The organism is Shimia sp., from assembly GCF_049116215.1.
In the GTDB taxonomy this organism is placed as follows: Bacteria; Pseudomonadota; Alphaproteobacteria; order Rhodobacterales; family Rhodobacteraceae; genus Shimia.
Genome location: NZ_JAGDZB010000001.1, coordinates 1,078,839 through 1,136,509, shown reverse-complemented (window position 1 = coordinate 1,136,509; position 57,671 = coordinate 1,078,839). Strand labels below are relative to the sequence as shown.

Annotated in this window: 45 protein-coding genes (2 of these 45 cut by a window edge); 17 read left to right on the top strand and 28 right to left on the bottom strand. The window is 57.8% G+C overall.

Features of this window, described 5'->3' with window-relative positions; translation table 11 throughout:
* The 5 genes from JXR15_RS05370 to JXR15_RS05350 all read right to left on the bottom strand — a co-directional run.
* A protein-coding gene (locus JXR15_RS05370; protein ID WP_422052190.1) for an ABC transporter ATP-binding protein crosses the window boundary here: on the bottom strand, positions 1 to 35 show its start. The gene continues 736 nt to the left of window position 1, outside the view; only the first 35 of its 771 coding nucleotides appear in the window; its start codon is at positions 33 to 35; its stop codon lies off the left edge, out of view.
* Positions 32 to 1,117: a branched-chain amino acid ABC transporter permease gene (locus JXR15_RS05365; RefSeq protein ID WP_422052189.1), complete on the bottom strand. Its 1,086-nt coding sequence runs from the start codon at positions 1,115 to 1,117 to the stop codon at positions 32 to 34. Before JXR15_RS05365 ends, JXR15_RS05370 begins: the two co-directional genes overlap by 4 nt.
* 3 nt (positions 1,118 to 1,120) lie before the next feature.
* Positions 1,121 to 1,996, bottom strand: a complete 876-nt coding sequence (locus tag JXR15_RS05360) for a branched-chain amino acid ABC transporter permease (RefSeq protein WP_422052188.1) — start codon at positions 1,994 to 1,996, stop codon at positions 1,121 to 1,123.
* A gap of 158 nt (positions 1,997 to 2,154) precedes the next feature.
* Positions 2,155 to 3,264: an acyl-CoA dehydrogenase family protein gene (locus JXR15_RS05355; RefSeq protein ID WP_422052187.1), complete on the bottom strand. Its 1,110-nt coding sequence runs from the start codon at positions 3,262 to 3,264 to the stop codon at positions 2,155 to 2,157.
* A gap of 6 nt (positions 3,265 to 3,270) precedes the next feature.
* A complete protein-coding gene (locus JXR15_RS05350) occupies positions 3,271 to 4,449 on the bottom strand; it encodes an acyl-CoA dehydrogenase family protein (protein ID WP_422052186.1) in 1,179 nt (392 codons plus the stop codon).
* Positions 4,450 to 4,590: 141 nt separating this feature from the next.
* Here JXR15_RS05350 and JXR15_RS05345 point away from each other — a divergent pair, with 141 nt between their 5' ends.
* Positions 4,591 to 5,211, top strand: coding sequence for a TetR/AcrR family transcriptional regulator (locus tag JXR15_RS05345; protein ID WP_422052185.1), 621 nt, complete (start codon positions 4,591 to 4,593; stop codon positions 5,209 to 5,211).
* 210 nt (positions 5,212 to 5,421) lie between these two features.
* Here the strand turns inward: JXR15_RS05345 and JXR15_RS05340 are convergent, their stop codons facing one another.
* Complete coding sequence (locus tag JXR15_RS05340; RefSeq protein ID WP_422052184.1) at positions 5,422 to 6,408, bottom strand: adenosine kinase; 987 nt, start codon at positions 6,406 to 6,408, stop codon at positions 5,422 to 5,424.
* A complete protein-coding gene (gene nth / locus JXR15_RS05335; RefSeq protein ID WP_422052183.1) occupies positions 6,405 to 7,049 on the bottom strand; it encodes an endonuclease III in 645 nt (214 codons plus the stop codon). The genes JXR15_RS05340 and nth overlap by 4 nt, the downstream gene beginning before the upstream one ends.
* A gap of 728 nt (positions 7,050 to 7,777) precedes the next feature.
* Between nth and dnaA the strand changes: the two genes are divergently transcribed.
* From dnaA to gyrB, 4 genes are all read left to right on the top strand, one after another.
* On the top strand, positions 7,778 to 9,160 hold the full coding sequence (dnaA, locus tag JXR15_RS05330; RefSeq protein ID WP_422052182.1) for a chromosomal replication initiator protein DnaA: 1,383 nt from the start codon (positions 7,778 to 7,780) through the stop codon (positions 9,158 to 9,160).
* Between the two features lie 171 nt (positions 9,161 to 9,331).
* The gene (dnaN, locus tag JXR15_RS05325) at positions 9,332 to 10,450 is read left to right on the top strand and encodes a DNA polymerase III subunit beta (protein WP_422052181.1); all 1,119 of its coding nucleotides are present in this window, start codon (positions 9,332 to 9,334) and stop codon (positions 10,448 to 10,450) included.
* Between the two features lie 56 nt (positions 10,451 to 10,506).
* Positions 10,507 to 11,613 (top strand): DNA replication/repair protein RecF, encoded by a 1,107-nt coding sequence (gene recF / locus JXR15_RS05320; RefSeq protein ID WP_422052180.1) that lies wholly within the window; start codon positions 10,507 to 10,509, stop codon positions 11,611 to 11,613.
* Positions 11,614 to 11,707: 94 nt separating this feature from the next.
* Positions 11,708 to 14,125, top strand: coding sequence for a DNA topoisomerase (ATP-hydrolyzing) subunit B (gene gyrB / locus JXR15_RS05315; protein WP_422052179.1), 2,418 nt, complete (start codon positions 11,708 to 11,710; stop codon positions 14,123 to 14,125).
* Positions 14,126 to 14,207: 82 nt separating this feature from the next.
* Here the strand turns inward: gyrB and JXR15_RS05310 are convergent, their stop codons facing one another.
* Entirely contained in the window at positions 14,208 to 14,435 is a 228-nt protein-coding gene (locus JXR15_RS05310; protein WP_283424693.1) for a glycine zipper 2TM domain-containing protein, read from the bottom strand.
* Positions 14,436 to 14,544: 109 nt separating this feature from the next.
* Complete coding sequence (gene pcaQ / locus JXR15_RS05305) at positions 14,545 to 15,456, bottom strand: pca operon transcription factor PcaQ (protein WP_422052178.1); 912 nt, start codon at positions 15,454 to 15,456, stop codon at positions 14,545 to 14,547.
* A 91-nt stretch (positions 15,457 to 15,547) separates the two neighbouring features.
* Here pcaQ and pobA point away from each other — a divergent pair, with 91 nt between their 5' ends.
* From pobA to JXR15_RS05275, 6 genes are read left to right on the top strand one after another with little or no spacing between them, the layout of a single operon-like run.
* Entirely contained in the window at positions 15,548 to 16,717 is a 1,170-nt protein-coding gene (gene pobA / locus JXR15_RS05300; protein ID WP_422052177.1) for a 4-hydroxybenzoate 3-monooxygenase, read from the top strand.
* A 24-nt stretch (positions 16,718 to 16,741) separates the two neighbouring features.
* Positions 16,742 to 17,113 carry a 4-carboxymuconolactone decarboxylase gene (pcaC, locus tag JXR15_RS05295; RefSeq protein ID WP_422052176.1) on the top strand — a complete coding sequence of 124 codons (372 nt, stop codon included), beginning with the start codon at positions 16,742 to 16,744 and terminating at the stop codon, positions 17,111 to 17,113.
* A gap of 36 nt (positions 17,114 to 17,149) precedes the next feature.
* A complete protein-coding gene (gene pcaH / locus JXR15_RS05290) occupies positions 17,150 to 17,878 on the top strand; it encodes a protocatechuate 3,4-dioxygenase subunit beta (RefSeq protein ID WP_422052175.1) in 729 nt (242 codons plus the stop codon).
* A gap of 2 nt (positions 17,879 to 17,880) precedes the next feature.
* Complete coding sequence (pcaG, locus tag JXR15_RS05285; RefSeq protein WP_422052174.1) at positions 17,881 to 18,501, top strand: protocatechuate 3,4-dioxygenase subunit alpha; 621 nt, start codon at positions 17,881 to 17,883, stop codon at positions 18,499 to 18,501.
* 45 nt (positions 18,502 to 18,546) lie between these two features.
* Entirely contained in the window at positions 18,547 to 19,380 is an 834-nt protein-coding gene (locus JXR15_RS05280; RefSeq protein WP_422052173.1) for a 3-keto-5-aminohexanoate cleavage protein, read from the top strand.
* 12 nt (positions 19,381 to 19,392) lie between these two features.
* The gene (locus JXR15_RS05275; protein WP_422052172.1) at positions 19,393 to 20,460 is read left to right on the top strand and encodes a 3-carboxy-cis,cis-muconate cycloisomerase; all 1,068 of its coding nucleotides are present in this window, start codon (positions 19,393 to 19,395) and stop codon (positions 20,458 to 20,460) included.
* Between the two features lie 12 nt (positions 20,461 to 20,472).
* On the opposite strand, the gene JXR15_RS05270 is transcribed toward JXR15_RS05275, so the two are convergent.
* From JXR15_RS05270 to JXR15_RS05255, 4 genes are all read right to left on the bottom strand, one after another.
* Entirely contained in the window at positions 20,473 to 21,066 is a 594-nt protein-coding gene (locus JXR15_RS05270) for an exonuclease domain-containing protein (RefSeq protein WP_422052171.1), read from the bottom strand.
* A gap of 169 nt (positions 21,067 to 21,235) precedes the next feature.
* Positions 21,236 to 24,298, bottom strand: coding sequence for an efflux RND transporter permease subunit (locus JXR15_RS05265; RefSeq protein ID WP_422052170.1), 3,063 nt, complete (start codon positions 24,296 to 24,298; stop codon positions 21,236 to 21,238).
* An 11-nt stretch (positions 24,299 to 24,309) separates the two neighbouring features.
* Complete coding sequence (locus tag JXR15_RS05260; protein WP_422052169.1) at positions 24,310 to 25,362, bottom strand: efflux RND transporter periplasmic adaptor subunit; 1,053 nt, start codon at positions 25,360 to 25,362, stop codon at positions 24,310 to 24,312.
* Positions 25,356 to 25,826, bottom strand: coding sequence for a MarR family winged helix-turn-helix transcriptional regulator (locus JXR15_RS05255; protein WP_422052167.1), 471 nt, complete (start codon positions 25,824 to 25,826; stop codon positions 25,356 to 25,358). The genes JXR15_RS05260 and JXR15_RS05255 overlap by 7 nt, the downstream gene beginning before the upstream one ends.
* A gap of 270 nt (positions 25,827 to 26,096) precedes the next feature.
* Here JXR15_RS05255 and JXR15_RS05250 point away from each other — a divergent pair, with 270 nt between their 5' ends.
* Positions 26,097 to 28,373: an ATP-binding protein gene (locus JXR15_RS05250; RefSeq protein WP_422052166.1), complete on the top strand. Its 2,277-nt coding sequence runs from the start codon at positions 26,097 to 26,099 to the stop codon at positions 28,371 to 28,373.
* A gap of 306 nt (positions 28,374 to 28,679) precedes the next feature.
* On the opposite strand, the gene JXR15_RS05245 is transcribed toward JXR15_RS05250, so the two are convergent.
* From JXR15_RS05245 to JXR15_RS05220, 6 genes are all read right to left on the bottom strand, one after another.
* Positions 28,680 to 29,780, bottom strand: coding sequence for a flagellar basal body P-ring protein FlgI (locus tag JXR15_RS05245; protein WP_422052165.1), 1,101 nt, complete (start codon positions 29,778 to 29,780; stop codon positions 28,680 to 28,682).
* 8 nt (positions 29,781 to 29,788) lie between these two features.
* Positions 29,789 to 30,799 (bottom strand): hypothetical protein, encoded by a 1,011-nt coding sequence (locus tag JXR15_RS05240; RefSeq protein WP_422052164.1) that lies wholly within the window; start codon positions 30,797 to 30,799, stop codon positions 29,789 to 29,791.
* Positions 30,800 to 30,801: 2 nt separating this feature from the next.
* Complete coding sequence (flgK, locus tag JXR15_RS05235) at positions 30,802 to 32,256, bottom strand: flagellar hook-associated protein FlgK (protein WP_422052163.1); 1,455 nt, start codon at positions 32,254 to 32,256, stop codon at positions 30,802 to 30,804.
* Positions 32,257 to 32,296: 40 nt separating this feature from the next.
* Positions 32,297 to 33,604, bottom strand: a complete 1,308-nt coding sequence (locus JXR15_RS05230) for a flagellar hook protein FlgE (RefSeq protein WP_422052162.1) — start codon at positions 33,602 to 33,604, stop codon at positions 32,297 to 32,299.
* Between the two features lie 98 nt (positions 33,605 to 33,702).
* A complete protein-coding gene (locus JXR15_RS05225) occupies positions 33,703 to 34,533 on the bottom strand; it encodes a flagellar motor protein MotB (RefSeq protein ID WP_422052161.1) in 831 nt (276 codons plus the stop codon).
* A gap of 114 nt (positions 34,534 to 34,647) precedes the next feature.
* Positions 34,648 to 35,301 (bottom strand): lysophospholipid acyltransferase family protein, encoded by a 654-nt coding sequence (locus JXR15_RS05220; RefSeq protein ID WP_422052160.1) that lies wholly within the window; start codon positions 35,299 to 35,301, stop codon positions 34,648 to 34,650.
* Positions 35,302 to 35,594: 293 nt separating this feature from the next.
* Here JXR15_RS05220 and JXR15_RS05215 point away from each other — a divergent pair, with 293 nt between their 5' ends.
* Together JXR15_RS05215 and JXR15_RS05210 are read left to right on the top strand one after the other, a co-directional pair.
* The gene (locus JXR15_RS05215; protein ID WP_422052159.1) at positions 35,595 to 37,358 is read left to right on the top strand and encodes an autotransporter assembly complex protein TamA; all 1,764 of its coding nucleotides are present in this window, start codon (positions 35,595 to 35,597) and stop codon (positions 37,356 to 37,358) included.
* Positions 37,358 to 40,786 (top strand): translocation/assembly module TamB domain-containing protein, encoded by a 3,429-nt coding sequence (locus tag JXR15_RS05210; RefSeq protein ID WP_422052158.1) that lies wholly within the window; start codon positions 37,358 to 37,360, stop codon positions 40,784 to 40,786. The genes JXR15_RS05215 and JXR15_RS05210 overlap by 1 nt, the downstream gene beginning before the upstream one ends.
* A 6-nt stretch (positions 40,787 to 40,792) precedes the next feature.
* Here the strand turns inward: JXR15_RS05210 and JXR15_RS05205 are convergent, their stop codons facing one another.
* The 4 genes from JXR15_RS05205 to JXR15_RS05190 form a co-directional block, all read right to left on the bottom strand.
* Positions 40,793 to 41,350: a TetR/AcrR family transcriptional regulator gene (locus JXR15_RS05205; RefSeq protein WP_422052157.1), complete on the bottom strand. Its 558-nt coding sequence runs from the start codon at positions 41,348 to 41,350 to the stop codon at positions 40,793 to 40,795.
* Positions 41,351 to 41,513: 163 nt separating this feature from the next.
* Positions 41,514 to 42,131, bottom strand: a complete 618-nt coding sequence (locus tag JXR15_RS05200; protein ID WP_422052156.1) for a GNAT family N-acetyltransferase — start codon at positions 42,129 to 42,131, stop codon at positions 41,514 to 41,516.
* A gap of 43 nt (positions 42,132 to 42,174) precedes the next feature.
* A complete protein-coding gene (locus JXR15_RS05195) occupies positions 42,175 to 42,456 on the bottom strand; it encodes a hypothetical protein (protein ID WP_422052155.1) in 282 nt (93 codons plus the stop codon).
* Positions 42,457 to 42,602: 146 nt separating this feature from the next.
* Positions 42,603 to 43,724 (bottom strand): hypothetical protein, encoded by a 1,122-nt coding sequence (locus JXR15_RS05190; protein ID WP_422052154.1) that lies wholly within the window; start codon positions 43,722 to 43,724, stop codon positions 42,603 to 42,605.
* A 90-nt stretch (positions 43,725 to 43,814) separates the two neighbouring features.
* Here JXR15_RS05190 and JXR15_RS05185 point away from each other — a divergent pair, with 90 nt between their 5' ends.
* A complete protein-coding gene (locus JXR15_RS05185) occupies positions 43,815 to 44,222 on the top strand; it encodes a hypothetical protein (RefSeq protein WP_422052153.1) in 408 nt (135 codons plus the stop codon).
* 774 nt (positions 44,223 to 44,996) lie between these two features.
* Here the strand turns inward: JXR15_RS05185 and tdh are convergent.
* The 3 genes from tdh to JXR15_RS05170 all read right to left on the bottom strand — a co-directional run bounded on the left by tdh (position 44,997) and on the right by JXR15_RS05170 (position 48,123).
* Positions 44,997 to 46,028 (bottom strand): L-threonine 3-dehydrogenase, encoded by a 1,032-nt coding sequence (gene tdh / locus JXR15_RS05180; protein ID WP_422052254.1) that lies wholly within the window; start codon positions 46,026 to 46,028, stop codon positions 44,997 to 44,999.
* Between the two features lie 14 nt (positions 46,029 to 46,042).
* Complete coding sequence (locus tag JXR15_RS05175) at positions 46,043 to 47,230, bottom strand: glycine C-acetyltransferase (protein WP_422052152.1); 1,188 nt, start codon at positions 47,228 to 47,230, stop codon at positions 46,043 to 46,045.
* A 335-nt stretch (positions 47,231 to 47,565) separates the two neighbouring features.
* A complete protein-coding gene (locus JXR15_RS05170; RefSeq protein WP_422052151.1) occupies positions 47,566 to 48,123 on the bottom strand; it encodes a helix-turn-helix domain-containing protein in 558 nt (185 codons plus the stop codon).
* A gap of 158 nt (positions 48,124 to 48,281) precedes the next feature.
* On the opposite strand from JXR15_RS05170, the gene JXR15_RS05165 reads away from it, so the two are divergent.
* A complete protein-coding gene (locus tag JXR15_RS05165) occupies positions 48,282 to 49,457 on the top strand; it encodes an acetyl-CoA C-acyltransferase family protein (protein WP_422052150.1) in 1,176 nt (391 codons plus the stop codon).
* A gap of 217 nt (positions 49,458 to 49,674) precedes the next feature.
* On the opposite strand, the gene pbpC is transcribed toward JXR15_RS05165, so the two are convergent.
* Both pbpC and JXR15_RS05155 read right to left on the bottom strand, forming a co-directional pair.
* Positions 49,675 to 51,714 carry a penicillin-binding protein 1C gene (gene pbpC, locus JXR15_RS05160; protein ID WP_422052149.1) on the bottom strand — a complete coding sequence of 680 codons (2,040 nt, stop codon included), beginning with the start codon at positions 51,712 to 51,714 and terminating at the stop codon, positions 49,675 to 49,677.
* Between the two features lies 1 nt (position 51,715).
* Positions 51,716 to 57,154, bottom strand: coding sequence for an alpha-2-macroglobulin family protein (locus JXR15_RS05155; RefSeq protein ID WP_422052148.1), 5,439 nt, complete (start codon positions 57,152 to 57,154; stop codon positions 51,716 to 51,718).
* A 158-nt stretch (positions 57,155 to 57,312) separates the two neighbouring features.
* On the opposite strand from JXR15_RS05155, the gene JXR15_RS05150 reads away from it, so the two are divergent.
* Positions 57,313 to 57,671, top strand: partial view of a response regulator gene (locus JXR15_RS05150; RefSeq protein WP_422052147.1) — the start only. The gene runs 1,822 nt beyond the window's last position; 359 of the gene's 2,181 nt are visible here — the first part of the coding sequence; its start codon is at positions 57,313 to 57,315; its stop codon lies beyond the right edge, outside the window.

The following is a 57,671-nucleotide window of genomic DNA, read 5'->3' as shown; positions in this document are numbered from 1 at the left end:
AGCGTCGCGTTGTTGATTTCCAGCAAAGTGCTCATCTCAAACGCTCCGTCTTCAGGTAACTCTTCTGACGCTTGAACATGTCTTTGCGCGCAAACGGGAAGAGCTCAAACCAGATGCGGATTTTCATCCAACGGCCGTAGATGCCCATTGGTTCAAACAGGATGAAGAGGATCAGGATCATGCCAAACACACCGGTTTCCAGCCCTGGAATGGCAACCGAGCCACCGCCGATCAGGTCCTTGGTCATCGACAGGAACTGCGGCAGGAAGGCCACGACCACCGCGCCAAAGAAGGCCCCGTGGATAGAGCCAAGCCCGCCGATCACGATCATCATCAAAAGCGTGATGGAGATCACAATGCTGAAGGTCTCGTTGTTGAACGCTCCGGCATAAAAGCCCATCAACGCGCCAGCAAGTCCGGTGATTGCGCAGGAAATGCCAAAGGCCGCCGCCTTTGTGCGCGCGATTTGTACGCCCATGGCTGTGGCGGAAACTTCACTGTCGCGCACGGCTGCCATGGCGCGGCCCAAGGGCGAGCGCAGCAGGTTGCGATAGGCCAGTGTGCAGAGGATCGTGACAGCCAACACCAGCCAGTAGAACCGATCCGGCGTCGTCCAGCGCTCGATCTCGATGCCAAAGATATTGATCATCGGGGCAAACTTGCCCGACACCCCATCGGTGATCGGCTCCATCAGCACGATGATGTCATCAGCCAAAATGGACAGCGCAATGGTCGCAATGGCGAGGTAGATGCCGTGCAGGCGGATCGCCGGGATGGCAATGATTGTCCCCACCACGCCGGTCAGGATGCCCGCCGCCGGAAAGGCGACCAGGAAGGGCCAGCCCTGCTCCATAAAGATGATGCAGGAGTAGCAGCCCAGCGCGAGGAAGGCCGCGTGGCCAAGGCTGGCTTGCCCGGTTTGTCCGGTCAGCAGCATCAGGCCGAGGCCCGCGATGGCCCAGATCAGCACGTTGGTGACTTCACCGAGGAAGAAGTCATCCATCAGCCACGGCAGGGCCACCGCGATCACAAAAAGCGTTGCGTAGACAAAGAAGCTCCACCAGTCAGGGAAAAGCCGGATGTCGTGGTCGTAAGAGGTTTTGAAATGTATCCGCATGGCTCAGACCTTCTTGATCCGGACCTGTGAAAACAGGCCGTGCGGGCGGAACACCAACACAAACAACAGGAGCGTGTAGGGCGCGATCTGGCTGTAGCCTGCTGGGAAATAGCGGGACGCAAAGGGTTCGATCACCCCGACAATCAACCCACCCATGAGCGCGCCTGGCAGAGACCCAAACCCGCCAATCACCGCAGCAGCGAATGCCTTGATGCCCAACAAACCCGCGTTGGGATCAATTGCGCCTTTTGAGGCAAATAGAATGCCCGCAACCGCGGCAACGGCGCCGGACAGCCCCCAGATCATGCCCTGTACCCGCTTCACCGGTATGCCCATGAAGTAGGCCGCCATCTGGTTCTGGGAGGCGGCCTGCATCGCAAGGCCCAGCTTGGTGCGCTGGAAGAACTGATACAGAAAGTAGGTGAGCAGCACGGTAACGACAATCACGGCAATATCAGCCATGCCTAACACCACACCGCCCACGTTGAAGTCACCAACCGCCAACGGGCTTTCCAATGTCTGTGGCTCATGGCTCCAGATCGCACCGGCAATGAAGCGAATGACAAAGCCCAATGCAATGGTCAGGATCACCACCGCCGTCTGGCTTTGTCCAAACAAATGGCGCAGCACAAAGAAGTCGAGCAGATAGCCCAGCACCGCCATGATGGCGATCGACAATGGCGCGGCAACCCAAAACGGCAGGCCCATATAGTGGGCGTTTGTCAGCCCCAAACAAATAAAGGCGCCAAGCATCATGAAATCGCCCTGGGCGAAATTCACCTGTTCGGTCGCCTTATAAATCAGCACAAAGCCCAGCGCGATCAAGCCATAAACACAGCCATTCGCAAGCCCACTGACGAGCAGTTGCACAACTTCCAATTTCACCTCCCGCGCCGGTTTTGACCAGCTTTTCCCTTGCTCAGTCTTCGGAGCGAACCCGTCTACGTCAAGTCTGCATTCTCCCGCTCAATCAAAGCTCCGTTACGTCACACACCCGCCAACATACGGCACCGTATGCTAAATCAACTCAATTGGCGTCAGATGCCGCGCTGCCGCAAAATCCACTCGGTGTGGTACCCCGCATCACCCAGAAATTCGGTCAATGCGCGGTCGCGTTTCATAAAAAGCCCCAGGTCCATTTCATCGGTCATGCCAATGCCGCCATGCATCTGCACGCCTTCTTCTGTGGCCTGCCGCCCAACCCGCGCCATCTTGGCTTTGGCCGCACGAGTCAGGGTTTCAACGTCTGCACCGTCTTCATCCAACGCGTTCAGCGCTGCTGCGATCAGCGAGGACACCTGCGCCAACTCACAATAGAGATCCGCCGCCCGGTGTTGCAGCGCCTGAAACTGTCCAATCAAAACCCCAAACTGTTTGCGAGTGCGCAGATAGTCGTAGGTCTGCTCTGCCGCCGCTTTGGCCACCCCTAGCTGTTCCGCCGCCGCAATCGCGCGGCCGGCGGCCAGCGTCTTCGCCAAAATCTGCTCTGCCGCAGCCCCCTGCGCAAAGATGTTCGCCTCAGCAATTGCCACGTCTTCAAAGATCACGGTGGCCGCGTTGCGATGGTCCAGCATCACCTGCGGCGCGCGCGTGACGCCATCCGCCATGGGATCGCACATCACCAAACACAGATCTTCGCCCCGCATGGCGGTCACAATCAAACGGTCTGCAATGCCGCCATCAACCACATAGGTTTTGCGGCCATTTAGCTTCAACGCACCAGACGCGCCTGAAACCGTCGTCGCAATCCGTTCCGGACGATGTTTGGCCACTTCATCCATCGCCAACGCAACCTTGGCGTCACCGGTGGCAATTTTAGGTGCCCAGTTTTGGACCATTTCGCCTCCAGCTGAAGCCAGCGCCGTGCCTGCCAAAACCGCCGAAGACACAAACGGATTGACCGTCAAATTACGCCCCAGCTCTTCGGCAATCAGTCCCGCTGCGCGGTAGCCAAGCCCAAGCCCGCCAAGCGCCTCTGGGATCATAATCCCCATCCAACCCATCTCTGCCAGCTCAGCTGTGAGGGCGGTATTGGCGTCATCGCCAGCCTCTCTCAGCGCGCGGAACGTGGCAATGCCATGCCTATCGCGCAGAAACCCCGCCGCGGAATCGGCAATCAGCTGCTGGTCTTCGCTCAAAAGTTCCATGCGCATTTACCCCGGCAATTTCAAAACGGCTTTGGACAGGATCGACAACATCACCTCAGAGGTGCCGCCTTCGATGGTATTGGCTTTGGAGCGAAGCCAATCTTTGGCCACCTGTCCCGCATCATTGGCCGCGCCTTCCCAAACCAGATCGTCACTGCCCCCAGCCGCCATACGCAAGCTTTGGCGGCGCTTATTCAACTCTGTCCCGAGGTATTTCAACTCCGCAGATCGCGCGCCCAATTCCTGTCCCGCGCGCATGTAGGTACCGGTCATATCCAGATGAGCGTCAAAGCAGATTTCATCGACCAAAAACCGCCCCAACTCGGCCCGCAGCATGGGATCATCCAACCGGCCAGTGTCATCCAAGCCAATCGCAGACATCGCATCCGCGGCGAGGTTCGACTTGGCAAAGAGCGCCGAGTCCGCCGCGCCAATCATTTCGCGCTCATGGGTCAGCAGGTATTTGGCAATGGTCCAGCCCTGCCCACGTGCGCCAACAATCTGGTCTTTGGGCACTTTCACGCCATCAAAGAAGGTCTCGCAAAACGGCGACGCACCGGAGATCAGCTTGATCGGTTTGGTCGAAACGCCTGCGCTTTCCATGTCAAACAACAGGAAAGAAATGCCGGTGTGCTTCTTCTCATCCGGCTCCGTGCGCACAAGGCAGAAAATCCAATCCGCCTTGTCGGCATAAGAGGTCCAAATCTTCTGCCCAGTGACCTCAAAATGCTCACCCATATCCACGCCTTTGGTCTGCAACCCCGCCAGATCGGAGCCTGCGCCGGGCTCCGAATAGCCCTGACACCAGCGGATTTCGCCGCGCGCAATTTGAGGCAAGAAGTGGCGCTTCTGTTCTTCAGTTCCAAACTGCAACAAGGCTGGCCCCAACATCCAGATGCCGAAGCTCTGTAAGGGCGGCCGCGCATTGATGCGCTGCATCTCCTCGGTCAAAACCTTTTGTTCATCGCCAGAAAGCCCGCCACCGCCGTAGGCTTTGGGCCAGGCTGGCACTGTCCACCCCTTGGCGGCCATGACCTCCAGCCACTGCTTTTGCGCTGGCGAGCGAAACACAAACTTGCGCCCGCCCCAACAGATGTCGTCTTCGCCCATCGGGGTGCGCATGTCCGCCGGGCAGTTGGCTTCAAGCCATGCGCGGGTCTCGCTGCGGAATGTTTCAAGGTCCATGCAATCTGCCCCTCCCAAGACACCAATCCTGCGGACTGGATGTTGCACCCGGCAGGCAAACATACTACTCAGTATGCTGTCAACGCAGCGCGTTCGCGCGACGTCACGTCACCGTTGGTGCACCATGAGGTACTTGCAGTCATGTCTAAGCCCCCAGAGCCCAAGTTGAGCACGTCAAAGGCGCAAATTCTGGATGCTGCAGCAGAGGTGTTTATGACACTTGGCGCGGAAGCGGCGTCGATTGACGATGTTGCCCGCCACCTCGGCGCCACCAAAGGGCGCATCTACCATCACTTCCCGTCCAAAGGCGCTTTGCTGGCCGAAGTGTGTTTGCGTGCGGCGGATTTTGTGCTGCAGAAAGTGCCACCGGTTGTCGCGGCAAACGCGTCCCCCGCCGACAATTTGCGCTGCATGATCCTGACCCATGTCCCTGAGGTTCTGCGCACCTTGCCGTATCACAAGGTGATCATTCAATCTTATGTCGGGGTGCAGCAAAAATCGACCACAGCCCATGAACGGGCGCTGTTTGCGCAGATCCAAGTGGAACGCAAATCTTACGAAGCCTTGTTTCGGCAGGTGCTGCAAACCGGTATGAACGACGGCAGCTTTCGACAGCAAAACATCTCCATTGCGTTGCAATCGGTGCTGCTGCTGATCAACGCCCCAGTGTTTTGGTACCGTCCACGAGACAATGAGCCAGACAGCTTCGTGATGGATCTCAGCGCGCAACTGGCGGATATGGCGCTGGCGTCACTGCGTTAGAAGGGGCCAGCCCCTCTTGGGCCAGGGGCCCAATTCACCCCGGGATATTTCCGGACAGTGAATGGCGCTCCGCTCAAGACGTAAGCATCGCGCAGTGTCGACCGGCGTGGCGAGCGGAGCGCTCCCAACTCACTTGCCATTCATTGTCCAAAAATATCCCCGCCGGAGGCGCCTATTGTCGCCTCCAGAGCCGGTGTCAGCGGTGGCGCCTTACCCGATCAAACCGGCCTTCTGAAACAGCGCTTTGATGTCTGCCTCAGGCCGCGCGCCATAGTGGCTAATCACCTCTGCCGCCGCGATGCAGCCCATCTTGCCGGACACCTCCAGAGATTGGCCGGTGGCGACACCATAAAGGAAACCGCAGGCAAACTGGTCGCCCGCACCGGTGGCATCCACCGGCACAATTTCATTCACAGGCACAGTGGCTTCTTCGTCGCCCCTGAGCAGCACCACGTCGTGACCCGAGCGGGTGCACACCACCATGCCGCAGTCCTGTGCGGCCTGTTCAAGAGCTGCACTCAGGTCGGTTTGATAGAGAGACTGCCATTCATGTTCGTTTCCAATCACAAAATCGAGCTCTTTCACCAAACGGCGGAAATCGTCCCGGTGACGCTCCACGCAGAATGGGTCAGACAGAGCAATACCGGCTTTGCCGCCGCCCTCCTGACAGAGTTTGGCCGCCCTCTCAAAGGCCGCTTTGCCTTTGGGTTTGTCATACAAATAGCCTTCGAGGAACAGCAGCTGTGCCTTGCCGGCGACATCATCGGACACATCATCAGGGCCCACTTCGGACGAGATGCCCAGATAGGTGTTCATCGACCGCTCGCCATCCGGGGAGACAAAGATCATTGAGCGAGACGTGGGCAGTTCATCCCCTTCCACCAGCGGATTCACAAAGTCAGTGCCGTCTGCTTGCATTTCATTGGCATAAAACTGCCCGAGCGCGTCATCACTGACCCGCCCGATAAAACCGGTGGACAGGCCCAGCGCGCCCAAGCCCGCCAGCGTATTGGCAACAGAACCGCCGGGCGCTTGTTTGCGGTTGGTCATGCCAGCGTAGAGCATTTCGCCGCGTTCTTTTTCCACCAGCTGCATGATCCCTTTCTGAATGCCCATCAGGTCCAGAAAGCTGTCGTCAGATTGGCTGATCACATCCACAACAGCATTGCCGATGCCAACCACTTGGTATTGGGTCATAGGTTTTTGTCCTCAAATAGGCAGAGATCGCGGATGAGACAGGTGCCGCACAGAGGCTTGCGCGCTTTGCACACATAGCGGCCGTGCAGAATCATCCAGTGATGGGCGTGGAGTTGGAAATCCACGGGAATTTGGTCTTCGATGGCGCGTTCGACTGCGACCACATCTTTGCCGGGGCAGACCCCAGAGCGGTTGCCAAAACGGAAAATATGCGTGTCCACGGCCTGCGCCGGATAACGCCACCACATGTTCAGCACCACATTGGCGGTCTTACGTCCGACGCCCGGCAGACTTTCCAGTGCCGCGCGGGAGTTGGGCACCTCACCGCCGTAGTCATCCACAAGGATGCGACTGAGCTTGATCACATTTTTGGCTTTGTTGCGATAGAGCCCAATGGTCTTGATGTGCTCGATCACCTGCTCTTCACCAAGGTCGAGCATCTTTTGCGGGGTGTCCGCAATCTTGAACAGCTCTTTGGTGGCGCGGTTCACGCCCACATCTGTCGCCTGCGCCGACAGGGCCACGGCCACCACCAACGTATAGACGTTGACGTGATCCAGCTCTCCCACCGGCTCGGCTTCGGCGGCCTCAAACCGGGTGAAGATCTCCCGGATGGTATGATAATCAAGTTGCTTTGCCATCGACCTGTTAATGCACGCCCCCAGCGCCGCAGGCAAGAGTCGGATCTGATCCCTTGATGGGCAGATCAACCTGGGCGCTCAAAACCGCGTAAGTGAGTCGAGCAAGGGCCTTGAGCGATTCCTTTTTTTTCGACTCGCAGCCCAGCGGACACCTGTGGCAGCGGCGCAACAACCATATGTGGACAGCCACAGTTAAAGGCAGACAAAATCGGGGTTTCAGAGCCGAGTCCAAGCCATTTTCCACTTCACAACACTGGGGGATACCCCAGTGTACGGTCCGCCTTAGAATGGATCAAAAGCAATGTTAAAATCCATTTAATACAAAGACTTACAAACCTGTGGATAGATTCTTTTCCGGGAATGCCTGAGTCAAGATCGAAGTTCAGTTGCCCGCTTTGGCACCAGCTTGCTAGGTTCACTCAGCGATTCATTTCGCCTTGGGGGGAACAGACGCCGACATACGGTGGCTTGGCCATACTGGGTGACTAGACAGGCCGCGTTTTTGGGAGCGCGGTTGTGGTTGTGTCCGGGGTGTTCACCTGTTCCACAAAACTGCGCATTTGCGCACAAATAGCTTTTGCGACCGGAGAATAGGGACCTCCGGAACGGTCGCATATTGCTTGGTGTTTTGGCCGTTTTCGGCACCCGAGGCAGATATGGATCACGGGACAAAGGCAGAGACCGGGCAAAGCCCGGCGAAAAAGACGTGTGAAGGAAAACGGGGACAGATGACTGACGACACATGGGGCACCATCCGACAAGACCTACTCAAAACTGTGGGTCAAAATAACTTCAAAACCTGGATTGAGCCTGTCAATTTTTCAGAGCTGAAAGATGGCGTCGCCACCTTTCACGTGCCGACCAATTTTATCGGCAACTACGTATCGCAGAATTACGGCGACCTGATCTTACATCAGATGAACCAAAATGGCGCTGACGTGCAGCGCATGCAGTTTAAAGTGGCGGCCAAAACATCCGCCCACCGCCCCGCACCAGCGGCCAGCGTGAAAAAAGCCAGCGCCGCAGCCGCACCAGCGGTGTCTGCTGCCACGGAAAGCAATGACGTGGGCATGACCGGCGCGCCGCTCGATGCTCGCTTTACTTTTGACAGCTTTGTTGTCGGCAAACCAAACGAATTGGCCAACGCCGCCGCGCGCCGTGTCGGCGAAGGTGGCCCGGTGACCTTCAACCCACTGTTCCTTTATGGCGGTGTCGGCCTTGGTAAAACCCACCTGATGCACGCCATTGCCTGGGAGCTTCAGGCGCAGCGTCCCGACCTGAACGTTCTGTATCTGTCTGCCGAACAATTCATGTACCGCTTTGTGCAAGCCCTGCGCGACCGCAAGATGATGGACTTCAAAGAGCTGTTCCGCTCCGTCGATGTGCTGATGGTGGACGACGTTCAGTTCATCGCGGGCAAAGACAGCACCCAGGAAGAATTCTTCCACACGTTCAACGCGCTGGTGGATCAAAACAAACAGATCATCATTTCGGCCGACCGTGCGCCGGGTGAGATCAAAGATCTCGAAGACCGCATCAAGAGCCGTCTGCAGTGTGGTCTGGTGGTGGATTTGCACCCAACCGACTATGAACTGCGGCTTGGCATTCTGCAGACCAAAGTGGACACCTACCGCGAGCAATACCCGGAGCTGCAGCTGCAGGACGGCGTGTTGGAATTCCTCGCCCACCGCATCTCCACCAACGTGCGTGTGCTTGAAGGTGCGTTGACCCGCCTGTTTGCCTTTGCGTCGCTGGTTGGGCGTGAGATCACCATGGAACTGACTCAGGACTGCCTGTCCGACGTACTGCGCGCCTCTGAGCGCAAAGTCTCCGTCGAGGAGATCCAGCGCAAGGTGGCAGAACACTACAATATTCGTCTGTCTGACATGATTGGCCCAAAACGCGTGCGCACTTTTGCCCGCCCACGTCAGGTGGCGATGTACCTCTGTAAACAGCTGACGTCGCGCTCTCTGCCGGAGATTGGGCGTCGTTTTGGAGGCCGCGATCACACCACGGTCATGCACGGTGTGCGCCGCATTGAAGAGCTGCGCAATTCTGACGGTCAGATCGCCGAAGACCTCGAACTGCTGCGTCGCACCCTCGAAGCTTAAGCATTTTGACCGCAAACGTGACCAAAACGCCGCGTCCACTGGGCGCGGTGTTTTCTTTTGGTCGCTTGGCGCTTGACGCTCGTTGCGACTTCACAGACAAACCTAGGAAAAGACTTGTACCGTGTGACCACCTCGATAAGGTGCCTGTCCCGGTAATCGGAGGGTGATGGGATGAAAATCAGTATTGAACGCGCCGTGCTGCTGAAAGCAGTGAGCCAAGCGCAATCGGTTGTGGAACGCCGCAACACCATTCCAATCCTTGCCAACGTGCTGATCGAGGCCGAAGGCGACACCGTGCAATTCCGCGCCACGGACTTGGACATCGAAGTGGTGGACAAAGCCAACGCCATGGTCGAGCGCGCCGGTGCCACCACCGTGGCCGCGACCACCTTGCATGAGATTGTGCGCAAACTGCCCGATGGGGCACTGGTCACCCTGACAGACGACAGCGCCGCTGGCCGCCTGACGGTGGAAGCTGGCCGCTCCAACTTCTCGCTGGCAACCTTGCCGCGTGAAGATTTCCCGGTGATGGCCTCCTCAGAATACTCTTCCAACTTCTCAGCACCCGCGCCTGCCCTGCGCCGCCTGTTTGACAAAGCCAAGTTTGCCATCTCCACCGAAGAGACCCGCTACTACCTGAACGGCGTCTATCTGCATGTGTCCGATGGCGAAGACGGCAAAGTGCTGCGCGCGGTGGCCACCGACGGGCACCGTCTGGCGCGCATCGACACCGATCTGCCAGACAGTGCAACGGACATGCCTGGCGTGATTGTGCCACGCAAAACCGTGGGTGAGCTGCGCAAACTGCTGGACGATGACGATATGGAAATCGCCGTCTCTGTCAGCGAGACCAAAGTGCGTTTTGCCACCCCGCACATCACCCTGACCTCCAAGGTGATCGACGGCACTTTCCCCGACTACACCCGCGTGATTCCACAGGGCAACACCCGCAAGCTGGAGGTGGACGCCTCTGAGTTTGCCAAAGCGGTGGACCGTGTGGCCACGGTGTCCTCGGAACGTTCCAGGGCGGTGAAACTGCAGCTGGACGAAGACCGTCTGGTGCTGTCGGTGAACTCGCCAGACAGCGGCGCTGCGGAAGAAGAGCTGGTTGTGGCTTACAATGACGAGCGTCTGGAAATTGGCTTTAACGCCAAATATCTGCTGGAGATCGCCAGCCAGGTGGACCGCGAAAACGCCGTGTTTATGTTCAATTCCGCGGGTGACCCAACCCTGATGCGTGAAGGTGGTGACACCTCCGCGGTCTATGTTGTGATGCCGATGCGGGTATGATCCACTGACGCGGATGCCTCCGGCGGGGATATTTGTAGAAAGTGAATGCCGGGCCCGTGTCTGAGCTGTTTCTGAAATCCCTGAGCCTGTCTCATTTTCGATCCCACAAAAAGGGCGCGCTCACCTGTGATGCGCGTCCTGTGGCCTTGTTTGGCCCCAATGGCGCGGGCAAGACCAACATCCTGGAGGCAGTCTCGCTGTTTTCACCAGGCCGGGGCATTCGCCGTGCCAGCGCCGAAGAGATGACCCGTCGGCCAGAAGCGATTGGCTGGAAGCTGTCCGGTCTGTTGCAAGCGACCAATCAAACCTACGAAATTGATGTCCGCTCCGAAAACGGGGCTGCACGACAGGTACAGATCGACAGCAAAGCTGCGCCACAGACGCAACTGGGGCGGATTTGTCGGGTGTTGTGGCTGATCCCTGCAATGGATCGTCTGTGGATCGAAGGCGCCGAAGGGCGGCGGCGGTTTCTGGATCGCATGACGCTCAGCTTCTATCCGGAACATGCTGAGGCCAGTCTCGCCTATGAGAAGGCCATGCGGGAGCGCAACCGGCTGCTGAAAGAACAGATCAGCGACGCGCATTGGTATGTCGCGCTGGAGCGTCAAATGGCCGAGGCGGGCGCGCAGCTGCATCAGGCGCGCGAGGCCAGTGTCGAACGACTGTTGAACGCCCAGGCGGCGGCGCAAACCGCCTTTCCGGTGGCCGAGCTGGAGTTGATCCAATCTGACGGGGCGATGCCGCGGACCGAGGCTGATCTGCTGGAGGCGCTGGCCGAGAGCCGGTTCCGCGACATTGCCACCGGACGCACCCTGGTGGGTCCACATCGCACCGACATGATTGGCACCTACCGCGAGAAAGGCGTGCCCGCCAAAGACTGCTCTACCGGGGAGCAAAAGGCGCTCTTGGTGTCGCTGATTTTGGCCAATGCCCGCGCTCTCAAAGACGACATTGGCGCCGCCCCAATCCTGCTTCTGGATGAGGTCGCCGCGCATCTTGATCCGGACCGCCGTGCGGCGCTTTATGACGAGATTTGCGCCCTTGGGGCACAGGCCTGGATGACCGGCACAGAGGCCGGTCTGTTTGACGCGCTTGGGGATCGCGCACAATATGTGGAAGTGACCGATGAGGCTGGGATTTCCAGCCTGTCCTCAAAGGCTTAACCCAACGTGTCCGTTTCACAAAAATCCTTGTCATTTGCGTGACAACCGTCCCCAAACCCGATATAAAATCCGCAAATGAAAAAGGGCGACATGTATGTCTGACAACGCGCAAAATACCGAGCAATATGGCGCGGATTCCATTAAAGTTCTCAAAGGCTTGGAGGCGGTGCGCAAGCGTCCGGGCATGTACATCGGGGACACCGACGATGGCTCGGGTCTGCACCACATGGTGTATGAGGTTGTGGACAACGGCATCGACGAGGCCCTGGCCAATCACGCCGACATTGTGAAGGTCAAAATTCACGCCGACAGTTCGGTTTCCGTTTTTGACAATGGGCGTGGGATTCCGGTGGATATCCACCCCGAAGAAGGTGTGTCAGCGGCCGAGGTCATCATGACCCAGCTGCACGCGGGCGGTAAGTTTGACAGCAACTCCTACAAGGTTTCCGGTGGTCTGCACGGTGTGGGTGTGTCGGTTGTAAACGCCCTGTCGGTCTGGCTGGAACTGCGCATTTGGCGCAATGGCAAAGAGCACTATGCCAAGTTTGAACACGGCGACTGCACCGAGCACCTGCGCGAAGTGGCGGATTGTGGGGACCAAACGGGCACCGAAGTGCGCTTCATGGCCTCCACCGACACGTTCTCAAACATCGAGTATTCCTTTGAGACGTTGGAAAAGCGCCTGCGCGAGCTGGCCTTCCTGAACTCCGGTGTGCGCATCCTCCTGGAAGACGAGCGCCCGGCTGAGCCACTCAAGACCGAGCTCTACTACGACGGTGGCGTGAACGAGTTTGTGAAATACATCGACCGCCACAAGACGCCTTTGATGGAGGCGCCGGTCTATGTGAAAGGTGAGCGTGACGAGATTGGCGTTGAGGTCGCGATGTGGTGGAATGACAGCTACCACGAGAATGTGCTGCCCTTCACCAACAACATTCCTCAACGCGATGGCGGCACGCATATAGCTGGTTTCCGTGGGGCGCTGACCCGCACCTTGCAGAAATACGCGCAGGAAAGCGGCATCGCCAAAAAGGAAAAGATCACCTTCACCGGCGACGATGCGCGCGAAGGTCTGACCTGTGTGTTGTCGGTGAAAGTGCCGGATCCAAAGTTTAGCTCGCAAACCAAAGACAAGCTGGTGAGCTCTGAGGTGCGGCCCGCGGTTGAAGGCTTGCTGGGGGAAAAACTGGCGGAATGGTTTGGTGAAAACCCACAAACTGCCAAGATGATTGTCTCCAAAATCCTGGAAGCAGCCCACGCCCGCGAAGCCGCCCGTAAGGCCCGCGAACTCACCCGCCGCAAAACTGCGATGGATGTGAACTTTCTCGCTGGCAAGCTCAAGGATTGCTCCGAGAAAGACCCGTCCAAAACTGAAGTCTTCCTGGTGGAGGGTGACTCCGCTGGTGGTTCGGCTCAAACCGGACGTGACCGAAAAACCCAGGCCATCCTGCCTCTGCGTGGTAAAATCCTGAACGTGGAGCGCGCACGCTTTGACCGCATGCTGGGCAGCCAGGAAATTGGCAATCTGGTGATGGCGCTTGGCACCGGCATTGGCCGTGATGAATTTAACGTCGACAAACTGCGCTACCACAAGGTGGTGATCATGACCGATGCGGACGTCGACGGCGCACACATTCGCACGCTGTTGCTGACCTTCTTCTACCGCCAGATGCCGGATCTGATTGAAAAAGGGCACCTGTATATTGCACAGCCGCCGCTGTTCAAAGTGGCGCGCGGCAAGTCGGAGGTCTACCTGAAAGACCAGGCCGCACTGGACGACTATCTTGTGAACCAGGGCATCGACGGGGCCGTGTTACGCCTTGGCTCCGGCGCAGAAATGACAGGGCAGGATCTGGCCCGAGTTGTGACCGAAGCCCGTCAAATCAAGCAAGTTCTGGACGCCTTCCCAACCCACTACCCGCGTCACATTCTGGAACAGGCGGCCATCGCCGGCGCCTTTGTCCCGGGTGCTGTTGACGCTGACCTACAAGGTGTGGCGGACAAAGTGGCTGCCCGTCTGGACCTGATTGCGCTGGAATATGAGCGGGGTTGGACCGGCCGTATCACTCAAGATCACGGCATCAAACTGGCACGTATCCTGCGCGGTGTCGAAGAGGTCCGCACACTGGACGGCCCAATGCTGCGGTCCGGCGAGGCCCGCAAATCCGGCAGTTTCACCGAGAGCTTGCAAGAGGTCTACGACACCTCCGCAACGCTGGTGCGCAAAGACCGCAGCCAGATCATCAATGGCCCACTCGATCTGATGAACGCCATTCTGGCTGAGGGTGAAAAAGGTCTGACACTACAGCGGTACAAAGGTTTGGGTGAAATGAACCCGGATCAGCTTTGGGAAACCACACTGGATCCCGATGCCCGCACATTGCTGCAGGTGAAGGTCGAAGACATCGCCGAAGCGGATGATCTCTTCACCAAGCTGATGGGCGACGTGGTGGAACCGCGCCGCGAGTTCATTCAGAAAAATGCGCTGAGCGTGGAAAACCTCGACTTCTAAGTCGGAACACAAAACAGAAAAAGGCTGGCACTCCGCAAAGAGTGCCAGCCTTTTTTGTAACTCTCGTCTGCTTCAGACGCGCTTAGCAGCCTGCCGCGTTGTTTGCGACGGCACCACCGGCAACCGCGCCACCGGCTGTCAGGATGTCTTTGCCTGTGCCGCCACCAAGCTGGTTGCCCAAGGCACCGCCAACCACGGCACCAACCACAGTTGCGCCCGCGCAGCCAACGTCTTTCTCCGTCACACCACCCGCGCAAGCGGACAGAACAGCCAGACTACCAACCATTGCCGGAATCAAAATAAGTTTCATGAAAGCACCTCATTCGTTTTTTGTTTTCTCCGCTAATATGGAGGTTAATTCCGCCGATTTCAAAGGAGCACAGGCGAAAAAGCGCCTGCCCAACATAACCTGTCATCTGTTACGACACGCGCGCAGCCACATCAGCCAAAGTGTGCCGGAACAAGGATTCTGCGGCTGATACCTGCCCCTCTGTGAGCGTCATCAACCCCACCGGTCCTTTGGTCAGGGAAGTATCAAATGGCAGCCGCACCAGCGCCCCGCTCTCCAGTTCTTTGGCCACCACCCCATTGGAGATGATCCAGACCGCGTCATTGGACAGCGCATAGTTACGTCCGAAGGCACCCGACACACTTTCCACTTTGGTGGCGATCTCACCGACACCTTGCGCCACCAAGGCACGCTCCACCAACGGGCGGATGGCCGAGGCTTGCGGCGGGAAAATCACCGGCCATTCGCCAAGATGATGGATGTCGGGCTGCGCAAGCAGCGGATGCCCCCGGCGCACAACAAACTCCACATGTTCATCATAAAGCTGCGTGAAGGCGATGCCTTTCATCACCTCCGGTGCGCCCATGCGCCCGATCACCACATCCAGCCGCCCCTGACGCAGCTCCTCAATCAAATAGCCATGTGGCCCATCATGAATATGCAACGTCACATCCGGTGCCAGTTCGGTAAAGGCTTGCACCACCTCCGGCATCAACCGCGCCGCAACACTTGGCAAAGCCCCAACCGCCAAACTGACTTTGCCCGCTTTTGCCATCTGCGCCACGCCATTCAGCCCCTGCTGTAAAGCCGCCAAGCTCATCTGAGCAAAGTGCAAAAACACCTCGCCCTGTTTGGTTAAGCTGACCCCGCCGCGATTGCGCACCAACAGATCGGACCCAACAACCTCTTCCAATTCCTTCAAGGTTTTGGAAATGGCAGGCTGCGTCAGATGCAGATGCTGGGCAGCCGATTTCAAGCTATTGTGCCGCACGATCTCAGAAAAACACTGAATGTGACGGAACTTGATACGCCGATCGATCATGGTTTGATGCTCATTTTTGACAACTAAATCCAACAAATGCTCATTTTACTTTTCACTTTTGCGAAGTCAAACTGCCAACAGGAGGACTTTCATGCGCACTCAGGTTTGCATCATTGGCGGCGGGCCATCCGGGCTTCTGCTCTCACAGCTGCTGCACCGCAAAGGCATCGCCAGCGTCGTTCTGGAGCGCAAAACCCGTGATTACGTGCTGGGCCGCATCCGCGCAGGCATTTTGGAGACCGGCTTTGTTGACCTGATGCGTGAGGCCGGTGTTGGCGCGCGCATGGATGCCGAAGGTTTCACCCACCATGGCACGGTGATCGCCTATGGGGAGGAAGAGTTTGGCATCTCCTTTCACGCGCACACCGGCAAAGATGTCATGGTTTATGGCCAGACTGAACTGACCCGCGATCTCTATGACGCGCGCGAGGCCGAGGGCGGCAATCTGGTGTTCAATGTCGAGGATGTGCAAATCCACGATGCCAAAAGCGACGCGCCTTATGTGACCTACCACGTGGACGGCACCGAACACCGGATCGACTGTGATTACATCGCGGGCTGCGATGGATTCCATGGGGTCAGCCGCCAGACCATCCCCACATCCGTGCGCCGCGAATATGAGAAGGTGTATCCTTTTGGCTGGCTGGGCGTGCTGTCCGAAACGCCCCCAGTGCATGACGAGTTGATCTACAGCTGGTCGGAGCGTGGCTTTGCCCTCTGTTCCATGCGCAACGCCAATCTCAGCCGCTACTACATTCAATGTTCGCTCAGCGATTCCCCGGATGACTGGACCGATGCCGCCTTTTGGGACGAACTCAAACGCCGCATTCCCAGCCGCCACACTGAGGCGCTGGTGACTGGCCCATCGATTGAGAAATCCATCGCGCCTTTGCGCAGTTTTGTGACCGAGCCGATGTGTTGGGGTCGCCTGTTCCTTTGTGGCGACGCCGCCCACATTGTGCCGCCTACTGGTGCGAAGGGACTGAACACCGCGGCCTCCGACATTCATTATCTGTACCACGGCCTGGTGCAATTCTATCAAGACAAGGACATGGCCGGTCTTGATGCCTATTCACAAAAGGCGCTTGCCCGCGTGTGGAAAGCGGAGCGGTTTAGCTGGTCCACCACCAACCTGCTGCACCGCTACCCGGATCAATCCGATTTTGATCTGAAGATGCAGCGCGCCGAGATCGATTTCCTGCGCAGCAACGACGCTGCGCAAAACGTGTTTGCCCAAAACTATGTGGGCCTGCCCTACTGATGGGCCAGACAAAGGAGACACACCATGTCTGACAAATTGACCACCGGTATGGAGGTGCGCCGCAAAGTGCTGGGTGACGCTCATGTGGATCGCGCGGAAGCCAATAGAACTGCGCTCGACACACCGTTTCAAACCCTGATCACCGAAGGCGCCTGGGGCACGGTTTGGGCCAGTGACGCCATCAGCCTGCGGGAACGCTCCATGCTGACCCTGGCTTTGCTCGCAGCCACTGGCAACTTTGACGAAATCCCCATGCACATCCGCGCGACCGCCAACACCGGGGCCAGCCAGGAAGACGTGATGGAAGTGTTTCAGCACGTCGCGATTTACTGCGGCGTACCCAAAGCCAACCACGCCATCAAACTGGCAAAACAGACCTTTGCAGAGATGGGCTGATCGCGCATTCTATGCGCGTAGGGGAGGAGCAACACAATGAGCAAACCCGCCGAATTTTATCAGCGTGACCGGGAGTGGCACCCGCCTGCGTTTTCGCAGGACTACAAGACCTCCGTGGCGCGGTCCCCGCAAAACGCCTTGATCAGTCTGGAACAAACCGTCAGCGAGATCACCGGCCCGCGCTTTGGCCATGATGACGTGAGTGAAATGGACCGCGACCTGCTGCACAACTACGCCACACCCGGCGAAAGCGCGATTGGCGAGCGCATCATTGTGCATGGCCGTGTGCTGGATGAAAACGGTCGTCCTGTGCCCAACACTTTGGTGGAGATCTGGCAGGCCAACGCCGGAGGGCGCTATCGCCACAAGAAAGATGCCTACCTGGCGCCAGTTGATCCCAACTTTGGCGGCTGTGGCCGCACCATCACGGACGAAAACGGCTATTACTATTTCCGCACCGTGAAACCCGGCGCCTACCCCTGGCGCAACTGGGTCAACAACTGGCGGCCAGCTCATATCCATGTGTCGGTGTTTGGCACCGCCTTTGCTCAACGCCTGATCACACAGCTCTACTTTGAGGGCGACCCGCTGATCGCGAAATGCCCGATTGTGAACACCATCCCGGATCAAGCGGCACGCGGGCAGTTGATTGCCGCGCTTGATATGAACGCCTCGTTGCCGCTGGACAGCATCGCCTATAAGTTTGACATCGTGCTGCGCGGACGGCGCTCCACCCTGTTTGAAAACCGCATGGAGGGCAATTGAGCATGGTGCAGAACCTCAACTACCTCAAGGAAACCCCCTCCCAGACCGCTGGGCCTTATGTGCACATCGGCCTCGCCCCCGGCGCGGCAGGGTTTGACATCTATGAGCGCGAACTTGGCTGGGACATCGCCGGCCCCAATGCCAAAGGTGAGCGCATTCGCATCGAAGGGCTGGTGATCGACGGCACCGGCAGCCCGGTGAAAGACGTGATGCTCGAAGCCTGGCAGGCCAATGCTGACGGCATTTACCCGCATCCGGAACACGTCGGCGAGACCGAGGAAGGCTTCAAAGGCTGGGGACGTGTGATCACCGATTTTGGCACCGGCGAGTGGAGCTTTGACACCATCAAACCGGGGCGCGCCATAGGCCGTAACGGGCAACTGATGGCGCCACATATCTCGCTCTGGATTGTCGCTCGCGGCATCAATGTGGGCCTGAACACCCGGCTCTATTTTGACGACGAGGAGGAGGCCAACGCAACGGACCCCGTGCTCAACGTCATCGAATGGGAAAACCGCCGCGCCACATTGATTGCCAAACGCGAGATGCGCGACGCTGTGCCCGTCTACCGGTTCGACATCACGCTTCAGGGCGAGAACGAAACCGTCTTCTTTGACATCTGACTTCCGTCGCCATCTCTATGGCGAGTACCATAAATCGAGATCACCATGAGCAAACCCTGCATCCTGTGCTGCGCCATCACCGGTTCCGTGCCAACCAAGGCGGACAATCCTGCTGTGCCGACGACGGTCAGCGAGCAGATTGAAAGCAGTCACGCAGCTGTCGAGGCAGGCGCATCGATCATCCACGCCCATGTGCGCAACGATGATGAAACGCCGTCCAGCGATCCGGCGAAGTTTGCCCTGCTCAAAGAGGGGTTAGAAAAACACTGCCCCGGCGTGATCATCCAATTCTCCACAGGTGGACGCTCTGGCGCGGGCCAAGCGCGCGGTGGCATGTTGCCGTTGCGCCCTGACATGGCTTCGCTCTCTGTCGGCTCCAACAACTTCCCGACGCGGGTCTACGAAAACCCGCCAGAGCTGATTTCCTGGCTGTCCAGCGAAATGCAAGCTCACGAAATCACGCCGGAAATCGAAGCCTTTGACCTGAGCCACATCCTGCAAGCCATCCGTCATCATGAGGCGGGCAGGCTTTATGGCCAGCTTTATGTGCAGTTTGTCATGGGCGTGAAAAACGCCATGCCGGTGGATCGTGAAGTGTTTGAGTTCTACGTGAAGATCATGCAGGAACGCGCGCCCAACGCCGAATGGTGCGCGGCGGGCATTGGCGCGGCGCAGATCACCGTGAACGAATGGGCCATTGCCGCAGGCGGCCACACACGGGCCGGTCTGGAAGACAACGTGCGTCTGGACCGCAACTCTCTGGCGCCCTCCAATGCCGCCCTGATCGCCCGCGCCGCTGAGCTGTGTGAGAAATACGAGCGGTCTGTGGCGACGCCTGCGCAAGCGCGCAAAATCCTTGGCCTGCGCGCCACAACCTGATCGAACCTGACCATGAACCCTCTCACCCACGCATCTCATTTGTTTGGCCCGTTGTTCTCTGATCCAGAGAGCGAGGCGCTGTGGGACACGTCGCGGTTTGTCGACGGGTTTACCCAATTTGAACGGGCCTTGGCCGAGGCGCTCGCAGAGGCGGGTGTGGTAGATCACACAGTTGCGGCTATGGCCGTGGCAGACATTAAAAGCTTCCAGCCGGACCTTCCTAAGATTGCCACACATGTGGTGCAGGACGGCCTGCCCGTGCCCGAGTTTGTCCGCCAACTCAAAGCCCACGCGCGACCCGCGGCACTCCCAGCCATCCACACCGGTGCCACCAGTCAGGACCTGATCGACACGGCGGTTTCACTGATCCTACGCGATGCCAACCTGCGGTTTGAGGCGCGGCTCGCGGATGTGCTGACAGCGCTCGACGCGCTCGATTCCAAGTGGGGCGAGGCCACAATCATGGGCCGCACCCGCATGCAGGCCGCTCTGCCAATTTCGGTATCAGACCGCATCGGCACCTGGCGCAGCCCGCTGACGTCCCACGCAAACCTTCTCAAAGCGCTACGACCGCAAGTGGAAGCCTTGCAATTTGGCGGCCCTGTGGGCAACCGCGCCAGCCTTGCGCCACATGGTGATGCCGTTGCCACCGCCTTGGCCAAAAGGCTCAGCCTCTCCAATCCAGACCGCGCCTGGCATGCCACGCGCGAGAGCCTGACCGAGTACGCCAACTGGCTTTCCATGGTCACCGGCAGCTTGGGAAAAATGGGTCAAGACCTCACGCTGATGGCGCAGCAAGGCGTGGATGAGGTGAAGTTCTCCGGCGGCGGCTCAAGCTCCGCCATGCCACACAAACAAAACCCGGTGCGGGCCGAATTGCTGGTCACATTGGCGCGCTACAACGCCACGCAGCTGCCCGCCATGCATCACGCTTTGGTGCATGAACAAGAGCGCTCCGGCGGCGCGTGGTCTCTGGAATGGATGGTCTTGCCTACGATGGTCACCACCACCGCCTCGGCCTTACGTCACGCAGACAGCCTCCTCCAAAGCATTGAAAGCATGGGGCAATCCTCGCTTTAAGACATTTAAGTCTCAGAATTCAAACGTCAGCTGCAGGTGTTTGATCTTGCCGGTGATGTCTTCGATGGGACACTTCAACCGTTCCTCAGCCAAAAGCACCACCTCTGCCGCGGCCCGCGCATCTTCACCCGCGTCATGGTGATGAAATTCAAGCCCCAGCGCTTTTTTCAGGTGCCCCAGCCCATGTCCACCGTTGCCGCGAAACTCGGGCCAGGCTTTGCGCGCGATCTTCACACTATCGGCCCATTCCATCTTTGGCCCATTTAGCCCTGCCGCACGACAGGCGGCGGTGATGGCTTTCTGGTCAAACCCGCTGTGCTGCACCATCAAGTTTCGGGACAACAGCGGCAGCATCTTTGGCCACGCCTCAGCAAAGGTGGGCGCATGCCGAACAGTGGCTGCATCGATCCCTGTCAGCTCGGTGTTGAACGAGGCAAAATCCTGATCCGGGTTGATGTAGGTGGCAAACGTCTCAATCCCGCCATCACGGCGGACGCAAGCCAAGCCAATCTGGCTGATCGAGGCGGCATCACGGTTGGCGGTTTCCACATCCAACGCGATGAAACGAAACAGGCCATCCGGCAAAGGGGCATCAGGAAGGAACACGGCGTGCCTCCTGTCTCTGCTTTGCCATCACTGTCAAACTGCTGCGCAACATATCTTTGTCTTGTGCCTATGCCCGCTGGCGGGCCGGGACCGCCCCTATGCCAGCTTAGCGCAAAAAACAAAAGGCCGCCCAACTTGGACGGCCTCTCTATTTTCAGGACGGTGCGGGTCAGGCAGGCACGGCTGCCGCCGCCGCTTTTTTCTCCCGCCGTTCTTCTTTGCCAAAGAACACCAGATAAAACACCGGCGCGGCAATCAGCGTCAGAATGGTCGCAAAGGCCAAACCGCCCATGATGGTGATCGCCATCGACACAAAAAACGCATCGGTCAACAAAGGCGCCATGCCAAGGATGGTTGTGACCGCCGCCAGCATCACCGGCCGCAGACGCGACACGCTCGCCTTCACAATCGCCTCCCGCATCGGCAGGCCTTCCTCGCGGACAAAGTCGATCTCCTCGACCAGCACGATACCGTTTTTGATCAACATCCCAGACAGGCTCAAAAGACCCAGCAAAGCGGTAAACGTAAACGGCATGTCCGTTCCCAGAAGGCCAATCACCACACCGTTCACCGACATCGGCACCAACAGCCAGATAATGATCGGTTGGCGGATGGCGTTGAACAACAGCACCGAAATCAGCACCATGATCAGCAAGCTCATTGGCAGCTGTTTCCCAAGACTCTCCTGTGCTTCCGAGCTGTTCTCCAACTCGCCGCCCCATTCCATCTTGTAGCCAACCGGAATGTTCATGCCCTCAATCGCTGCCGTGACCTCGGTCTGCACCTGCGCGGCTGTCAGGCCGGACCGGATATCCGCCCCAACCGTGATCGTCGCCACGCGATCCCGACGATGCAGCAACGTGTTTTGCGTCTCATGCACAAAACCATCCACCATCTGTTCCACTGGCACAAAGCTGTTGGACGTTGTGGAATACACCACTTGATCCACCAGCCCAAAGGCGCCGTCCGGTTGACGCCGCAGAATGATTGGAATCAACCTCTCGTTTTCGCGGAACTGGCCAGTGGTCAGACCATCTGTTGAAAACTGGAACATATCGGCGATGTCTTCACGATCCACACCCGCGGTCTGCGCCCGTTCAGTGGCGTAGATCGGTTTGATCACCAATTCCTGCTCCCGCCAGTTTGTGCGCACGCTGGTGATGTTGTCCGTGGTTTCGGTCAACACCTGCGCCGCCTGGGTTGCCAGCTGACGTAGAACAACCGGATCACTGCCGGAGAAGCGCACTTGAATTGGGTCGCCCCCACCGGGACCAAAGACAAGTCGTTTGGTGCGGAACTCGCCTTCGGGCAAAGCTTCGGCACCAAAGGCCTCAAGGTCCTTTTGCAACGGTGGGATCGATTCCAAGTTCTCCGCCCGCACAATAATATGGCCGTAACTTGGGTTCGCTTTTTCAGACTCATAGGTCAGCATAAATCGCGTCGCGCCCTGTCCCACAAAGGTGGCGAAGCTCACAACATCGTCACGCTCATCAAGCCAGTCTTCGAGCAATTCCATCTGCGCAGACGTAGTGGCAATCGGCGTGCCCTGCGGCAGTTTGTAGTGCACAAAAAACAGCGGCGTGTTGCTGTCCGGGAAGAATTGCTGCTTCATCAGGCCAAAGCCCGCATAGCACACCGCCGTCACAGCAATCAGTCCAACAATCACCAACCACCGCATTTTGAGCGCCAGACGCAGGCTTGCGCCATACATGCGGAAAATCAGCCCGCCATAGGCATCACCTTCACCGCCTGCACCCTGCTTAAACAGGTAGTGGCCCAGCATCGGCGTCACGGTCAGCGCCAGAACCCAGCTTAACAACAGCGAAATACCAATCACCGCAAAGAGGGAGAACAAGAATTCACCCGTGGCATCGGGGCTCAGGCCAATGCCAGCAAAGGCCATGATGCCAATAATGGTCGCACCAAGCAGCGGGATTTGGGTTTTTCCGGAAGCTTCATCCGCGGCTTCGCGGCTGTTCTTGCCCTGCAACATCGAGATCTGCATGCCCTCGGCGACCACAATCGCGTTGTCCACCAGCATTCCCATCGCAATGATCAGCGCCCCTAACGAAATCCGTTCCATCTCGATCGAGAAGAACCCCATAAACAGGAAGGTGCCAACAACCGTAAGGAACAGAGTTACCCCCACCACCACAGCCGCGCGCCAGCCCATGAAGATCGCCAACACCGCCACCACAATGGCCACCGACATGGCAAGGTTCACCAGGAAGTCGTTGGAGGCTTTTTCCACCACAACGTGCTGTTGGTAGATCGGGTGCAGTTCAACACCGGCAGGAATGTCCCCGGCCATCTGTGCGAGTTTCTCATCCACGCGCTTGCCCACCACCACGATGTTTTCCGTAGCAATACCGGCCACACCCAGGGTGAAGGCCTCTTCGCCGTTGTAGCGAATGATCTGGCGCGGATTATCGACGCGATCGCGGAACACACGGCTGGTGTCGACAAGGTTCACCACCTTGCCATCTTGCCCCAGCGACAGACCAGCAATCTCAGACACTGTGTCCGAGCCATCCGGCCGCATGATGCGTGTTCGCGCGGCACCTGTGGTCACCGTCCCGGCGGCATTCACCGCATCGGCATTGGCAATAGCACCCGCGATGGCGTTGAGTGAAATGTTTTGGTTGACCGACAGCGCCAGATCCGGCTCTACAAATATCGCTTCTTCTGGCAGCCCTTGGATGTCGACATCCGCCACGCCATCCACGGTCAGTAATTCGCGCCGCAAGAAGGTGGCCAATTCGTGCTTTTCCGCATCCGAAAAACCCTCAGCGGTCACGCCAAGGAAAATGCCAAACACATCACCAAAGCTGTCATTGACCAACGGTGTGTTGACCCCGGTGGGCAAATGCCGCCCAGCATCCGCCACTTTGGCCCTCAACCGAGTCCATACCTCCGGTAGCTCGGTGCCGTCATAGGTCGATTTGATGTGCACATCGATCTGCGACACACCCGGCTGGTTGATCGAGGTGATGTAATCCACCTCTTCCATCTTCTGGATGGCAGACTCCAGAGGCTCAGACACCTCAACCGCCACCTGCTCCGATGTGGCCCCGGGGTATTGGGTGACCACAACCGCCTGTTTGATGGTGAAGGCCGGATCTTCCAGCCGCCCCAAATTCAGAAAGCTAATGCCGCCGCCTATCAGGAAGATCAGCATGATCATCCATGTGTAGATCGGCCGATCAATGGATCCGCGTGCAATATTGACCATCACCCGCGCCCTCAGTTGCCAAAGCCGACAAAGCGGCGCACCGCTTGGCCGTTGGTCAAAGCGCCGCCACCGGTGAGCACAATCTCGTCGCCGTCATTCAGGCCAGCATTGATCTGCACCATGCCAGCGGTGGCAGGTTCGCTTTGCACCGCCACCCAGGTCACTTTGCCTTCGTCGCCGCCTTTGGGGTCAAACCGCATCACGCCGGTTGCGCCGCTGTCATCCACAACAATGGCTGTGGGTGGCACGATAATGCCGGTGGATGGCTCAGCCGCGGTCACAGTCACCGTCACCGACGACCCTGGCAAGATCACCTTGCCCTCCGGCGGCGTCATGCCAAAGGTGATGCGGAAGGTCTGACCAACACTGCTGGTTTCCGCGTCAAACTCTCGAATTTGCAGATCAAACTCTTCGTCATTTCCAGGGAAGCGCGCCTTAATCGTCACGTTTTGCTCATTGCCCGCCCGCTGGAACAGGATCTCCGGCACGTCCACTTCAATGCGCAACTCGCTCAAGTCGTGAATACGCACCACCGGGCTGCCTGCGCTGACGGTGGTGAAAAGCTCCACATTGCGGCTGGACACCAAGGCGTCAAACGGCGCTTTCAGAGTCGCGTGGCGCAAGGACCACTCCGCGTTTTTGACCGCGATCTGCGCCAAAGACGCCTGTGTCTCCGCGTCATCCAAAGTCACTTGGCTCACGGTGTTGCCGCGCAGTTTGTTCAGGCGCTCCACCGTGCGATCGGCTTGTTCTTTCTGCAAAATCGCCTGATTGAGCTGCAGTTCAAAGATCTCCAGATCAAGCCGCGCAATCACGTCCCCTTCGCCGATGTTCAGGCCTTCGGTCACCGGAAAATCAACAATCTGCCCGCCAACTTGAAACGCCAGATCCACCGACTGGCGCGCTTTCACCTGACCAAAAAATTGTCGCTCAAACGGTATTGGCGCTTCGCTCACCACCATGAGTTTCACCGGCTTCAGCACATCCTGGGCCATGGCCGCCGCTACGCCACTCACTGTGATTATCGCCGCTGTGGCGCAGATTTTTCCAAACTGTTTCAGCATTCTTTTTCCTCCAATCGCCCGGCCTCTACGGCTCCGGGCATGGCTTTCACGGCCAATTTGGCAAACTGGGAGATTTCCTCGACGGTCATGCCGCAAATCTCGCGGAAGCGGAGCTTGACCGCATCCATCAACGTGGCACGTGCCGCCAGCCCCTCCGGGGTCAACTCTAACACAAGCGCACGCCGATCTTTGGGATCACGCGTACGCTGCACAAAACCGCGCTCCTCCAACGCATCCGCCACCGGCGTGATCGCTGACGGAATGCAGAAGGTGTCCTCCGCCAAAACCCCCATGCGTTTTGGCCGGTCCATAAACACCAAAATCCGTCGCTCCATCTTGGTAAGTGGCGGGTCGATGTTGATGTCCTCAAGCTCTGCCTCAATTTGGTTGAACAGAGCAAAGACACCAATGATCGCCAGAAACTCGTCCGGCAGATTGGTGTTGGAGAATAAATCGTCGGGCACGCGCGAATCCCTGAGTTATTTCATTTTCTGAAATATCCAAATACAGAAGCTTTATGAACAAACAAGGGGAGAAGGTGCAAAAAACCTGCAAGCCACTTGTATCAATTCACCTTGTTTCTCAGGGTCATACTGGTTGTGACCAAAGACACAGATCACAGAAAAATCGCAAAAATTTTATTAGAAGTCAGAGCGTTACGCAGCCATCCGAGTGATTAAATTAACACTGTCACGGTATGCATACCTCACCAATGACTATGTGGTGCGTGAACAATGGTGGCAGATCCCGGACAACAATTGCGGCGCTCAGCCAAGCTGGCAGCCCGACAGCGCAGCTTGTTGGCGCAATATGCCTCAGAGCGTGTCCGCGCTCTGAAACAACGTGCCGCAATTTATTCCCTTGGCGCGTTGATGATCATTTTGGCCACCGGTCCCGTTGTGGGGGGATGCGCCACCGCGATGCTGCTCATCGGCGAAGCGGTCGACATGATGGTGCTGCGTCGCATTCCTATGCGTTTGCGAGCCGGTGAAAGCCATGCCGCCCTCCTGCGTGCTGCGGTGATGAGCGGTGCGTTTCAAGCCATCTCAATGTTCCTTGCCACAACGCTCTATGTGGTTGTGATCGGCAAAGAGGCCTCCATCATGGGAGTCGCAGGTGTGCTGGGCATGGGCATTGTCAACGGCGCGTTGATTTTGCCCACAAACCCGAAACTGGCTATCTTCAAAATGGGTCTGTTTGTCCTGACACCATTATTTCTTCTGGCCCTGCAAGCCATCCGTTTTGGCGGCGAAATGGCGATGCCACATGTCAATGTACCGGAATTGATGGTGGTCATCAGCATGGGCTACATGTGCTATTCTTTTGTCAAATCCGGCGTCGACAACTTCCGCAAAACAGAAGCCCTGCAAAGCAGCCAGACAAACCTGACCGCCGCCAATGACGCCTTGAGCAAGCACCGAAATGAGTTGCAGCGCTTGTCTATGGTGGCTCGCAAGACCAATGATGCGGTGATCCTCTCTAATCCCAAACAGGAAATCGAATGGGTCAATGAGGCCTTCACAAGCCTCACCGGCATTCCTGCCAAAGACATCATTGGTCAGCAGACCAGCGTGCTTGCGCAGCTCACCAATGCGGACACCAACATCGCTCAGAAAGTCGCCAAGGCCATGCGCGGTGAAGGCGAAGCCAAAATCGAAGTGCGTCACAAAATTTCGGACGGGCGCGAGCGGTGGGGCGAAATGCAGATGCTGCCTGTCAAAAACGCCGACGACGAGATCGATTTTTACGTGACCATTGCGCGTGACATCACGGCCACCAAGGAGCATGCCATGAGCATGCGCAAGGCCCGCAAGGCCGCCGAAGACGCCGCTCGGACAAAGACCGATTTCCTCGCCAACATGAGCCACGAAATCCGCACCCCGATGACCGGCATCATCGGCATGGCAGACCTGTTGTCAGAGACTGAACAATCCCAGGAACAGGCGGACTATACACAGACCATCATTGGGTCCTCTCGCAGCCTGCTGACCATCATCAACGATATTCTGGATCTGTCGAAGCTGGACGCAGGCAAGCTGCAAATCACCAACACCACCTTCGACACGCGCACCTGTTTCGAAGAAACTCTGCGGCTGTTGGAACCCAACGCATACAACAAAGGCCTTGGGCTAACTCTGACCATTGCGGAAGATGTCCCAAAACACTTGCTTGCAGACGATGTCCGCATCCGCCAGATCGCAACCAATATCATTGGCAACGCCACCAAATTCACCGAATTTGGCAAGATCGACGTCAAAGTCTGGATGGACGGTATCGATGCCACGGACTCGATGACGCCAATGACCTTGAACTTTGCTGTGGAAGACACCGGTATTGGCATCCCCGAAGACAAACTGGGCGCGGTATTTGAGGAGTTCACACAGGCCGAAACCTCAACCACGCGCCGGTTTGGTGGCACCGGTCTGGGCCTCAGTATTTGCCGCATCCTGACTGAACGCATGGGCGGAGAAATCTCTGTGAGCTCAGTTTACGGCCAGGGGTCGCGCTTTCTTGTCAGCCTGCCGGTGGACCTGCCCCCGCAAGACGCGTTGCCAGACGACGCTAAGACGCCTTTGGCAACTGACTATGACGCAATTGATTTGACCGGCCTCGACGTGTTGATCGCGGAAGACAACAAAACCAATCGCGTGTTGATTGCCAAATTCCTGGAGAAACTGCCGATCACCCTGCGCTTTGCCGAAGACGGGTTTGAAGCCGTGGACGCCACGCTGGAAACGCCGCCAGATCTGATCTTTATGGATATGTCGATGCCCAGAATGAGCGGCATTGAGGCCACCGAAGCCATCCGCGCCAGCGACGTGAACCAACCCCAAATTGTGGCGCTTACCGCCAATGCGTTTGAGAATGAAAAACGCGCCTGTCTGGCGGCGGGCATGGATGACTTCCTCACCAAACCAATCCGCCGTGCGGATCTGGTCGCGTGTTTGCAGCGTCACGTGGCCCACCGAAACGCACCGACCTCTGCGGTACAATCGGCGCTCCAAGCCTAACGCGTTACACCAAACTTGACCAACACACACCACCTCCGGATCGCATCGAAAGTACTACGCTCAGATCTCATGTCTTCTGTGTAACTCTCCCTCCGACGCACCGTCAGGGCACTGCGATCCGCGCGATTGACGTAAAGATGCCGCCCAGTAAGACAACCGCACACAAACTCCCCCTTTATTTCCTGCATCTACTGCACCCATCCGGGCGCTGTGTAACGAGGCCGTGCCAATCCCAAAATCACCAAACAGCACAAAGGCGGCATGCCCTAACATACCGCCTCTCGCGCCTGTCTGTATTTAGTGGCCTTAGCGCACTATGAACTCTGCATGCAGGGCTCCGGCCGCTTTGATGCTCTTGAGGATGTCGATCATGTCACGTGGGGCCACGCCCAGCGCATTCAGACCTTCGATGACTTCGCTCAACGACGTGCCCATCGGCACCTCCGCCAGGCCAATGCCCTCGTCCTCTTCAATGTCCGCTTCGGTGCGTGGCACCACCACGGTTTCGCCATCAGAAAACGGATTAGGTTGCACCACCAGCGGGGTTTCCTGAACCCTCAAGGTCAAGCCACCCTGTGAGACGGCAACTCGTGAAATGCGCACATCGTCACCCATCACAATGGTGCCGGAGCGTTGATCGACCACCACACGGGCCTTGCGTTCAGGCTCCACAGAGATGTTTTCAATCTGGCTCAATGCGTGGGCCGGAGAGGCCTGATTGGTGCGGTCAATGTCCACCTGAACGGTGCCCGCATCCAGCATCAGCGCCACACGGCGGCCATAGCTGCGGTTGATGGCTTCCTCAATCCGGTTGGCTGTTGTGAAATCCGGTTCCCGCAACGCCAGACGCATGTTTGTCAGCGTGGAAAAATCAAAATCGATCTCTCTCTCAATGCGGGCACCGGAAGGGATCACACCCGACGTTGGCACACCCTTGACGACACCACCGGCCTCGCCTTCGGCAGACACGCCCCCTGCGATCACTGTGCCCTGCGCGACTGCGTAGATCTCACCATCAGCTGCATTCATCGGTGTCATCACCAATGTGCCGCCCAAAAGGCTCTTTGCATCGCCAATCGCCGAAATGGTCACATCCACCGTGCCGCCAGCACGGGCAAAGGGCGGGAGTGTTGCGGTTACAAACACCGCCGCCACATTTTTGGGACGCATATTCTCGCCGGTGATGTTCACACCAAGGCGTTCGAGAATATTGCCCATAATTTCTTCAGTAAACGGCGCGTTCCGCAAGCCGTCTCCGGTTCCGTTCAGGCCAACCACCAAACCGTAGCCAACCAAATCGTTGCCCCGTACACCGTCAAATTCTACCAGATCTTTGATCCGGATCGGCGCTGCCGATGCCATCACCGGCATCAGTACGAGGAGCAGTAGCATTCTTGCTAAGCTCATGAAGTGTGTCATCTTACATAGTTCGCCAATGTCAGTTGGGAGAGACGGGCTGTGATCGTGTAGACCATCTCTAGTTGCACTTGAACGGCCTGTAGTTTGCCCGCCACTTCGGTTTGATCCGCACCGATTAAATCGCTCTGCGTCATCAACATTGAGCTGCGCGACAGCGAATTCTCCGCCATCACGTTCTCAACGCGTTCTTGGTTGAAACCCACATCCGCCCGCACACTGGTCAGATTGTCCTGTCCCGTCAAAAGCCGCTCGCCTGCGGTTTCCATCAACTGTTTCTGCTCACTCAGGGTCAAATTTAGACCTGTGTCCAAAGCCAAAGCCGCCAACGCGGAATCGCGCATGGCTTCGCGCAGCTCTGCGCTGTCAGCGCGCACATTGAAGTCCGCCGACTGATTGTCGTTCAGGCGCATCGGCGCTAGATCATTGGTCGAACCGACATAAGCTCCGGTTTCAAAGCCACCGCCTGGAGTCATGAAATAATCGTCCACGGCGGTCACAATGTCAGAAATGGTCACCGCACCTGCCACGGCCGCGGAAATCTGTGCCATCATGGTGTTACTATCAACCAGAGCTGCACCGTCGGTGGCAGTGCCGCCAAAAATGCTGCGATCAGCCACCCGACCGTTGAGCGCGCTGACAATCGCATCAAAATCGTTGCGCGCGCTTTTGGCCACGCTGACCACAGAGGCCGAAAGCCCGGATTCGGACGCGGACAAAAGATCACGTCCCAAGTCACCGGTCACAGTGTGAATTTGACCCAAGGTGGCCTGCGCCGTTTCCAGAAACAGCTCCGCGTCTTTTGTCGCAATGTCGTAGCCGTTCAACACAGTCAGCTGGCGCTCGACACCGGCCAACATATTGTAGTCGCCTTTCAGCGCCGCAGCCACATCCGCCTTGCGCCCGGAGCCCAGCTCATAGGCAAGCCTGTTGAGATCTTGTTTCACCGCTGTGGTGCGGCGCGTGTTCATCATATGGGACGCCATGTCCCCAATCGAAGTAATTGCCATTTTTACAACCTCAGCAGTTCCTGCATCATTTCATCCACGGCCTGAATAAGCTTGGCATTGGCCGCGTAAGACTGTTCGACAAGCATCAGCATTTGCAGCTCCTGATCGGTATCGACACCGTCAATCAGCTCCATTTCTTCAAGCGACGTAAGGCGGGCGTTGGCAAAGGCCACATCCTGATCACTCTGCACACGTGCACCAGAAATACTGGATAGAAACTTGCCGCTCATCTCGCTCATGGAGACCGCTTTGCTGCCATATCCACCGGACACGGGAACCACCTGCTCCTGCATGGCGTCCAACATCCGGTTCAAATGGGTTGCGTCCCCTGCGTCACCTGGAGCCGCAGCGCCAAGACCGTCGCGCAACCGCCAAGTTTCCCCAGCCCCGTCAAGGTCAACAAGATTGTTCAGCTCCAGACGACCCGCCAGGCCAACCTCATCGGCCACGTTGAATGCCAATCCCGCATCGGTGAACAGCCCTGCGTCCCCTGGTGCCAATGTTGGGTCCATGGCTGGGTCTTGATACCGTTCCACAAGGTTGCGGGCCGCTGCGTCCAAATCCGCTTGGGCTTGAACGCCAAACTCATCCCGGATCGCAAACTGCGCGCCAATTGCCCCGCCAGCCAGCGCGCCTTTGTCACTGTCGATTCGCATCGGATAACCGTTGATTGAAACACCGTTCAACAGGCCATTGGCCTCGGTCATATGCGGCTCAACCGTACCCACCTCGGTAAACTCAATTGTCGCCGCTTTGCCATCCAGCAAAACGGCCCCGTTGGTGGTGTACAGGGCAACAGCGCCACGATCACGAGGAGTCATGCGCACGGGCACAAGCTCCCCAATTTGATCCACCAACACTTGGCGCTGATCTTCTAATGCCGCAGTTTCCTGACCCTGGTTGATCGCCAAAGAAATCTTGCGGTTCACCTCTTCGGTCTGCTGCAGCAGACCGTTGAGATTTTCAATCATATTGCCAATATTTGTGTCTGCCTCAGTGCGCATTTTCTGAATGCCATCTGAGGCGTCGTTAAACGCATCCACAATCCGTTCTGCATCCTGCGAAACGTTGGCCAAGCGAATGTCGCTGTCCGGCGCACCCGTGGCCATCGCCAGTGAGCTTTCAAACGCGGCCATCACACCAGATAGGCTGGTTGGGTCTTCTGGAGTCCCCACCACTTTTTCCAGGCGATTGTAGAACATATTGGTGCCGGTAGCCAAAGCCGTACCGGCATCCGCCAAACGGCGCTCCGCAATCGTGACCGGGTTCACATTGCGCGTTGTGCCTTCCAACTTCACACCAGCGGAGTAGCCGTAAAGAGCAGCGGATTGATTGAGTGTCCGCCGCCCGTAGCCTTCGGTCATGGCATTGGAGATGTTGGAAGACACCACCTCTGCCCGGCGCGCTGAGGCCGTCAGTCCAGTTAATGCATTGGACAGAGCGCTTGAAATGCTCATGCGTATCCTTTCCGGCCTATGACGGCCTCGGCGCGGTTATTTAGCGTTTGATATTTGTGGTCTCTTGCAGCATCTCATCCACAGTCTGAATGACCTTGGCGTTGGTGCTGTAAGCCCGCTGTGTCTGGATCATGTCGGTCAACTCACCCGCCACGTCAGTGGCTGATTCTTCGCGGACGTAAGACAGGAGTTCACCAGATGGACCGGTGCCAGCATCCCACATGAAGTAAGGGCCACTGTCGTTGGACGGCACATACGTTTGGAAATCCAATGAGATGCCCATGCCATTGGGGTTGGGCACATCTACCAGGGGAATTTGCGCAATGGTCCGCGTGATCCCGGTGTCAAAATAGGCGTGCACAAAGCCGTTACTGTCCACCTCGACGGAGGTCATCGACCCAACCGGCGCACCGTCTTTGTCGATGTTTAGAGGGGCGTAATCATCGCCGAGCTGGCTCATGCCACCTTCGGTACCAATCATGCCGATATTGAACTCCAACGGACCACCAGCCACGTTGAGAATCGCACTGCCTGTCAACGGATCATAGGCACCACCGGGAGGATTAGACACCACAGCCTGAAGAAGACCACCCGTGGTGCGCCCATCGTCAAAAGTCATCGTGTAGTCACCGATAATCGCGCCACCAGAGGCGGAATCACGGATCACCATTTGCCATTCATTGGACGCACCCGCTGCTGGCACGGTTGGCGTAAACTCAATGCTCAACGTTTCTGCCTGCCCAAGGTTACCGTGATACTCAATGCTCAACGTTTCCATGGTACCGGCGGCACCGGCAACGGTAGAGGTTGCTGGCAAGTTCACACCCAGATCAACAGAAGTGGTTGGCGACCCAACCAACTGAGACGTCAAAAGACGCACAGGACTCAAGCCAGTATCCGTATCCCGTGGATAGTTTGGCACGGATCCATCCGCGTTGGCCGGCCAGCCCATCAATGCCAAACCACCTTCTGTCACCAGATACCCGTCTGCGTCTGGCCGGAAAGAGCCAGTTGTGGCCAACATCATCGGCGGGCTTGTATCACCAGCCTTGATAGCCGTTGCGGCGGTCACAGGAATAAAGCCCCGACCGCGAACCGCCAAATCGGTTGGATTGGTGGTGGGGGTCAGCGAACCGCCTTCATCAATCAAACGATAGGAAGTCGCCTGCACGCCCCCTGCGGAATATTTACCACCTTTGGCACCGGTCACCATCGACTGGAAATCAGTCTCAACCCGACGGTAACCGTAGGTCGCAGAGTTCGCGATGTTGTCAGAGATGGTCGCCAGACGGGTGGCATTGGCATTGAGCCCGGCCACTCCGGCATTAAGCGAAGAGGAAATCGACATGGTACGCCTTTCTGCTGTATCAATTCGGTCGTCGTCTGTTTGGTTACGACAATCGGAATTAACAGCGGCCTAACGGCGTACCATATTTCCTTTTAGCTTCAGCGATCCGATCTCAGCAGGATGATCTCAATCCTGTTGTTCCGTAGGTCCCGTGGCACATTGGACACCGGTTCACGATCTGCATGGCCGGTCACCCGTGCCACCCGTTCGGTCTGCAAACCCTGGTTTTCCATCAGCTTTCGCAGCTCATTTGCGCGAATCGATGACAGCTGCCAGCTTGGATTTTCCCGCACGGTGATCACGCTGGTACGCACATGGCCTTCCACCGCCACCTGGTTGGTCACCATATTGGACACTTCCGCAAGAACCTTGGCCAAATCCACCAGAATAGGCATCGGCACCGCGCTCTTTGGCTTAAACAAACGCTCGTCTTCGGAATCAAAGATCTCGATCACCAGACCTTCGTCGGTCAGACGAGTCACCACATGCTTGAGCACATTGTCGGCCAACAGGCTCTCGCCACCGCCGCCAATCAGCATGTCTTCGACTTTTTCAAAGTCCTGATCTTCGCCTTTGCTGCCTGGCTGTTCGAACTCAACCGGATCCGGGTTGTCCTTCAATGCCGTTGGCAAGCCGCCCACGCCAGTTTGCGACAGGATGTTGTGCTCCTGAACACTGTCACCGCCAAACATGGCGTTGCCGCCACCGGACACTTTGTTCAATGGCACCGTGGGGCTGAAGAATTCTGCAATCCCCAGCCGTTGTTGTTCTGTTGTCGCGTTGATCAGCCACATCAGCAAAAAGAATGCCATCATGGCGGTCACAAAATCCGCATATGCAATTTTCCACGCCCCACCGTGGTGTCCGTCGCCTGCGATGACCTTCTTACGTTTTATGATCACCGGAGCGACGTTGGAATTATCAGCCATCGCCATCACCTTTTTCTCACCCTGACACGACACCTAAACGGCAGCTCTTACCCCCGCCTTAACATATGGAATACATGAGAAATTTTAGGGATTTTCCAGAAACGGAAGACCCATCTAATCTGCCAAATATGCACTCAAAATTTGCATAAAATCCCGCCGGTCCAACCCGGCCTCAATCACTGGCCCAATCTGTACCTCTACGGTGCCCGGGAACTTCAACCAACTGCCATGCGGCCACACCGCGCCGGAGTTCAACCGGACCGGCACTGCTGGCACACCGGCCAGTTGATACAGCACGCCAACCCCTGCCTGCAGTGCATCCACGTCCTGACGACGTGTGCCGCTGGGAAAAATCACCAAACTCCGGCCATCTTTCACCGCTGCCGCCCCCGCACGAAACCCCGTGCGCATTGCATCCGCACCTGTCCCAGCCGTCACCGGAATATGGCCAAACTTGCGCACCACCGGGCCAAACACCGGATAGGAAAAAATTGGCGCTTTGGCGTACATCACCGGATGATCAAACAGCACTTGGAAAAACAAAGTCTCCCACGTGCTTTCATGCTGAGAGGCGATCAACACAGCCCCTTCGGGCAAGCTGTTCCGCCCCTCAAGCCGAAACCAGATGCCGCACACATTGCGCAGCAGCCACAACAGCACCCACAGATAGCGATCCACAATGGCGTAGACTCTCTGGCGTGCCCCCCACATCGCCGGCCAGCACAGCAAAAAAGGCACCGCCACAAGACCGGCCAGCCCATAAAACAAAAGGCTTCTCAAAAAAACGACGGGAAGAGACTGTTGCAGCCTATGCATAAGAATTCTCAAGACAATGTGCTTCTGTCATACGCTGAGATCCGCACTTTGCAAAGCACACTGTCGCTGATCCTGTGTGAAGTATGCGATTGCCGTATGGCCACGGACTCACGCTTGGTCTAGTCTGCCGTTACGAGGCAACAATCTGCCTGTTGCCTTGGCATTTTGAAGAGTTTTTGGCGCGCATGGGGGATGCTTTGCAGACAGGCGCACGACGGGTCCTTTTTTCTGGCAAGGCCACGCTGTTGGTCACGACCCTGTGCGCCGGGCTGGCCCTGCCTGCACAGGCATTTGACATTCAACTGACCACCTCAAACGGCGACGAAGACCTGCAAGAACGCTTGCTGGCCGCAACCTTGACCTCTGCCGCCAAAGAAGAGGGCAGCAGTGATCCGCAGGACATCATCGCCGCCGCCCAATCCGATTACCGCCGCCTGGTCAGCACCCTCTATTCCATGGGGCACTTCAGCCCAAATGTGTCCATCCGCGTGGACGGGCAAGAGGCGCACAACATCTCGCCCTTCGCCACCAAATCCTCGGTTGGACAGGTGGTGTATCAGATTGATCCCGGCCCCAACTTCAAGTTTCGCAAAACCGAAATCGCCCCCATTGTTCCAGCCACGGAACTGCCGGAGGGGTTTGCCCCCAACCAACCCGCCAGCCTGCCGGAAATCGAAAACGCCGCCCGCGCTGGCGTGGACGGCTGGCGCGATGAAGGCCACGCCAAGGCCAAAGTCAGCGACCAGAGCATCACTGCAGATCACCGCAAGGCCACGCTGGACGTCGATCTGACCATGGATCCCGGCCCCAAGCTGACCTTCGGCAAGCTGATCTATGAGGATCAATCCAACGTCCGCCCAGAGCGCGTGCGTGAAATTGCCGACCTGCCGGAAGGCGAAACCTTCAGCCCGAAATCTGTGGCCCAAGTCACCTCCCGTTTGCGCCGCACAGAAACCTTCCGCACCATCGACCTGCGCGAGGCCGATGAGCCCAATCCAGATGGCTCGCTGGATATGGAGCTGGCGCTGGTGGACAACCCGCCCCGCCGGTTTGGCTTTGGTGCGGAACTCGAAAGCCGCGACGGCTTAAGCCTGTCGGCCTATTGGATGCACCGCAACCTGCGCGGCGGCGCGGAAAACCTGCGCTTTGATTTTGCGATAGAAAACCTCGGCGCCCAAAACAGCGGCGTGAACTACCGCCTTGGCACGCTTTACACCCGCCCTGCCACGTTTGGCTCCAACACCGCGCTGACGCTGGGAGCAGAGCTCAAGCAGGAAGACGAAGACCTCTACTGGCTGCGCAGCCTGTCCTTGGGCGTTGGCGTGAAAACAATTCATTCAGACCGATTTGAAACCACCGCTGGTCTAGGGCTCTACTTTTCTGACGTGGACGACAACTACGGCAAACGCCAACTGCATCTGATTGGGGTGCCGGTGACCACGAAACTGGATCGACGCGACAACATCGCCAACCCGACCCGTGGCTACTACATCGAAGGCAACGCCTTTCCCTACTATGGCTATGCCGAGGCAGACAGCGCTCTCTACCTCAAAGGCGATCTGCGTGGCTATCGTGGCTTTGGGGCCGACAACGGTTTCATCGCCGCGGGCCGGTTGCAATTTGGCACCATCCTGGGTCCCTCCATCCGCAATACTCCACCCGACCTGCTGTTCTATTCCGGCGGCGGCGGCACGGTGCGTGGTCAGCCGTATCAGTCCAACTTTGTGACCGTAAATGGCATCGACAGCGGCGGCCTGTCTTTCCTTGGCCTCTCCGGCGAGATGCGGGTGAAAATCAACAACCACTTCTCCGCCGTGGCCTTCTATGACGCTGGTTTTGTCGGCGAGAAATCGGACTTCAGCGGCGACGGCAAATGGCACTCGGGTGCCGGTCTGGGTGTGCGTTACAACACCGGCTTTGGCCCACTGCGGCTTGACCTCGCCGCGCCTGTAGAAGGCGACACTGGTGATGGCCTGCAACTCTACATTGGGATTGGACACGCGTACTGATGCGGTTTCTTGCTGTTATCCTTTGCCTGCTCTGGCCCCTGACGCTTTCTGCCCAAGACGCGGAACAGGCGGAGGCCAGTGACGAAGACAAAGGCATGCTGACCAATTTCCTGGAAGATGCCCTGTCCGGCGAAGGCCGCACGGTGGAGGTCATTGACCTCAAAGGCGCGATCAGCTCCAACGCCACGGTCGAAGAGATCCGCATGTCAGACGCCGATGGCATCTGGCTGACCATGCGCGGCATGACGCTGAACTGGAACCGCCTCGCCGTGCTGCGTGGCAACATCAACATCAACGAACTCAGCGCCAACGAGATCATCCTCAATCGCGCCCCCGCGCCCAACCCGAGCGCGCCGCCCACCGCAGAGGCCACCCCGTTCTCGTTGCCGGAGCTGCCGGTCAGCATCAACATTCAATCCCTAAAGGCAGACCGTATCACGCTGGGGGAGAGCTTTTTGGGGGAAGAACTCAATCTCTCCCTCACCGCCCGCCTGATCCTCGAAGGCGGCAAGGGCGAAGCGTTGCTTTCAGCCGCACGCCTGGATGGTCCAGCAGCCCGTTTTGCTTTGGACGGAGCCTACTCCAACGAGACCCGAAATCTGCGCGTGGACCTGCAAGTGCACGAAGACGCCGGCGGGTTGCTGGTCACCAAAGCCAAAATCCCCGGTGAACCGCCCATGGCGCTCACCGTATTGGGCGAAGGTCTGCTGGACGACTTTATCGCCGACATTCTGCTGACCAGTGATGGCGAACAACGTCTTGCCGGCTCCGTCGAGCTAGCCACCGAAGCCGGTGCCACGCCGGAAGACACGCCCACACAGGTGGTGCGCGCTGATCTTGGCGGCAACATGGCGCCGCTTTTTGCACCGGACTACAAAGATTTTCTCGGCGAAAACATCGGTTTCAGCACACTTCTGCGCCGCTTTGGCGATGGCCGCATCACCTTGCAACAACTCTTGCTCAGCTCCCGTTCTCTGAATTTGAACGGCGAGATGGCGATTGACGCAAACGGGCTGCCAGACAGCTTTGATCTGGACATCCAGCTGCGAGACGAAACCGGCAAGCCGGTGTTGTTGCCGCTCAAAGGCCCCAAAAATTACCTGCAAAATGCTGAACTGGCGGCGAAGTTTGACCACGCATCCGGAGACCGCTGGACCCTGAGCGGCACGGTGAATGACCTTAAAACCGACACGCTTACGTTGGCGCGTGTGGCGCTGTTTGGCGAAGGCACATTGCAGGAAGAGCCCAAACCTCGTGTCGACGCCCAGATTCAGATGGGCATGCGGGGGTTGGAATTGTCTGATCCTGACCTCGCCACGGTTGTTGGGTCAAATGGCGGTTTCCAGGGAGATGTGGTTTGGGAAAAGGATGTTGGGTTGACGCTGTCCAACTACAGGCTGCGCACAAACAGTCTTGGATCAAATGGCACAGTGCACGTCAGCGGGAAAGGCCAAGACCTGACGGTCGACACCGACGCCACACTCAACGTCGACAACATCTCTTTGTTTTCTGCATTTGCCAAACGCGACCTTGGTGGCGCGCTGGCCGCCCAGCTTAAGGGAATCATTCTGCCGGTGTCGCAGGGTTTTGACCTCACGCTCAGCGCCACCGGCCAAGACCTCACAATCGCTGACCCGCGTGCCGATGCATTGTTGGCGGGGACCAGCTCGGTGTCCCTGTCCGCCAAGCGCGACGAAACTGGCATCACCGTACGCGACGCAAACGTAAATACTCCACAGCTCTCCGCCGCAGGGGCTGGCACCCTTGCCAGCCAAAACAGCGACCTCACTTTTGAAGCGGCTCTCAACGAGGTTGCACTGGTGCTCGAAGGCATCAACGGCCCCGCCACCGCCAAAGGCCGCGCGGTGCAAACCGGCGCCGATTGGGCTTTTGATCTCTCGGCCACGGCCCCTGCGCAAACCACCGCCACCATCCGGGCCACCCTGCCAAAATCTGGCAACGGCGCGGCTGACATTGATCTGGAAGTGGGCCAAGTGCAGGTCTTTGTGCCAGAACTGCCTGGTAAGGCGCGCATCCAAGCCTCCGCAGAGCAGGCACCAAACGGCTGGAAGGTCGATTTCAAAGGAACCGGCCCCTTTGACACCAAAGGCGCCGGCCAGGGTCTGATCGACCCTTCAGGCAACGCCAATGACATCTCCGTGGCCGGCACCGTGCCGCTCGCCGCAGCCAATATCTTTTTGCAACCCAACTCCATTCAAGGCATCGCCAATTACGATCTGCGCCTCAAAGGTGCGCTCGGACCAGAGGCGGTCACAGGCACGGTCTCACTGGGTGGCGCGCGATTTGTGCTGCCGGATTTGCGGGTGGCGTTTGAGGACATTCGCGGCACTGTCGGCCTCAATGGCCGTGCAGCGGACCTCAACATCACCACACAGTTCTCCGGCGGTGGCCAGATCGGCGTGAACGGCAGCGTCGCCCTCGCGCCGCCGTTCTCCGCCAACCTGCCAGTCACCCTGACTGACATCATTATCCAACAGGGCCAGCTGCTAAAAACCGAGGTGGATGGCACTATCACCCTCTCCGGCCCGCTCACCGGCGGCGGCAACATCGCCGGCAACATCGTGCTCGGTAAAACCGACATTCACGTCACGCCGGTTGGTCTCGCAGGCGCAGGGCCGATCCCTGAAATCCGCCACATCAACGAGCCGTCCAAAGTGCGCCTGACCCGCGACCGCGCGGGACTTATCGCAAAGGAAAAAAGCGGTTCCTCGGCCCCGCCGTTTGGGCTCGACATCAACATTCAAACCGGCGAGCGCATCGCCGTACGTGGCCTTGGCTTAAATGCGGACTTCAACGGCGGTATGCAAATTGGCGGCACCACCAATGACATTCGCCCCAATGGCGAGATCGACCTGATCCGCGGCCGCCTGTCCTTTCTGTCCAAAAACTTCGAACTGGACGAAGGCCGGATCTCCATGCTGGGCGATCTGGTTCCCACCATGCGCGTGGTAGCAATCTCGGATCAGCCGGACGCCACCATCTTTGTGATCCTGGATGGCCGTCTCGACGATCCTAAAATCGAGCTCGAAAGCGACCCCGACCTGCCCGAGGACGAGGTGCTCTCGCAATTGCTGTTTGGCCGCGACCTCTCCAGCATCTCCGCCCTGCAAGCCGCGCAACTCGCCGCTGCCTTAGCGCAACTCTCCGGCGCAGGCCCACAGGGCCCGCGTTTGGGTGAAAACTCCGGTCTAGATGACCTTGGACTGACCTTTGACGAATCCGGCACACCCGGTCTGCGCGCGGGCAAATACATCAATGAAAACGTCTACACCGAGGTTGGCGTTGACAGCAAAGGTAAGAGTTCCATCAGCCTCAACCTCGACGTAAGTGACAACCTTACTGTGAAAGGCAAAGTAGGCTCGGATGACGACACCGGCATCGGCATCTTTTTCCAGCGCGACTACTAACGCGTCTTAGGCGTCTTTGCGCAGCCCATGCAGACAAAGGTGGTGCACCTGCGCCCGCATCTCCGGCGTCAGCGTCACCCCAAGCGAGCGCTGCCACTTCAACGTGTTGCGAATGCCGCCGCCAATGAAGCCGCCAAACAGCCCAACATCCCCTGCGATCACCCAACCCTCGGCCTGCAGCTGACGCAACAGCTCCGCAATGAAGTCGGACGTCCGTTTGAAACTGTCGAGCACCTCTTCGCGCGGCAGCAACGGTACGTTGGACAGATACTCATGCAAGTCCGCGTTGTTTTCATTAAACCAGACAAAATCAATTTGCCGATCAATAAAAGCCTTGAGCCGATCCTGCGCCGGTTGCTCCGGATTGTCCCCCGTCACCAGCGCATTTTCGACAATCACGCCAAGCTCTTCATACACCGCTCGGATCAGCACATCTTTGTTTTCGAAATGATTATAGAGCGAGCCGGTGGCAACGCCAGCCTGCTTGGCAATCTTGCTCATCGACGCTTGTGTGCCATGTGCCACCAACATAGCTGCGGTGGCGTCTAAAATCTTCTCGCGCATTTGGCTCGGTGTCCCGTTGGCTTACGTTTTTTGGCGCGGTGAATATGTGTTCACTTTGCGCCATGCACCCTAGGATGGCCGGACAGCGCAAACAAGACTTTCATCTTTCCCCATGAAACATTGAGTGATGTATATTGGATCCCAATATTGAAGAGAACTACGCCTATGACCGCCCCATCCAAACAGAGGTCTCCGAAAACCGCCCGTCAGGCTGGCGCAGCCGTGTAAACCCCATGGCGCGCCAAAAAGCGATACCACCGTCATTTTTGGGATCAGCCCCAATATGCACCGGCCCAACGCCCTGCGCTTGGGCCGCTTGCAGCCATGCGTCAAACAAACGCCGCCCAAGCCCGCCGCCGCGGGCCTTTGGCATCAGGTTCATATGCATATGCGCCGGATGTGGCGTGACCACATAGTCCGGCGTTGGCACGGGATTGTGCATCCAATCCACCCGCCGCTCATCTTCGGTCCACCGCTCCCGCCTAGCCGCATCCGGCGCCGGATACCGCTCCCGCAACGCGGGCCACCACGCGTCTTCAAGCTGCGCCTCAAACACGCGGCTGTCCACCACTCCACAGACATAGCCCTCTACCTGCCCGTTGATCTCCACCACAAACGCCAATTCCGGCGCCAAAACCACGTAAGGCGCCGTGTAAATATGTCCAAGCATGTTGGTGTCTTGATACAGAGGTGTGGCATCGTTCCCGGCTTTGCCGGTTTGCACCACCACCTCATACAACCGCTCTTGATCAGCCTGTGTTGCTTGCCGGATCACACCCATGCCCTGCCTCCTGAAACGCAGGGCTGTGCTACCACGAAAACACCTATTCAGCGAGCCTCTTAGGCGCCCAGCGCTGAACCGCGCCAATCGCGGCACCAATCACCACACCCAGCCCATAGGCACCAGGTCCCCCCAGATCAAACCGGAAATCCAAAATAAGGCCTTCCGGAACATACAGCCCATAGGCAAGCGCTGGCACAGCCGCCAGCAACAACAACATGAAGCCGCCGACAGGGTCCTTGCGGTTGATATTTTTCATCACCAACTGTGCCCCGATGGCTGCAGGGAGCGCGATGACAAGGATGACATAAAGGGCAATGAGCATATTGAAGTCTCCTCTATCGGAGCAGTGACAAGCGCCTTTTCTTTGGCTGCTCGGAGGCGGGACCGTGTCCTCTCTCCTCAATCCGTAAATGGGGGCGCGACACCCCAATTTCAATGGTACGCTTGTTAAATTCCGCGCGCGTCGGCTCACTCCCGCCGAATGATCCCCGTAATCGCCGCCGCGCCAAGCGCCGTGACCAGCCAGCCAAACCCTTCCAAGACCCACGTCATGGCCCACGCCACGGTGCCAAGCTTTGTGGCGGTGGTCGCCGTCCATGCGCGCTGCTGCCCAAAATCAATCAACGGAATAAACACATCCGCCGCATAGGTCATGGCGGCAAAGGTCTCATAGTGCTGCCCAATCGCACTGGCCTCCCAGGCGGCCCCGATTTGCTTGGTCTCCTGCGCCAAAATCTCACGCCACGCCTCAGAGGTCAAAATGACCTCCGAATTTGGCACCATGCCACCAAAGTTCCACACAAACAGATAAAACAGAGCAAACACCGTGATCACCCCACCGGCCCAAAACGCCGCCCGCTGCGGTGCATAGCCATAGCCGATCAAATGTCGCAACACCAACGACCACACCGGCAGAAATTTGACCTCCCACCAAAGCACATTGATGCGATCTTGCAGTGCGTTGTGGTCCTTTGGCTCCGGCTGCGCATCTCGCTTCTTTCTCAACACGTCCAGCTCCGCCAGACCCCGTCGCTGACGGTCCCTCGCCAACAGACGCTCCTTTTCCATCTGCACTTGCCGAGCCTCCGCCTCGTGGCCCATGGCCTTGAGCACCTCAGCCAACCGCCGCAACGGTTGCGGCGAAAATTCTCCTTCCCGCGTCGAGGAGATTTGCACCCACTTGAGGCGCTGCTTGATGGGGCCTACCCGCGCCAAATGCTCATAGGAAAACCCATCGAGATTGAGTTGACCCGCCTGGGGCCAACTTTCCAATTTGTCGTTCAAAGTGTCGCAAGTGGCATCGTTAAGATGAACAACACCTTGGATTTCTTGTGGCTTCCAGTAAATCGATTGTGCCTTCAGTCGTACGGCCTCAAGCGCAGGCCGCACCAAAGTCTTTGTCCTATGCTCAACCCCGTGCAATGCGCAGTCCTCAACCTCAAATTTGCCCCCAATTTTGACACCGGCAAGCAGGACGCCGCCGATAATACGGCTCCCGGAGCGCAAGGAAACATTGCCGGTGACTTCCATAGCCTCCGCGTTCAAGGCCCAACGCTCAAGCCTGTCTGCTTCGGTTGGAATGTGAGTCATTGTGCTCTGCTTAACATTGAGGTCGCCAATCTTTGCGCCCCGAAGACTGACCTCTCCTTCCGCTATAAACCCGCCATCCAGAAAAACACCATGCCTGACAGTCAGGTTTTGCGCGAACAGCGCAAAACCCACCGGGTTTTTAAATTTACTATTTGTGCAGCTCATCTGAGCACAAATTTCGGCACTCGCAAAACTCACCTCACCTGTCGCGCAAAAACCCCGCCGCAAGAACACAGAACCAAGTACTTTGACCCCTTGTGCAAACAGCGCACTTCCACCTTCATTGTCTATTTGAGCTTGATCGAAGTCGAGATTTCCACCAATTTCACTTCCGGCCAAGCGTACCTCTCCTCGAGCACAAAACCCGTGGCGCAGATAGACACTGCCAGCGACTTTTGCTTCCTCCGCGAACAGTGCATAGCGATCGATCTTTCCTTCTTCTACGTTTTCCGGATCTTGCTCAGGGAGAGACAACGAACTTCCATCGCATTCGAGTGAGCCGCCTATCTTAGCTCTGCCCAAGCGCACTTCCCCGATCGCGTGAAAACCTTTTCTTAGAAGGACGCTGCCTGAAAACACCGCTCCGTCGGCGAACAATGCGTAACCATCTGCATTCTCAAATTGACTGTCTGAACAGTCAAACGTTCCTTCGATTTTTGCATCTGAAAAGCTAACCTGGCCTTGGCTTCGAAATTTATTTCGCAGATGTACGCTGCCCGAAACCTTGACGCCTTGCGCGAACAGCTCTTTGATCCAGCTCCCTTCGAGGCTCAGGAGTTGAAATCGTGTTTGGGCCGCACTTATCTTATTGTCAAATCGGCATCCGGCAAGAAAGGTCTGCCCCCGCGTTGTCGCAAAGTCTAACTCAAGCTGGCCGGTGACATAGGCGCAGCAAAGGTCGACCCCAGATTCGTCAACCTTCCAAGCCTCGCACCCACCCAAAATCAGATACCTCAGCAACTCCGCCTGAACCGTCACCTCCGGCGATGGTTCGTCCGGTCTCTCTCCGGCATTCAATACAGTGCGCACGCCCGCCCGACAGTTCTCCATCAGCTGCCATTCCACGTCACTGATCTCGCCAGTGTCCTTCAACTCCAAGATCTGCTGATAGGATGTTATCCGTGCCATTAACCCGCCTCAGTTGTGTCGCGCCACCATGCGACACAACCAAAACTGGCTCAAGCCCTGCGATCCCTCACAGTCTCAACGCTTTCTCCTTCCCCAAATATCCTGGGGGAGTCCCATCACCGATGGGACGGGGGCAACGCCCCCTCAGGTGGTCCAATCCAGCACAACCTTGCCCGACTTGCCGGATTTCATCGCCGCAAAACCGTCTTTGAACTGCGCAACCGGCATCTGATGTGTGACCACCCGACTAACATCCAAACCATTCTGCAACATAGCAATCATCTTGTACCAGGTCTCAAACATCTCGCGGCCATAGACGCCTTTGATGGTGATCGCCTTGAACACAAAGCGGTTCCAATCCACCGGCGACTTGCCCGGCGGAATGCCCAAAAGCGCAATCTTACCGCCCATCACCAGCGCCTCGACCATCTGATCCAGCGCCATCTGCGAGCCGCTCATCTCAAGGCCCACATCAAAGCCTTCTTTTAGGCCCAGCTCATGCATCACGTCTTGCAGATCTTCACTGGCCACATTCACCGCCCGCGCATTGGGCACCACATGCTCCGCCAACGCCAGCCGGTCCGGATTGATGTCGGTGATCACCACATGCCGCGCCCCCGCGTGTTTCACCACCGCCGCCGCCATGATCCCAATCGGCCCGGCCCCAGTGATCAACACGTCCTCACCCAGAAGATCAAAGCTCAACGCCGTGTGCACGGCATTGCCCAGCGGGTCCAAAATCGCCCCGATTTCATCTGGAATGTCATCTGGCAAAGGCACCACATTAAACGCCGGCAACCGCAAATACTGCGCAAAGGCCCCCTGCACATTCACGCCAATCCCGCGTGTGCCCGGGTCGAGGTGAAACTTCCCCGCCCGCGCCTGTCGGCTTTCATGGCCAATGATATGCCCCTCACCGGAACAGCGCTGACCAATCTCAAGCCCATCCACATTGCGGCCCATCTCGACAATCTCACCAGCGAACTCATGACCGGTGATCAATGGCACCGGCACCGTTGCGCTGGCCCAATCATCCCAGTTCCAGATGTGAATATCCGTGCCACAAATCCCGGTCTTGTTGACCTTGATCAGCACCTCATCCGGCCCAATCTCCGGCACCGGCGCCTGCACCATCCACAGACCTTCCTCAGGTTTGGATTTCTCCAGTGCGGTCATGGTGTTTGGTTTGCTCATGAGACAATCCCCAAGACCTTGCCCACCTTGCCAAAGGCCGCCAAGGCCCGGTCCAACTCATCCCGCGTAAGCGCCGCATTCATCTGCGTGCGAATCCGCGCCTGCCCACGCGGCACCACCGGGAAAAAGAAGCCCGACACATAGACCCCTTCCTCAAACAACTTTGCCGCCATCTCCTGCGCCAACTGCGCCTCGCCCAGCATCACCGGAATAATTGGATGCTCGCCCGGCAGGATCTCAAAACCCAGCTTCTCAAGCCCAGCCCGCCAATACTGCGCATTCTCGCGCAACCGCGCCCGGTCTTCGGCACCGTCTTCGACCAAGCGGATCGCTTCCAATCCCGCCGCCACAATGCTGGGCGGCAGCGAGTTGGAAAACAGATACGGCCGCGCCCTTTGGCGCAGCAGATCAATCACCGGCTGCGGTCCAGCGATGTAACCGCCAATCGCCCCGCCCAGCGCCTTGCCCAAAGTGCCGGTCAGAATATCCACATCGACGCCAAAATGATCCGGTGTACCGGCCCCATTAGGCCCCATAAACCCGGTGGCATGACAGTCATCCACCATCACCACCGCGTCGTATTTCTTGGCCAAACGTGTGATCTCAGGCAGATTCGCCAGATACCCATCCATCGAAAACACGCCGTCCGTGGCAATCATAATATGCCGTGCGCCCTCGTTGCGCGCGTGCTGCAACATCGCTTCCAAATCCACCATGTCATTGTTGGCATAGCGATACCGCTTCGCCTTACACAGGCGGATGCCGTCAATGATCGACGCGTGGTTCAGGCTGTCCGACACAATTGCGTCTTCCTTGGTCAACAGCGGCTCAAACAACCCGCCATTAGCATCAAAACAGGCGGCAAAAAGGATCGAATCATCCTTACCCAAAAAGCTTGCGAGCTTCTGCTCCAATTCGCGGTGAATGTCCTGCGTGCCGCAAATAAACCGCACCGAGGCCATGCCAAACCCGCGCGGGTCCATCGCATCCTTTGCGGCTTCAATCAGCGCCGGATTGTCCGCCAATCCCAAATAGTTGTTGGCGCACAGGTTGATGACCTCCCGATCCCCCACTTGAATTTCGCCACCTTGGGGTGACGTGATCATGCGCTCTTTTTTCATCAGACCCTCGGCCTCAATGTTGGTGAGCGTGTCGCGGATGTCGGTCAAGAAAGCGTCTGACATGGGAGTTCTCCATAATGATGGACGACCCTCTACCATAACGGATTCACGTCCGTGAAGGGGGAATGCGTTATAGCGGACAAAAATCCGAAATTCAGGATCCACCTTAAACCCAGACTACCATAGAAACGCCAAAACCGCCCGGCCGATAGGTCGGTCTGCACCCATCGCGCGACAGGGTATTGCCACAGACAATGTCCCGAAAGCGGGCCTGCCCCAGGGCAGATGCATTAGAAAAGCTGGAAACACCAAGTTCGGTTGCGGTTTTTGACGGACTTAAGATCAAAACACCGACTTGGGGGCACCTACCCAGGCAGGCGCCGCCCTTACTCAATCTCTCAAGCGTTCTTCACAATCAGAAACACCCGCGCGGGCTCTGTCGCCTCAATCGCATGTGCTACATCCGCCGCATAACGCGCGGTGTCACCTTCACCCAACTCCTGCGAAGCCGTCCCACTAGTCACCGACACAGCACCAGTCAAAACTGTCAGCTGCTCCGTCGCCCCACGGGTATGCGGCGCGCTTTTCAGGCTGCCGCCTGCCTCAAAGGTGATGTCATAGACCTCATGGCCACCCACATCTTCAGGTGGCGACAGGATCCGGATGAGACAAAGGTGCCCCATATTGTCAAACCGCGGCACATCAGATGCGCGCAGCACATCCACTTTGTCCCCTGCCTGCGCATCCAGCAATCCAGCAAAATCCACCTGCAACGCCCGTGTCAGATTCCAAAGCGTCGCAATTGTCGGGCTACTTTCCCCACGCTCGATCTGGCTCACCATCGACCGGCTCACGCCAGAAAGCTTGGCCACCGCATCCAGCGACAGCCCTTGCGCACGGCGGGCCTCCCGCAACCGCGCGGGCAAAAGTTCCAAGATAGGCAGATCGTTACTCATGCCCCCAAATGCGGGAATCTGCCACCTTTTGTCAATCAAACCGCGAAACACACCTCCGTAAGACTACGGGCGCAGAAACTGTGACGCACCGTTCCACCTGACTCGCTGATGCTGCGCCTGCATACTGACGCCAACACGATTTCATGAGGAGACGACAGATGTCGGACATCGTAATTCTCGGCGGCGCACGTACCGCCATTGGCACCTTTGGCGGGTCCCTTGCCAACACCGCCCCCATTGATCTTGGCGCCACCGTCACCAAGGCGGCGATGGAAAGCGCAGGCGTGGAAGGTGGTCAAATTGGCCACGTGGTCTTTGGCCACGTGATCAACACCGAACCACGTGACATGTACCTATCGCGCGTGGCCGCGATGCAGGCCGGCATCCCAGACACCACACCAGCCATGAACGTGAACCGGCTTTGTGGCTCCGGCGCGCAGGCAATTGTCTCCGCCACGCAATCTCTGATGCTGGGCGATGCGGATTTTGCCGTCGCTGGCGGCGCGGAAAACATGTCGCGCAGCCCCTACATCATGCAGTCCCAGCGCTGGGGCCAGAAAATGGGTGATGTGAAAACCCTCGACATGATGCTGGGTGCGCTGAACTGCCCGTTTGGCACCGGTCACATGGGCATCACCGCCGAAAATGTCGCTGATGAAAACGATGTCACCCGCGAAGACATGGATGCCTTTGCTCTCGCCTCTCAGCAACGGGCCGCAGCAGCCATCGAGGCCGGATATTTTGACGATCAAATCGTGCCAATTGATGTCAAAGTGCGCCGCGACATGGTGCCCTTTGCCCGCGACGAACACCCAACCGCCTCCACCATGGAGAGCTTGGGCAAACTGCGCGCAGTGTTCAAGAAAGACGGCCGTGTCACCGCAGGCAACGCCTCAGGCATCAACGATGGCGCTGGCGCGATTGTATTGGCGCGCGCCGAAGCCGCTGAAAAAGCTGGTCTGACACCTCGGTTCCGCGTGCTGGGATATGCCCACGCCGGTGTCCGTCCGGAGGTCATGGGCATTGGTCCAGTCCCGGCAGTAGAAAACCTGCTGGCCAAAACCGGTCTCTCGATCACCGACTTTGACGTGATCGAGTCCAACGAAGCCTTCGCCGCGCAAGCCATTGCCGTGAACAAAGGTCTTGGTCTTGACCCAGCCAAAGTGAACCCAAACGGCGGCGCCATTGCCCTGGGCCACCCAGTTGGCGCAACCGGCGCAATCATCACTGTGAAAGCCATGTACGAGCTGGACCGCACCGGTGGCTCCAAAGGCCTGATCACCATGTGCATCGGCGGCGGTCAGGGCATCGCCATTGCGATTGAGCGCATCTGATCCAACTCGACAAATCGCCCGGCGAACCCGCCGGGCAGCCCCCGACCGCCCCTATGGGTGGGGGCTGCCCCCCACCCGCGGTCGGGGACTACCCTTTTTCAATTCATCTACTCAAAAGCGGAGCGGCCCCAAGGTTAACGCCTTTGGCCCCGCCAAATTACGCACCTCCGCAAAACAGTCGTGATACCGACGCGATACCGACGTCCAAATCGTTTGGTTAATCCACCCAAAACGTGACCCGATCCGACGCACCTTTGGCATCAATCACCGTCACAGTCGCGCTGCCTTTTCCGGCCAGAGACACCACCATTTCCCGCAGCCTACTTTGCTGCACAACCGGCGCGCCATTGGCCAACACGGTGAACGGCAACGCGCCGTTTTTGACCTTCAAAATAACCTCGCTGTTGCCGCCTTCCAAAGTCGCCCCATCCGGCGGAAACGCCACAGTCAGTGCATCCTCAGGCTTCTCAAACAGTGCTTTGCGACCACGAAATTTCCGAAGCGGTTCAGGCAGTTGGCCTGTACTGACAATCAGCGTTTCCGGTGGTGGAGGCCCCAACGGCGTCAGCTCCGGCGCAATGCGCTGAAACACCTCAAACAACACCGGCGCGGCCACCTCGGCCCCAAAGGCTCCCGGCACCGGCGTCCCATCCGGCCGCCCAATCCAGACCCCGGCCACATGCTGACCATCAAACCCAATCGCCCAAGTGTCACGGTGCCCATAAGACGTTCCGGTCTTATAGGCCAACCCGTTGCGCGGCGCCCCATTTGGTGGTGCAATACCGGAAAGGATATCGCCCAAGTGCCAAGCTGCCGAATGACTTATAACCCTTTGTCTTTGCTCTCCTTTTTCACCACCCCTCCAATACAATCCCTGCGCCAAACCGCCCTGAGGGATCACCGCATACAGCTGCACCAACTCTTCCAATGAAAGCCCGACACCACCTAGCGCAACGGCCAACCCAGCCACCCCGCCAGGCACCTCAGGCACCGCCCCCGCCTTGCGCATCGCCGCCATCAAATTGGCCGGTCCAATCTCATCGGTCAGCAAAACCACCGGCAAATTCAGCGACTGCGCCAAAGCCTCCCGCACCCGCAATTCACCGCGAAACCGCCCGTCAAAATTCTGCGGTGCATAGGTTCCAAATCGCACTGGCGTGTCTCTGATGAGCGTCTCCGGATGCGCAAGCCCCTGATCAAAAGAAAGCCCATACACCAATGGCTTCAGCGTCGACCCCGGCGAGCGTTTGGCCTGCGTCATATCGACAAACCCCTGACGGCGATCACCGCCAGAAAACCCGGCCGACCCCACAGACGCAAGAATTTCTCCGCTGTGATGATCCGCCACCACCATGGCAATGGACACGCGGTTCTCCAAGCCTCTCAAGGCCTTGGCCGCAAGCGCCTCCAAGGCGATTTGCAGGTCGCGCGACAAGGTCACCTGATGCGCAACAGCCCCCGGCCGCGCCGCCACAGCGCGATCCGCCATATGCGGCGCGATGTTCGGGAACGCCCGCCGCTGATTTGGCACCGGTGTCATCAGCGCCGCCGACGCGGCCTCTTCCGTCAAAACCCCAGCAATCACAGCACGTTGCAACACGCGCTCACGTGCTTCTGTCGCAGCTTTGGGATGCCGATCTGGCCGTCGCCCGTTGGGGCTTTGCGGCAAAGCCACCAACAGCGCCGCCTGCGTAGGCGTCAACCGATGCGGCTCTTTGCCAAACCACGCCAGCGTCGCTGCCCGCACCCCTTCCAGGTTCCCGCCAAACGGCGCATGTGCCAGATAAAGCGAGAGAATTTCCTCTTTGCTCAGCGTTTTCTCCAACGCCAAAGCCACGCGAACTTGCCGCAATTTGCCTTGCCACGCACCGGTGCCGGAATCCTCCAGTAACCGCGCAACCTGCATGGTTAACGTCGATCCACCAGAGACAACTTCACCTTTCCTAATCGCTTGGCCCACGGCCCGCGCAACCGCCCATGGATCCACCCCGGCATGGGACCAAAAGCGCCGATCTTCATAAGCTACCAGCATGTCGATGTAGCCCGAATCTACAGTATCCAACCCAGTGCCCATACGCCACAGACCGTCGTCCACCGTGTAGGCGCGCAGCAGTTTCCCGTCTCGGTCAACCACTTGCACCGAGGTGTCGACCAACAGGTCAGGTAGGTCCGTCGCTGCCACCCACCGGTCCACGCCATCCCGCACTGCGGCTGCCAAAAGCAGCGCAGCAACCAGAAAAAATGGCGCAAACCGCATGTTACTCGGTCACGATCAGGCGTGCGGCATCGGTATTGGCGCGGTACTGCGGGCGATACATGTCTTCTACCGACGCAGCGGGATGATGATATGCGCCAGGCGATACCGCGCGCACAATGTAGGCCAACATAAAGGGTTGATCTGATTGCCAATCCACCGCAGCCAAGAACCGATCCGAACGGAATTCGCTGTGCTCGGCATAGATGGGTTGTAGCCAGTCCAAAGCCCGCACGTCACCGCTCGACAACAAGTTCGGATTATCGATCTCAAACCCTGCTGGCAGCGGATCATTTACCATCAACCGCGCCCCAACTTTGCTGGACGGTGTAACGGTCACCACGGTGACAAAACGGTCGCCCGTCGCCACCTGCGCCCCGGTGACCTCGGCGCCTTCCATAGTGAAATACTGGCGCGACAGCTGATAACCATACCCGCCACTCTGGATTTGGTACGTCGGCACACCCACAGTGGTAACCGTGACCGATTGCGGCGCATCTCCTTCATTTTTCAAAGCAAAATCTGAGGTCATGGCACTGTCGGGCACACGCTCCAACAACGGCCCATCCAAGACTGCACCGTTCAGGCTCAATGTGTTGGACCCGACGTCCTCGATCAACGCATACGCCGCCAAAAGCGACCAAACCGACTCTTGCGTGGACAGATCACGCCCCGGCGCGGTTACCCGTGTCAGCAGGGCATTGCGATCCACAGCTTCGCTGCCCGCTTCGACGGCCAGCGTCAATGCGCCAGCCGCATCGCGCAGGTTGGTCCCGTAGTCGACGCGCCACAACTGAGCCTCGTTGCTTTGCGCCTGCCCTTCAATCAGCCGCGCAGACTGACGGAACATAAAATCGGCGCGAGTCTGGTCACCATAAAAACCCAGCGCGGCGCCCAACTGCGCCGCAGCCAGAGGCGTAGCAAAGGCCTCCGCCTTTACATCCGCGTAGTACCGCAAGTCGCCCATGTTCGCCGCGCCTTCACGGGCCAGGACCATCAGCGCATAGGCCAAGTCCTCCCCACCTTTGTCAAAGTCCGGCGCATAGTTCACGCGATTGCGCAGGTTGTTCATGGCCTGCGTGAAGGCCACTTCGGGCACGGCATGCCCCTGTGCCTTAGCTCGAGACAGGAAGTCGCTCACATAGGCGTCCAGCCAGAAGTCACCCGACGCAGGCTGCCAAAGCCCAAAGGCCCCATTGCTGGACTGGCGGGTGAGCACCAACGCGATGGCCTCGGCAATCCGCGAGTCCAATGTCTGGCTCGCCGCCAATCCCAGCGCGTCCGCCACATCTTCGAAGTACAATAATGGGAGAGTTTGTGACGCCACCTGCTCTGTGCAGCCATATGGATAGCGGTCCAAAGCCCGTATCAAACCTGGCGCATCAAACCGTGCCAAAGCTCCAGACGACAAGACTGCTTCCGCCGTGCCCGGCCGCATATCCGCAAATAGATCCGCGCCTAACGTGAGGCTTTCACCCGCTGCCAATACCACCTGACGGGTTTCGCTAATGGCTGGGTCGTTATCTCGAACCGGCAGAACCAGCGTCTTGGTGAGCAGTTTGCCGTCCGGTGTGGTCAGCGCGACGTCAATGCTGTGATCGCCAATTTCTTGTGCCACAAGGGGCACAGATAGCCTGGCTGAGCCAAGGTCTTCCAGTGTCAAACCGGAGGGCACTGTACCTGCCTCCAGAGTCACGCCATCACTCGCCACCACATCCAAACCCATACGCCCGGATTGGCCTTCGGCATGCACAAACTCCAACAAGAGCCGGCTTTCATCCCCCGGCGCGAGGAACCTTGGCAAACTGGCTGTCACCACAACTGGATCACGCACCAAAACCTCCTGCTCCGCCTGCCCGACTCCGGTAGCCGACCACGCCACGGCCATCAGCCGCACGGCCCCGTTAAACTGCGGTATGTCAAACTGCACCTGCGCCATGCCATCCGCGCCAACCTCAACCGGGCCTTGGAAATAGGCCACAAGTTCTTCGGTTGGTGGTGGAGAGTCGAAACTGGACCCTGCAGTGGCATCGCCACCAGAACGCAGAGCGCCCATGGATCCCGACATGCCGTAGATCAGACGGCCATAAATGTCGCGAATTTCCATACCCAATCGACGCTGGCCAAAATAATGACCCGAAGGGTCGGGGCTTTCAAAGCCGGTCAGGTTGAGGATGCCAACATCCACAGCGGCAAGCGTGACAAAAGCGGTTTCTCCCTCAGCCACGCCCTCCACTTTCAGAGACACATCAAGCGGGCCACGAGGCGCGATTTGTTCCGGCGCAATAAGGTCGACAGACAGCTGCTTCGCCCCTGGATCAACTTTGGCATAGCTCAAACCCAGTGCACGTGCAGGATTTTGGCCTGCGGGGATATCCGATGGCCGGATCACAGAAGCAGTCACATAAGCGCCTGCGCCCCACTCGTCCGTAACAGTCAGCGGAATCAGGTTCTCACCTTCACTAACTTCCACGGCCTGCATGGAAATCAACCGATTGGACATCACGGAGACCAGGGCCGTACCTGCAAAACGCGGCACCAGACGCAGTTGCGCCGTGTCGCCACTGCGGAACATGTCTTTGTCCAATGACAGTTCCAACGTGTCTGGGGTTTCGGTTGCATCGACCGGTGCGTACCAACCCGCATAGAATTCAACGGCACTGGAAACAAAATCGCCTCCGTCCTGTTCCACCACAATCTCGTAGCGGCCCCAATCCACCTGCGCACCAACTTCAACCACAGCATCGCCCAAGGTGGCAGAACCACTGGCCACAGCCGTGCGGCGGGTGGTTGGCTCCCACTCCCAGCTGCCGCCCAATTGGTACCATTGATAGCGCGTTTCCACACGGTTCACGGTCCATTGCACCGGCATCTGCGTGCGCGACAGATCGGACGCCAAGGCCAACAATTCAAACCGTGCCGCGCCACCTTCCGGCACTACCTCTTCGTCAAATTGCGGTTTGATCCCGATCAGCGCCGTTTGCGCGGCAACCGGATGGGACAGGCGACGCTCTACCGGACGGCCTGAACCTTCAAGCACCCGCACGGTGATGTCCGCCGACAGCGCGTGCCCGGCGGCTTCTTGAGATGGCAGGGGCAGAAATATATCCGCGCGACCTTGGGCATCCGTCACATCGCCATAGAAATACTCGGTTTGACCATAGAAAGGCTGGTCATAGCGTCCAAAGCGATAGCCTTCATACCCTTCAATCTCAGACTGTGTCCGCAGAGTAAGCTGTCCTTCAACACTCAAGTCTGCCGCTGGCGCGCCAAACAAATACCGCGCTTCGAGTTCGAGGGGAGCTGGGTCATCCTCGGTCAACGGCCCGTTTGGCGGTGTCATCTCAAAGTCGATGCGTTCAGGCAGGAAATCCTCGACCAATACCTTCGCCGTTGCCAACGCAGGGGCCTCCAGATCGGATTTGAATTCCAACGTCCAGCGGCCTCGTGGCACAGTTGTGCCCAGCGGCATGTCAAATACATGGCCACCAGCTACGCCCGCAGCGGACACCTCGCGGCTGTATTCCACCCCATCCGGACGGGTAAGAATGGCGGTCACAGGCAGCAATGGCAGGGCTTCGGCGACTGGACCACGCGCCAAAGCAGTCACATGGATGGTCTCGCCTACGCGATAGGCACCGCGATCCGTTGCTACAAAGAGATCAATTGGCGGCGCGGCCGGGCGGCCCTCGACACCTCGGTCGGACAAATCAAACGCTGGGTCCGTGAGGGACAGGAACGTAAAATCCTCGCCGGTTTCCACCAGTAACAACGCGGGCGCCCGTGCGCCGGTGCCGCGTGTCAAACCCGCATCAAACCGCACATACCCTTCTGCATCGCTGGCCACAGTCCCCAAAACACGGTTTGCCCGCGAAATCAGCGACACCTTGGCCTGATCCATGGCCGTGGCATCGGACAGGCGGCGCACAAAAGCATGCAAACCATCGGAGCCATTCAGGCTGGTCAGGCCAATATCAGACAGCAAGAACCATTGCGTGGCAGCGGTTTCGTCGTATTTGTCTGCGCCCGGGAGATCAGCGGTCAACGCGTAGACGCCAGCCGGTTGGCCTGCGACCAATTCCGCCATTGGCAGGCGTGTGGTCACGGTCTGGTTTAAGGTATTTTGGACGTCACCAGTCCCGGTCCAAATGGTTTCTGCCACATCGCGGGCAAAATCATCTACCTGCCAATAACTCAGTGGTTGCCCAAAATAGCTGTCCTGAATGGCGCGCAGAATGTTGCGGTCATTCACGCGCTGTAGGGTCAGTTCCACTTCATCCAGATTTACTGTCTCAATTGGCAGGCCTGCATCCTGGCTGCGCGGCAACACATAAGCCCGCCCCCCAAAGGCCACACTTGGACTACGGTCGCGCACATAGGCGTTAAGCCTGATGTCCTTGATCAGCGTTTCGCCACTTTGTGCGGGCAGACCTGCGCGGAAAGTTACCTCAAGGCGCTGCCCATGTGTGAGGCCGTCAATACAAATACGGCGCGCTTCAACGCTCAGCGCCATTTGCGCATTGGGCAGTTTTACAAATGGCGCGTAATCCTGCCCCACCTTGACCAGCGGCTCGTTGAATTCTGCGCAAAAACGTGGCTCTTCCAGGTCGCTATCCACGATGTGCTCAGACACACGGAAGCCGTATTTACTTATGGCTGCGTCCAAACGCTGCGCGACATCTGTGCGTGGCTGGATCGACTCAGCGAGCCGCAGGCTGCGCAGCACTGCCTTGCCACGATCCTGCTCTTCCAGTTGGTCTGCCATCAAAATCAGCGCATTTACGCGTTCAGCCCCATCTTCCGCCCGTAGGTAAGCGTTGATGCTACCAAGGAAGGCGCGCTCGCGATAAGTACGGGTTTCCGAAGACTTGTCGCTTTTCAAATCAGCATTCAGGCGCGCATACTCATGCCACAAGTCACTACGGTCTGACTTTGCCAGGGCACCACCGGTCCAGCGCATGGCGCTCAGAGTGTTGCCTTCGGCACGGCGTTCCTGTGCCGCATCAAGCATCGCCTGCATGGTCCAGGGGCCGCCTGCATGATGCCGCCCGATATTGGCAGCCAGATCTTTGGCGCGGTCAAAGTCCGACTTTCTCAAAAACGTCAGGTCTTCTGCGCGTCCACTCGCCAAAAAACGCGTTCCGCGAGGCGTTTCAAACACTTCGGCAGACAGGGCACCGTCATAAGGCTGACGGTCACTGATCGCTGATTTTGGGAAACAGGCGTTGGACTTTTGATTGAAGGTGAACGCCACACAATCCTGATTGGCCAAACAGGCCCCAATGCAGGCGTCGTAGGTCGTATCAAACAGGTTTTGCAGGTCCGATCCGTAGAAGTCCACGTCGCGGCTCACGACGATACGGCGGTCGGGCACAAATGTGTCTTCGGCATATGCCAAACCAGAACAAACAGTCAAAATTGCAGCCACAAAAATGCGAAACATTAGGCTTCTCCATCAATCAATGGCGCAATGGTGCCATGAGGCCCACGGACTTGGCAACGATAAGAAATTCAGCAAATGCCTCCTTTCCGATTAAGCAGATATTCATGGACATTTGAGAGAACGACGAACAACGGATTGGACGATTTAGGGATCGGCGTATGTCGCTGGCGCAGAAACTTGCGGACGAAAGACGGGCACGTTTGGCAGCTGAACGCTTGCTGGAGCTGAAAAAGCGCGAGCTTTATGCAGCCAACCGCAAGCTGGGCAAACATGCTGCGCAACTGTCCAATGAAATCGTCGAAACACGCGCCGAATACCAAACTGTCGTCAACGAAAACAAAAAAGTTCGCCACGATCTGGAATCAGCCAAGGAACGTGCCGATCAAGCTGAGCGGCGTTTGTGGCATTCCATAGCGACGATCCGCGACGGGTTTGCCTTTTTTGATGCCCAAGGCAAGATGATTGCCGCCAACCCGGCTTATCTGGCCATCTTTGAGGGCGCGGACCACGTCAAACC

Bases quoted from the DNA above. Each gene is read 5' to 3' on its own strand.
- JXR15_RS05310 (WP_283424693.1), bottom strand. From the start codon at position 14,435: ATGAAACTTATTTTGATTCCGGCAATGGTTGGTAGTCTGGCTGTTCTG.
- JXR15_RS05190 (WP_422052154.1), bottom strand. From the start codon at position 43,724: ATGACTCACATTCCAACCGAAGCAGACAGGCTTGAGCGTTGGGCCTTG.
- JXR15_RS05355 (WP_422052187.1), bottom strand. From the start codon at position 3,264: ATGGAACTTTTGAGCGAAGACCAGCAGCTGATTGCCGATTCCGCGGCG.
- JXR15_RS05200 (WP_422052156.1), bottom strand. From the start codon at position 42,131: ATGGGTGTGATCCGGCAAGCAACACAGGCTGATCAAGAGCGGTTGTAT.
- JXR15_RS05245 (WP_422052165.1), bottom strand. From the start codon at position 29,780: ATGAGCTTAGCAAGAATGCTACTGCTCCTCGTACTGATGCCGGTGATG.
- JXR15_RS05260 (WP_422052169.1), bottom strand. From the start codon at position 25,362: ATGCTGAAACAGTTTGGAAAAATCTGCGCCACAGCGGCGATAATCACA.
- JXR15_RS05175 (WP_422052152.1), bottom strand. From the start codon at position 47,230: ATGTCAGACGCTTTCTTGACCGACATCCGCGACACGCTCACCAACATT.
- JXR15_RS05240 (WP_422052164.1), bottom strand. From the start codon at position 30,799: ATGGCAATTACTTCGATTGGGGACATGGCGTCCCATATGATGAACACG.
- nth (WP_422052183.1), bottom strand. From the start codon at position 7,049: ATGGCAAAGCAACTTGATTATCATACCATCCGGGAGATCTTCACCCGG.
- dnaA (WP_422052182.1), top strand. From the start codon at position 7,778: ATGACTGACGACACATGGGGCACCATCCGACAAGACCTACTCAAAACT.
- JXR15_RS05195 (WP_422052155.1), bottom strand. From the start codon at position 42,456: ATGCTCATTGCCCTTTATGTCATCCTTGTCATCGCGCTCCCTGCAGCC.
- JXR15_RS05365 (WP_422052189.1), bottom strand. From the start codon at position 1,117: ATGCGGATACATTTCAAAACCTCTTACGACCACGACATCCGGCTTTTC.
- JXR15_RS05340 (WP_422052184.1), bottom strand. From the start codon at position 6,408: ATGACCCAATACCAAGTGGTTGGCATCGGCAATGCTGTTGTGGATGTG.
- JXR15_RS05210 (WP_422052158.1), top strand. From the start codon at position 37,358: ATGCGGTTTCTTGCTGTTATCCTTTGCCTGCTCTGGCCCCTGACGCTT.
- JXR15_RS05350 (WP_422052186.1), bottom strand. From the start codon at position 4,449: ATGGACCTTGAAACATTCCGCAGCGAGACCCGCGCATGGCTTGAAGCC.
- JXR15_RS05165 (WP_422052150.1), top strand. From the start codon at position 48,282: ATGTCGGACATCGTAATTCTCGGCGGCGCACGTACCGCCATTGGCACC.
- pcaC (WP_422052176.1), top strand. From the start codon at position 16,742: ATGTCTGACAAATTGACCACCGGTATGGAGGTGCGCCGCAAAGTGCTG.
- pbpC (WP_422052149.1), bottom strand. From the start codon at position 51,714: ATGCGGTTTGCGCCATTTTTTCTGGTTGCTGCGCTGCTTTTGGCAGCC.
- dnaN (WP_422052181.1), top strand. From the start codon at position 9,332: ATGAAAATCAGTATTGAACGCGCCGTGCTGCTGAAAGCAGTGAGCCAA.
- tdh (WP_422052254.1), bottom strand. From the start codon at position 46,028: ATGACCGCACTGGAGAAATCCAAACCTGAGGAAGGTCTGTGGATGGTG.
- JXR15_RS05345 (WP_422052185.1), top strand. From the start codon at position 4,591: ATGTCTAAGCCCCCAGAGCCCAAGTTGAGCACGTCAAAGGCGCAAATT.
- JXR15_RS05275 (WP_422052172.1), top strand. From the start codon at position 19,393: ATGAACCCTCTCACCCACGCATCTCATTTGTTTGGCCCGTTGTTCTCT.
- JXR15_RS05230 (WP_422052162.1), bottom strand. From the start codon at position 33,604: ATGTCGATTTCCTCTTCGCTTAATGCCGGAGTGGCCGGGCTCAATGCC.
- JXR15_RS05170 (WP_422052151.1), bottom strand. From the start codon at position 48,123: ATGAGTAACGATCTGCCTATCTTGGAACTTTTGCCCGCGCGGTTGCGG.
- JXR15_RS05250 (WP_422052166.1), top strand. From the start codon at position 26,097: ATGGTGGCAGATCCCGGACAACAATTGCGGCGCTCAGCCAAGCTGGCA.
- JXR15_RS05205 (WP_422052157.1), bottom strand. From the start codon at position 41,350: ATGCGCGAGAAGATTTTAGACGCCACCGCAGCTATGTTGGTGGCACAT.
- JXR15_RS05265 (WP_422052170.1), bottom strand. From the start codon at position 24,298: ATGGTCAATATTGCACGCGGATCCATTGATCGGCCGATCTACACATGG.
- JXR15_RS05225 (WP_422052161.1), bottom strand. From the start codon at position 34,533: ATGGCTGATAATTCCAACGTCGCTCCGGTGATCATAAAACGTAAGAAG.
- pcaH (WP_422052175.1), top strand. From the start codon at position 17,150: ATGAGCAAACCCGCCGAATTTTATCAGCGTGACCGGGAGTGGCACCCG.
- flgK (WP_422052163.1), bottom strand. From the start codon at position 32,256: ATGAGCATTTCAAGCGCTCTGTCCAATGCATTAACTGGACTGACGGCC.
- gyrB (WP_422052179.1), top strand. From the start codon at position 11,708: ATGTCTGACAACGCGCAAAATACCGAGCAATATGGCGCGGATTCCATT.
- JXR15_RS05185 (WP_422052153.1), top strand. From the start codon at position 43,815: ATGCCTGACAGTCAGGTTTTGCGCGAACAGCGCAAAACCCACCGGGTT.
- pobA (WP_422052177.1), top strand. From the start codon at position 15,548: ATGCGCACTCAGGTTTGCATCATTGGCGGCGGGCCATCCGGGCTTCTG.
- pcaG (WP_422052174.1), top strand. From the start codon at position 17,881: ATGGTGCAGAACCTCAACTACCTCAAGGAAACCCCCTCCCAGACCGCT.
- JXR15_RS05280 (WP_422052173.1), top strand. From the start codon at position 18,547: ATGAGCAAACCCTGCATCCTGTGCTGCGCCATCACCGGTTCCGTGCCA.
- JXR15_RS05155 (WP_422052148.1), bottom strand. From the start codon at position 57,154: ATGTTTCGCATTTTTGTGGCTGCAATTTTGACTGTTTGTTCTGGTTTG.
- pcaQ (WP_422052178.1), bottom strand. From the start codon at position 15,456: ATGATCGATCGGCGTATCAAGTTCCGTCACATTCAGTGTTTTTCTGAG.